The sequence below is a fragment of the Flavobacterium terrigena genome (assembly GCF_900108955.1).
GTDB lineage: Bacteria > Bacteroidota > Bacteroidia > Flavobacteriales > Flavobacteriaceae > Flavobacterium > Flavobacterium terrigena.
Genome location: NZ_FNYA01000002.1, coordinates 634,385 through 692,055 on the forward strand (window position 1 = coordinate 634,385; position 57,671 = coordinate 692,055).

A 57,671-nucleotide genomic window follows, 5' to 3' on the forward strand; every position below is an offset into this window, starting at 1 on the left:
CTAACGTTCTTTCTAATGGTTTTAGTGTAATTGATTCGGTTAAATTCGCACGTAAATCCATTCCAGCTGAAGCATTGGTTTCATAATTAGGTAATGGATGTTGTGATTTATTGATAATTTTTATTTGCATTATTTATGTTTTTTTAACCGCGAAGTCGCGAAGGTTTTTCGCAAAGTTCGCAATATTTTGTTTACTTATTTAAGACCACAAAGCCGTTTATTTTCGTTTAATTATTCTTAAAATGACTTCTTTTTCGTTTTTGTAAATATAATAACTAAACCCAATGATTGCAAGTATTCCGAAAACGAAAGTTTCTCTTAAAATATCAACATAAAAAGAAATACAAGCTAATGCAATTGAAGCAAAAAGATAGGTTAAAATCTTTTTCATTTCGAAAGGAATTGGATATTTTTCTCTTCCTAAATAATACGAAATAACCATCATACTTCCATAAGCACAAATAGTTGCAATAGCCGATCCTAAATAGCTCATGTTAAACATTACAATTAAAACATAATTTAAACTTAGTGTAATTATCGCTCCAATTGCTGAAATATAGGCTCCGATTATCGTTTTATCAATTAACTTATACCAAACGGACAAACTCGTATAAATCCCTAAAAAGAAATTAGCAATGATGATTAACGGTACAATATTCATGGCTTCCCAATATTCTGGTTGCCTTACTAAAAAATATTTCACAACATCAGCAAACACAACTACAACTAATAAAATTAGCGAACCTAAAATCACAAAATATTTAGTAACAGTCGCATAAGTTTGCGGTGCATTTGCATTTCCAGCTTGACTGAAGAAAAACGGCTCAATTCCCAACGTGTAAGCAGTACGAAATAAAACCATAAACAAACCGATTTTATAACATGCTGAGTAAGCTCCAACCGCTGCTTTTGCTGTCGCTGGATCTAACCATTCTGACAATAAAATTTTATCTAAATGTTCATTAATTCCGAAGGCTAAACCTGCGAATAATATTGGCCAGCCATATTTAAGCATTTGTTTCCAAAGCACCTTATTGAACATCCAATTCGGTTGAAAATAATGTGGCATAAATAATAAAAACGTGAACAAACTCGCAATTAAATTCGCTAAGAAAACATAACCAATTTGGTAGTCTTCAAAGTAAAAAGTACTCCAAAATCCTTGTGGATTATTGTGTGCTAGTTTTGGTAAAATTGCCAATAAAAATACGTTAAGTAACATGTTAATAATGACATTTGAAATTTTATAAACCGAATATCTAATTGGTCTTTGATCTGCACGAAGTTTCGAAAAAGGAATTATTACTAAGGCATCAAAAGCTAAAATCCAAATGGCATAGTTTACATATTCTTTATTTACATTTAATAATCCTGCCAGTGTTTTTTGAAATAAAAGTGCAATACACAAGAACAAAATCGTACTCCAAAAAATGGAAACAGTAGCCGTACTAACCACTTCTTTTTTATTTTGCTTGGCCAGTTCGATATCGCTTGTACCTTCTTTATGATAAAACCTAAAAAAAGCCGTTTCCATTCCGTAAGATAAAATGACATTAAAAAATATCATATATGCTAATAGAATAGTAATTTCACCATAAGCTACTTTTGGCATTAAATCGGTGTGTAAACCCACCAATAAAAAACTAATTACACGAGGTAATACGGTAGCAATCCCATAAATAAGGGTTTGTTTGAAAAGGCTTCTGTTTGAACTCAACTTTTATTTTTTTTGTTAGAACAAAAATAGTTAATTATTTCTTGGTTTTACAGTTGGATAAGCTAACATTGGTAATTCTTTTACATCCTCTAAAATTATAAAACTTTCTTTACCGTCAATTTTAAAAAAAACTTTAGCTTGATTGGATTTTAAACCTGTTTTAATTGTTGGAGTTGGAACAGTTTCTTCCCTATTGTCAAATGTTTTTATAGCTGCTTGATAAGATAAATTATCCGATTTAACTATTTTTCCTTCTCTATCTTGAAATTGAATTTTAACCAATTCCATATTTGATGGTAAATTTTTTAGTAAAGTAATATTTAAATTGGTTCCGCCACCAGCGCCTTTCATACCGCCAACCCAATTTTGAAAGGTTACTTTTTCAATATATTGTTTTCCTTCTTGACTTACTTTTTCAGATGAACATGAATTCAGATTGAAAAACGCTACTATAATTAATGCAAAAATCTTCATACTTAATGATTTAAAAATTTGACAAAATGAAATCCTTTTGGCACAAATCCGTGATTGACATAAAATTTACCTGCTGTAAAATTAGTCGTGTAAGCATCTAAACAAATTTGATTTGCTCCTATTTCTTTCGCTAATTTATTGACTTCTTCAATTAGAATATCGCCAATTTTTCGACCTCTAAAAGCTTCGTGAACTACAAAATTATCAATTTCAACATATTTTCCACACCATAATTTCGTACCAATCCAAACGCCAGTTAAGGCAATTGTTTTATTATTTTCTGTGACAATTATTTGTTGGTAATTCCCTTTTAGAATATCGTCTAAAAGCGTGCCGTATTTTTCAATCGTATAATCAGGATACAACTGTTGCAAAATTTCCAACTGTTGTAACATCCCTTCTTTTTGAGTTAAAATGCGAGTTTCCATTACTTTTTACCTAATAAAGTTTCATTAAATAATTCTAAAATTCTTCTGTATTCATCTGTCCAAGAATACGACTTTTGAAATCCGTGTGCTTCTACGGGAAAAACGGCTAAATCCCAATCTTTTTTTCCTAATTCGATAAAACGTTGTGTCATACGAACAATATCTTGAAACTGTACGTTATCATCAACCATTCCGTGAAGCATTAGCAATTTGTCTTGTAAATTATTCGCAAAATAAATAGGAGAACTTTTTCTGTATGCTTCCACATCTGTTTCAGGGAAATTTAAAATATTTGCCGTGTAACCTTGATTGTAATGTGCCCAATCGGTAACCGAACGCAAAGCTGCACCAGCTTTAAATTCGCCAGGTTGAGTTAATAAAGCCATCAAAGTGATAAATCCACCATACGAACCACCGTAAATTCCGACTTTATTCGCGTCGATACCTAATTTTTCTACTAAATATTTTTTCCCATCTAATTGATCTTGTAAATCTAAACCGCCCATATGACGGTAAATTCCGGTACGATAATCGCGTCCGTAACCATCACTTGCTCGGTAATCAATATCTAAAACCGTATAACCTAAATCGGTTAACATGTTATGAAACATATATTCTCTGTGATACGTGCTCCAATATTTGTGTGCATTTTGTAAATATCCTGCGCCATGAACGAAAATTATAGCTGCTTTATTTTTATTTTCACTTTTCGGATTGTAAACTCTAGCAAAAACATCTGTTCCATCTTTTGCTTTAAACGAAATAACTTCTGGTGTTTTCCAATTGTATTTTTTGAATGCATCTGAAGTAGAAAATGTAATTTGTTTTAAAGTTGGATTCAATTTGTTATCAGCAACATACACTTCCCAAGGTTTGTTGATGTAGGAATAGCGTAACGCTAATTTGGTTTCATCTGGAGATAATTCAATTTCATAGGCACCATCATTTGTGAGAATTGGAGTTTTTTTACCTGAATTGATATCTAATTTATAAAACGAACGATTTCCAGGATGCGTTTCTGTAGTTGTAAGGTAAAATGAATTACTCAATTTTGATAAAACCACATCACGAACTTCCCATTTCCCATTTGTTAGTTGGGTTTTCTTTTTTGTTTCTAAATTGAACGTATACAAATGAGAAAATCCTGTAGCTTCCGATTGGAAATATATGGTTTTATTATCCGCTAAAAAACCTAATGTTCCCCCACCAAAATTATAACCTGGAATTCCAGGACCACCAATCCAAGCTTCATCATGTTGATAATCCAATTCTGTAATTACAGCCGTTTCCAAATTTAATTGAACAATCCAACGGTCTTTATTATCCAAACTTCTTGCTTCGAAAACAGCCAAAGTTCCAGTGGCATTATAAACTGGCGCTTGCATGGTAATTGCTTTTTCAACAGGTTCTAAATTCTTTAAATTTTCGTATTCTTGATAATATTTTGGAAAGGTTTTAATTCCTGTTAATTTTGAAAATGAAATTTGAAAAACGGTATCTTTCTCAATATTATAAACAAACATTTTGTGTTTACTAATATTATTTATTGAAACCTTTTCACGAGCTGGTTTATTTTTTGTAAAACCATCAGAAGTAATGAAATTTTCAACTTTAGTTTCTTTTGAAGTTGGATATTCCGATAATCTGTAGGTTACGAATTTTCCATTTGGATTGATTTTTACAGCTTCTAAAGTATTCGAATTATAAAAAATCTCTGAAGGAAATTTTAATTCTGCTTCTTCCGATTGTTTTTCGTACCATTTAGTTTTGGCATTTTCTTCATTCACAAATTGGAACAATTCCTTTTGTTGTGTGGTTAAAAAATTGTCTTTATTATTATCTGAAGATGCCGAACCACTTTTGAAATTTGTCAGTTGTAACAATTGAAAATTCACTACATTCAATTGAAAAACATTTCTATTCTGTTGAAAATAAATGATATTAGGATTCACACTTCTCTGAATCGAATTGATATTTGAAGTCGTTTGATAAATTATTTTATTTTCTTTAGTCTTTTTATTGTACGAAAACAAAGCGCCTTGATTCGTATAATAAATTACATCAAATTTTTCTTGACCTTGAAATTGAATATCTGAAAAATTAAATTCTGATTGTGGTAATATTTTAGGCACTGAAAAACCTTGTTGCCAATAATAGGTTTTATCGCCAATTTCATTTTTTGGATTCCAATCGAAATAAATGGTTTTCCCATCTACCGACCAACGTTGATTGGAAGGTTGTTGCCCAATAAATTCATTCCCTTTCATAATTTCTTCTAATTGAAGATTTTGAGAAAATAAAGTTGAAGAAAATATAAAAAGAATTGAAGTAAAAATGTTTTTCATGTAAAATTGGTTTACACAAATATATAAAATAAAAAAGTCCCAATAAATTGGGACTTTAAGTATTATATAAAAATTAACTTATAATTCGTTTAAGAATTCGTGTTTTAGTTATTCAAAGCCTCTGCTCCACCAACGATCTCTAAAATCTCACCAGTAATTGCAGCTTGACGTGCTTTGTTGTATGTTAATTTCAATTGGTTTCTTAAATCAGTTGCGTTGTCTGTTGCTTTATGCATTGCAGTCATACGCGCACCGTGTTCCGCAGCGAAAGAATCTCTTACCGCTTTGTACAATTGAGTTTTTAACGATTTTGGTATTAATTCTAATACAATTTCTTCTTTTGATGGTTCGAAAATGTAATCAGATGAAATAGCATTACCACCTTTAATTGGTGCTAATGGTAAAAACTGTTCGTTTACAACTATTTGAGTAGCTGCATTTACAAACTGATTGTACACTAATTCTACTTTATCATACTCACCATCTAAAAACAAATGTGTTAATGATTGTGCAATTTCAGCTGTATTATCAAAAGTTAAATTGTCGAAAATATCACTTCTGTTAGCAATTACATAGTTTGTTTTGTGTAAACCATCATTTGCTTTTTTACCAATGGCAAAAATACCAACATTATCGTGACCGTATTTTTCAGTTAAAATTTTAACTTGTTTTAATACATTAGAATTTAAAGCACCACACAAACCTCTGTTTGATGTAATAGCAACTACTAAAACTTTTTTTACTTCTCTTTGAGTCGTATAATTAGCAGCAACATCACCTTCTAAAGAAGCACTTAAACTTTGAATTAACTCCGTTAATTTTTCAGAATAAGGTCGCATTGCAGTAATAGCGTCTTGTGCTTTTTTTAATTTAGCAGCCGAAACCATTTTCATAGCAGAAGTGATTTGCATCGTTGACGATACAGATACAATTCTATTACGTATTTCTTTTAAGTTTGCCATTTTATTAATGTGTCAATTTGACAATTATCAATGTGCCAATTAATTGAATAATAGACACATTGGCTAATCGAAAATTAATTAGTATTTTGCAGAAATTTCTTTTGCAGCAGCTTCTAATACATTTGTGATGTTATCATCAAATTTACCAGCTTTTAATGCATCTAAAACATCTCTATGTTTTAAAGTTAAGAATTGAATGTAATCTTTTTCGAATTCTTTTACTTTATTAACAGGAACATTTCTTAATAAGTTTTTAGTTCCAGCATAAATAATTGCTACTTGATTTTCAACAGCAAACGGATCATTTAAACCTTGTTTTAAGATTTCCACGTTACGTTTACCTTTTTCAATTACATTTAAAGTAACTGCATCTAAGTCAGATCCAAATTTCGCGAAAGCTTCTAATTCACGGAATTGTGCTTGGTCTAATTTTAAAGTACCAGATACTTTTTTCATTGATTTAATTTGTGCATTACCTCCAACACGAGATACAGAAATACCTACGTTAATTGCAGGACGAACTCCAGAGTTGAATAAATCTCCATCTAAGAAAATCTGTCCGTCAGTAATCGAAATTACGTTTGTTGGGATATATGCAGAAACGTCACCCGCTTGCGTTTCGATAATTGGTAAAGCTGTTAATGAACCACCACCTTTAACGATTCCTTTTAATGAATCTGGTAAATCATTCATGTCTTTAGCGATATTATCATCGTTAATAACTTTACAAGCTCTTTCTAATAAACGAGAGTGTAAGTAGAAAACGTCTCCTGGATAAGCCTCACGACCTGGAGGTCTTCTTAATAATAAAGATACTTCACGGTAAGCAACTGCTTGCTTAGATAAATCGTCATAAATAATTAAAGCAGGACGACCTGAATCACGGAAATACTCACCAATTGCAGCACCTGCCATAGGAGCATATACTTGCATTGGAGCTGGGTCAGAAGCATTTGCAGCAACAATAACTGTATAAGCCATCGCACCTTTTTCTTCTAATGTTTTTGCAATACTTGCTACAGTTGAAGCTTTTTGTCCAATTGCAACATATATACAGAATACTGGTTGTCCAGCATCGTAAAATTCTTTTTGATTTAAGATGGTATCTAAACAAACTGATGATTTACCAGTTTGACGGTCACCAATAACTAACTCACGTTGTCCACGACCAACAGGAATCATCGCATCGATAGCTTTGATACCAGTTTGTAATGGTTCTGTTACTGGTTGACGGAAAATAACTCCAGGAGCTTTACGCTCTAAAGGCATTTCATATAATTCACCACCGATTGGTCCTTTACCATCAATTGGTTCACCAAGTGTATTAACTACACGACCAACCATTTGTTCACCAACTTTTAAAGAAGCAATTCTGTTAGTTCTTTTTACATTAGAACCTTCTTTAATTCCTGTTGATGGTCCTAATAATACAACCCCAACATTGTCTTCTTCTAAGTTCAATACGATAGCTTCTAATCCGTTGTCGAATTGAACTAACTCACCGTACTGAGCATTTGATAAACCATATACACGAGCAATACCATCACCAACTTGTAGTACAGTACCTACTTCTTCTAACGTAGCACCAGATTGAAAATCTGATAATTGTTTCTTTAATATTGCTGAAATTTCAGCTGGTTTAATTTCTGCCATTTTATATATATTTAATGGTATTTATTTAATATGTAAATTCTCTTTTTAACTGTTGTAATTTATTTGCAACAGATGCATTGTATTGTTTATCTCCGATTCTTAAAACAAAACCTCCAATAATTGAAGCATCAACTACGTTAGTAATCGAAATTGTGTTTGAAGAAAACTCTTTCAATTTATTTTTAACTAAGACTTCCAACTCAGCAGTTAATGGAACAGCCGTTGTAACAACCGCTTGCTCAATACCACTTGCTATATCGAATAACTTATTGAATTGTGTTGCAATAGCAGACAAAATTTCAAATCTTTTATTTGCTAATAACAATTGAAACAAACCTTTAGTTTCAGCTTGCAAAGATGGGAAAATTTCGCTTAACGCACTCATTTTTACCACACCATTAACAATTGGGTTAGATAAAAAGTCATTTAACTCTTCACTTTCTTTAATTGCTGAAACAATAGTTTTCATATCGTTATTTACAGCAGTAGTATTATTACTTTCTGTAGCGATATCTAAAATTGCTTTTGCGTATCTAATCGCAGCTCTTGACATAACTTTGGATTAGTTTAATTTAACATCAGCTAACATTTTCTCAACTAATTTAGTTTGAGAATCTTTGTTAGATAATTCTTCTTTTAATAATTTTTCAGCGATTTCTAAAGATAATGAAGACACTTGATTTTTGATTTCAGCAACTGCATTATTTTTTTCGCTTTCGATTGTAGCTTTCGCTTGTTCAATCATTTTTGCACCTTGAGTTTGCGCTTCAGATTTAGCATCAGCAATCATTTTTTCTTTGATAGCAGTTGCTTCTTTAATCATCGTATCTCTTTCAGCACGAGCTTCGTCTAATAATTTTTGGTTATCAGATTTCAAAGCCATCATTTCTTTTTTCGCATTTTCAGCAGATAATAAAGCATCTTTGATACCTTCTTCACGCTCATTTACCGCATCTAAAATAGGTTTCCAAGCAAACTTCTTCAATAAAAGGATTAGTCCTACAAATAAAACAATTTGTAAAATAAACAAACCTAATGAAAATTGACCTAATAATTGTTCCATTATATATTTCTTAATTTATTAATCTAATTTTTTATTAATTAAACAATTGTTGCAACCAACCGTCACAACAATTGTTTTAAAAAATATTATTTACCCATAAAGAATGCGGCAAAACCAATACCTTCAATTAATGCAGCTGCAATAAGCATTGCAGTTTGAATTTTTCCAGAAGCTTCTGGTTGACGTGCAATTGCGTCCATTGCTGAACCACCAATTTTACCGATACCTAAACCAGCACCGATAACGATTAAACCTGCTCCTACTAAATTTGGAATAGTTGTCATAATGTATATATATTAAAAATTAAACATTCAATTTATTAATGATGAGCTTCCTCATCATGGTGATGTTCTTCATTTGCCGAACCAAAGTAAAGCGCTGTTAACATCGTGAAAATATAAGCTTGTAATCCAGCTACTAAAATTTCTAAAATAGAAAGTACAAATGCCAAAATAAATGAAAAACCACTTCCTGCAACATTATTAAATGTATACATCATAGCGATAATACTCATTAAAACAATGTGACCAGCAACCATATTTGCATACAAACGTATTGTTAATGAAAATGGCTTAATAATTGTTCCTAACAATTCAATTGGCGCTAACACTATTCTCATTAATGGTGGTACACCTGGCATCCAGAAAATGTGACCCCAATAATTTTTATTAGCTGTAAAAGTTGTGATTAAGTAAGTAATAATTGCTAAAGCAGCAGTAATTGCGATATTTCCAGTAACGTTAACTCCAAGTGGTGTTAAACCAAACATATTTAAGAACCAAATAAAGAAAAATACTGTCAATAAATGACTCATGTATTTTTTATAGTGTTTTTCTCCAATGTTAGGAATTGCAATTTCATCTCTAACATACAAAATAATTGGCTCAAAAAATCTACCAGCACCAGTAGCAATACCTCCGTTTTTACCGTAAGATTTACCAAGATTTCTAAACATTACAAACATTAATAAAGCTACAAATAAAATCATAACTATATTTTTAGTAATAGATAAATCTAAAGGCTTTGTATTTGTAGTATGATGCTTTTCATCAACATTGAAAGTTCCTTTTGCATCTGTGTTATAAACCATACCATCGTGGTGGTTTATAGCAAAATATTTTCCGTTTGATTCTGCAACTGCCTCACCATGGTGAAATTCAGATGACATAAAGAAATGCAATCCATCTTCCCATAAAATTACCGGCAATGGAAAACCAACATGTTTTTCATGACCTGATTCTTTTCCATAAGAGAATAAATGAAAATCGTGAGAATCTAATAAGTGATGTTGAATAAATTCAGCTCTTTCTTCTTGAGCTTTAACTTCTTCCGAAACTACTTCTTTAGGCGCATCACCTTCATGATTTACAACTTCTGCGTGAGCAGCTTTTGCAACGTGAGTAGTATCTGCATTAGCGAAAGTAAAAACTGGTAAAACAGCAAAAACTGTAGCGATAAATAACTGAATTGTTTTTCTTGAAATCAACATAATGATATATATTCTAAAAAATATTGTCCTTAAAATTTTTGCAAAGGTATATTTTTTCTTTAAATTACAATAGCACTAATTTACTTTTTTTATCAAATTATATAAAATAACATTTGTTTATTGTTTTTTGTTCAATATTCGCACTGTTATGATGGTTTCGATTAATAAAAAACAAATAAAAATGAAAAAAACATTTAATTTTTCGATTTGATTGTGCTCAGAATCCAAAATTGGCTTAATAATGAAATAAACAATTCCAGTTTTAACAAACGTTGCCAACATAAAAACCATTCCTGTGTTATCAAAACTTTTTTCAGAAACCTTTTTCACTATAAAAAGTATCGTTTTCGAAAAAATAAAAAACAACACATATAAAACAGTAATGGAAAGATAAAAATTTTCTTGAGCAGCGTTTAAACTTGGCAATAGAAAAACCAAACTATGTATGATGTATAATGGAAAAGCAAAAAAGAAAAGTTCTTTAAAAAACAATAGGTAATTTTTCATTATTTATCATCTTTATTCAATTGATTGACTTGACGAATAACATTATACATCGCTAAAAATACTCCGACAACAGTAAAAATTTTCACATAGTTTTCAGACTCGTATTTTTCATCCAAATATTGCCCTAAATAGGCAAACAAAAAGATAACTATTCCCATTTGCGCAGGAATACTTATAAGTTGTAGCCATTTGTTTGCTTTTTTTGGAATTGGCATATTTTTATTGTTTTGAAAATGTAATAATATCTTGAATTACTTTTTTATCTACTTCTCCTTTAACGCCATATTCTTCTGGACTTGGCGTGCCTTCACCAGCTATAAATAAATGGTTTAATTTTGGATAACTAATAAATTGAGCTTTCGTTTTCACTAAAGTCTTTTTCCATAAATTAAACTCTTTCATTGTCACTTGATAATCGCGTTCTCCGTTTAGAATTAATAACGGAATAGTCACTTTCTTAACTTCTACCAAAGGTTTATAATTTAATAAAGCTTGCCAATATTTAGCAGACAAACCCAATGGCAATTGATCATTTGTTGCTTTTAAATCAAATGCTTTTGAACGTAAAAAATTTACTTTTTTGGTCATGTTTTTTATTTCTTCAGCCATTTCTTCAGATGGGTTTAAAGAATTAAAATACGCATATTGATCCAAAATAACTTCATCTAAACCTCGTGCGTTACCAGCCATCATTACTGCTTTTTCTACTTTAACCAAACTCAGTATTCTGGGCATTAAATAAGCACTTAAACTATGACTTATTAAAATTATTTTATGATTTTTATATTTTTCATTTATTCTAAAATGCGCCACAATATTTACAACATCATTTGTAACTTCATCTTCAAAAGTACTTTCATTTGTAAAAGTTTCCGAGTTAGATTTTGTTCTTTTATCAAAACGATACGAAGCAATTCCTTCTTTTTGAAAAGCTTCAGCCATATCTTTAAAAGGTTTGTTTTGCAATACAGTTTCATCTCTGTCACTTGGACCAGAACCGTGTAAAAAAACTACTAAAACATTAGAATTTTCAACTTCTAACAAAGTTCCTTTTAAGTCAATTGTTCCGCTTTTAATTTTATAATCGTTTGCATTTGCTTCTTGGTGTTGTTTTAAAAAGAAACCTACAATTTTATCTTTTTCAAAGCTTATATCAAAATCTAAAGCCATGTTTTTAAATTGTGTATAATATGATAAAATATCGCCTTTATTAGTAACAGAAATTGTATTCTGATATGCTCCCAATTGTGCATCTAATTGTGTTGAAGTTTTAGATAATAAATCAACAGTAATTTGGTCTTTTATAGAATCGTCTAAAAAGGTTACAGCTTTTTCAAAGTTCTTTTCTTTTAATAAAGTTTCCACAAATTTTTGACCGATTTCTTGGTTTTGAGAAAAAGAGAATAAAGTAAATAGTAGTAATAATGCAGATAATGTTTGTTTCATTTTGGTTTGATTATTTTGATAAACCCAAGGGTTTTCGCTTGATTCTTTTAACTTAACTCTTATTTAGATTTCATCTAACTCAACTTTAATATTGTTTTTTTTTGGATTCGTTGAATTCGAAATTATGAATTTCTCATTTCACAACTAGCTTCAAAAATGGCTCCAGGTTCGATGGCCAATTTTCCAACCGTAACTTCTCCAGAAATTTTAGCTGTTTTTTTAATTCCTAGTAATTCTTCTACCACTAATTTTCCGTTAAATTTCCCTTCAATATCTATATTTTTACATATAATATTGCCTTCAACTTTACTTTTCGGACCTAATACAATTTTTCCTTTGCAAGTAATATCGCCAATTAATTCTCCATCTAAGCGTAAATCGGCAGCGCAAACTATATTTCCAGTGATTGTGGTTTGTTCTACAATTCGGTTTGTTTTACCTAATAAATCGTAGTCGGCTTTTTGTTTTTTATCTAACATGTTTTTATTTGATTTTCGCCAAATATTCTTCTAAGTTTTTCTTGACTTGAACCACTTTATAATCTTCATTTGAGATAATAATTGGTGTGTCTTTTAGTCTATAATCTTTGTGTTCTTTCAGATAATTATAAACTGATTCTGCAGTAATTTTATTTAAAATTCCGTGTAAAACAATCATGTTTTTGTCAACATTATAAATATCATTCGACACTTTTATTTTAGTATCCCCCGATTCTTTAGCATATTTATTTAATCTTTCAATTAAGTTTTTATGCGAAGTTTCGTTTGGATAATTGCTTACAAAAACCAAATTAAATGTTCTTGGAGTTGCGCCAAAATCTAACTTTTCTAAAACTGGAATATCTGTAGCTAAAATCGATTCAATTTTTTTAGTTTCTACTCCTTTAGGATAATTTTTTACAATTTTTTGCAACGCTGTTTTATAAGCTGAAAGTCCAAATAATCTTGCCGAAATTTTTGCTTTTAACACATCAAATTTAGCGTTTAACTCGTCTCCATCATATTTTTTCAGCAAGGCATCAATTTCGGCATTCGCTTCTCGATACAAACCTTTTTCAACCTTAGCATATAAGTTATTAAATTCAGAATCTGCTGTGATATCGGCATTTATTGCAGTGTTATTGAACGCAGATGCATATCTACTATCTGGATATTCTGAAAGAATTTTTTGTTTATAAGCCATTGCTTTCTCAGGATTCTCAGAATCATATAATTGGTACAAATTATAATATGTTGGCAAAATCAATTTGCTTTCTGGTTTGTTTACTAAAATATCTTCAAAAGAAGTTATCGCTAATTTATTTTCTTTTAGTTTTTCTTTAAAAATAGAACCCAACTGAAAACGCGCATGATTAGCTTCGGTATTTAAACTATCTAAAACTTTTTCTTCTTTTGGTAATTTATCAATATAAAATGCGGTAGTATATTTTGGAACAACACTACTTTTCGTTTTTTCATCTGGAGTTATTTCTTCAATTACTTCATCTGGATTAGTTGTATCTATCTGATTTTGATTGGAAGTTGCAACTGTTTTCCAATTGTCTCCTAATTTTCTATCCCCCCATTTTTTCTTGAAATTTAATTTTCCTTGTGCCACAGTAGCAGGATTATAAAAGTAAAAACTACTTTGCAAACCACCCGTATTTATTGGAAAATCCGTCGATTGTTTTTTATCAAATGAAGCCTCAGCTAAAGGGTTTTTAGCAGATCCCGTATTAACTGGACTTAAACCACCAGCACCAGGTGGCAATAACATGTTTTCGTCTGATTTACCAGAAGGCATCATGTCCGATTTCGGATTTTGATTTAAAGCATTACCACTTTCTGCTAGTTTTTTTGCTGTAATTGAATCTGAAATTTTTAATTTATCGATATAATCTTGATAATATTTAATTTTATCAGTTGGAGACATTTTTGAAACTTTAATAACACTATCAGCCTGGCTGATAATGTCTTGATATTTCACAACATCTGCCAAGATTTCTAACTTCTTTTTTAACGGTTTAAATTCACTGTTTTTATCCGTCAAATGAACTAATGTCGAATCTAAATATATTTTTGAAGAATGAAAATTTTTCTCTCTATAATAGATATTTGAAATGTTTTTATAGTTCGAAGCTGCTAAATATCTGTCGGTTGACATATTTCTTAGCGATTTATTATAGTTTAAAATCGCCAATTTATTATTTCCTTTTTTGTCGTAAAAAACCGCTCTTTGATGATGAATTGCATCTCTGAACTTTTTGTTTTCGATGTTTTCTAACAATTTATCAATTTTCTTATGGAAAGCAATGGTATCACCAGTTTCAAAATCGAATTGTGTAGTCTGTTTCAAATGTGCGTAAATAGTATAGTTACGAGGCGATTTACGTTTCATATCAATTACTTCCTGATACGCTACAAAAGCACTGTCTTTGTAATCTAATTTTTCGTATAATTGTGCTAAAATAAAAGTATAACGTGCTTTTTCTTCTTTTAGTTTTGTTTCTTTTTTCGAAATTTTAACCGCTGCAATAGCACTATCTAACTTATTTGTTGTAATATAAGCTTGCGCTAAAACTGCATTTATATCTGCTAAATCTTGACTCTTTATTTTTTTCTGTCCATTTAGAGTTCTATTAAGATTTTTAATCGCTAATTGCTCGTTCTCTAATTTTAAGTTTACTTTTTCTCTCCAAACTTGTGCTTGATACACATTGTTACTATTTGGATATTTGTACAAAATATAATTAAAAGCTTCCATTGCTGGTAAATACCTGTGTTCGTAGTATCTTGATTTACCTAACATTAAATACGATTCGTCAATTTGATTGTTTTTTTCGAAACCACCAATATTCATTGAATGTTTCTGAATTGCTTTTGTAGCTTTGGTTTCGGCACGTTCAAAATTAGGATTTTTAGTATCACCTGGCTTTTGTTCTTCTTCGGTAATTTGCATTCTTTCTAACGGAAGCACTTCCCAAAAATTATCAGAATAAGTTGCTTTTACATCTTCAATTCCTTTTTGTAAAGCCACATCACCATTATAAAGAGTATTATATTCGGTATTAACAGAATGCCATTTTCTATTTACGAAATTGTCTTTTTTAGTAGAACAAGCCAAAAGAATGGTAATAATACCAAAGGAAAGTATATATTTTAATTGTATAGTTTTCAATGTCATAATTTTTATAAATAACTATAAATTTGGTTATTTAGTATGCTAACGTGTAAAAATAAGTTTTTTTTTTGAAAGATTTCACAACTTTTAAAGATTATATCATTTCAATTAATTCCAACGCTTTGTTGATGCTTTTTACATTTTCAAAAGTAATTAAAAGTCTTAGTCCGTTTTTGGTTTCTTTCTCTTTCACTTTGCATAAATTTCCGTTTTGTTGTGCGAATTTCATCACTTTCATAAAACGGTTACTTTGGTAAAAATTAGATTGCTGATCACCAATAAAATAACCTACCATTTTGTTTTGTTTCAGAATCAATCTTTCTAAACCAATTTGTTTCGCTTTCCATTTGATTCGAACACTGTTTAATAACGAAACTGCTTCTTTTGGTAAAGGTCCAAATCGGTCAATTAGTCGTTTTTCGTAAGCTTCTAATTCTGAAATATTTTTTACCGAACCTAATTCGCTATACAAACTCAAACGTTCCGAAATATTATTGATATATTCATCTGGAAACAACAATTCGAAATCGGTATCAATTTGGAATTCTTTTACAAATTCTTTTGTTTCGATATCGTTTTCTTCTTGATATAAATTAGCGAATTCATTTTCTTTTAATTCGTCAATAGCTTCGTTCATGATTTTTTGATACGTATCGAAACCAATTTCGTTGATGAAACCACTTTGTTCACCACCTAATAAATCTCCAGCACCACGAATTTCTAAATCTTTCATCGCAATATTGAAACCGCTTCCTAAATCAGAAAATTGTACCAAAGCATTGATTCTTTTTCTAGCATCATCTGTCATCACAGAATCTGGTGGCGTGATGTAATAACAAAAAGCTTTTTTATTACTACGACCAACACGACCACGCATTTGATGTAAATCGGAAAGTCCGAAATTGTTCGCATTATTGATGAAAATCGTATTTGCATTTGGTACATCTAAACCGCTTTCAATAATTGTGGTTGCCACCAAGACATCAAATTCACCTTCAATAAAAGCCAACATTAATTCTTCCAGTTTTTTTCCATCCATTTGTCCGTGACCAATTCCAACTTTCGCATTTGGCACCAAACGCTGAATCATTCCAGCAACTTCCTTAATATTTTCGATTCGATTATTGATAAAAAACACTTGTCCGCCACGTTCAATTTCATACGAAATCGCATCACGAATGGTTTCTTCACTAAAACGAATGACGTTGGTTTCAATTGGATATCTATTTGGCGGCGGCGTTGTAATTACAGATAAATCTCGCGCAGCCATTAACGAAAACTGCAACGTTCTCGGGATTGGAGTTGCCGTTAAAGTAAGCGTATCAATATTTGCGGCAATCGTTTTTAATTTGTCTTTTACGTTCACACCAAATTTTTGTTCTTCATCTACAATTAGCAAACCTAAATCGCGGAATTTTACGTTTTTATTCACCAATTGATGTGTTCCAATCACGATATCAACTTTTCCTTCTTCTAATCCTTTTAACGTATCTGCTTTTTGTTTTGCGGAACGGAATCGGTTCAAATAACTAACCGTAACTGGCATGTCTTTCAGCCTTTCCGTAAATGTTCGATAATGTTGGTACGCTAAGATGGTTGTTGGCACTAAAATCGCTACTTGTTTTCCGTTATCAACCGCTTTAAATGCGGCACGAATCGCGACTTCTGTTTTTCCGAAACCAACATCGCCACAAACCAAACGGTCCATTGGACGATCGTTTTCCATGTCCATTTTTACATCTTGTGTCGCCGTAATTTGGTCTGGCGTATCTTCGTAAATAAAAGAACTTTCCAACTCTTTTTGCATGTAAGAATCTGGTCCGAAAGCATAACCTTTATCCAAACGACGTTTCGCATACAATTGAATTAAATTGAACGCAATATGTTTAACTCGAGCTTTGGTTTTTTGTTTTAGGGCTTTCCAAACACCACTTCCTAATTTGTAAATTTTTGGTGGCGCGCCATCTTTTCCAGTGTATTTTGAAATTTTATGAAGTGAATGAATACTTACATAAACAATATCATTATCAGCATAAACTAACTTAATAGCTTCTTGCGTTTTACCTTCGACTTGAATTTTTTGCAAACCTCCGAATTTCCCAATTCCGTGATCGATGTGTGTGACATAATCACCTATTGACAAAGCGGTTAATTCTTTTAAAGTCACCGTTTGCTTTTTCGAAGCGTTATTTTTGATGGAAAATTTATGATAACGTTCAAAGATTTGATGATCGGTATAACATGCAATTTGCAATTCTTCATCAATGAAACCTGAAAATAAAGGAAAAACAATATTGTCGTATTTGTCTTTTACATTTTTAGCCGCATCTTCATCGATATCTTTAAAAATTTCTTTGAATCTTTTGGCTTGATTTTCGTTCGAAGAAAACAGGAAATTCTTAATTCCGTTATGATAATTATCGTTTAAATTATTCATCAACAAATCGAATTGTTTATTGAACGAAGGTTGTGGTTGTGTGTGAAATTGAAATGTTTTTTCCGATTTAAAAACTGGACTTTTATCTAATTCGATCACCGAAAAATCTAACGCTCTTTTTAAAAATGTTTCCTGGTTGACGAATAATTCTTCAGGTTTAGAATGATTTATAGTAAGCGTTAATTTCGAATAGGCTTCTTTTGCTTTTTCGTATAATCGGTCTAATTTACTTCCTAAGGAATCCGTATTTTGAAGAACAATGACTGTTTTTTCTGAAATATAATCTAAGAAATTTTCGCGTTTTTCTTGTAAAACTTTATTTTCTACATTGGGAATAATCGCAATTTTAGTCACTTTTTCTTTAGACAATTGCGTTTCAATATCGAATGTTCTGATACTATCAACTTCATCCCCAAAAAATTCAATTCTGTACGGAATATCATTTGAAAAAGAAAACACATCAATAATTCCACCACGAACCGAAAACTCTCCAGGTTCTGAAACAAAATCGACACGTTTAAAATTGTACTCAAACAACGTTTCATTAATAAAATCGATAGATAATTTATCGTTTACATGAACTTTTAAGGTGTTTTTATCTAATTCTTTTCGGGTAACCACTTTTTCGAAAATCGCATCCGTATAAGAAACAATTATGGCTGGTTTTTTTCTAGAATTGATTCGGTTTAAAACTTCAGCACGAAGCAAAACATTGGCGTTATCGGTTTCTTCAATTTGATATGGTCGACGGAAAGAACCCGGATAAAACAACACATCTTGGTCGTTTATCAACGTTTCTAAATCGTTTAAATAATAGGCAGCTTCTTCCTTATCATTGAATAATAATAAAAAAGGCAATTCCGATTTTTTAAACAAGGCATCAACAACAAATGATAGCGAAGAACCCACTAATCCAGTGGCATTTATTTTTTTACGAGACGCAAAAAATTCAGCAATTTGTCCAATTTTTGGATTTTGCTGATATTTTTGAATGATTTCTGATTTACTCAAAGTGTTTTATTTTGTAAACCGGAATTAAAAAAATTAATTATTAGGCTTTTTTAAAACGGTTTTTTTATCTTTTTCTAATATTTCTTTCTGCTCTAAATCGTCGAAATTTATAGCTTTCGCATTTCGAGTTGTATCGCTTACGCTGATAATTCTTGGTTCACCAATTTCTGTTGGGATTCTACTTTTCACTACAATTTCTTCACATTGCATGTAAAAAGCAGTCATTTCTTTATTTATGGCTTTAATCAAATCTTCCACTTTTTCGTGAGGCACAATGTCCAAAGAAAAATAGGTATCTAAAGCTAAAATTTTAGTTTGTAAGGCCACAATTCTGCTTCGTACTTGAGGTTTATTAAATCTTGATGGCACACTTAAATGTAAACTATCCGATTTTGAAACCAAATTTAAAACCTTCTGTTTGAAAGCACTAATAGATGATTTTGGTTTTTGCTTGATTTCTTGTTCAAAACTTTGCCATTCTTTCCATTGGTTTAAAACCGAACTCACTTCGACACTTGCATTTGGAATATTTAACAACCAAGCTTTATTGATTTGATCAAAAGATTCTCTGTTTTTTTTCTCCATTTTTTGGACTAGTAGAAGTTGTTCCTCATTATCTTTACAAGAAAAAAACAAAAAACCGCTAAAAACAGAAAGTATAAGTATTTTAAAAAAATTCATTTCCTTTAGAATTATGAACTGCAAATTTACAAATGTTTATAGGATTATTTAAAAAATTGCGTTAAATATATAATTAATAATTCGAAAGGGTATTTTTCATAAAAATCAAAAAAAAAGTTCAAAAAAAAGAGTTATTATTGTCAATATTTTATCTTTGTGATTCAAAACATACAACTATGCAAACCAAAATATTAATCATTGGCGCTTGTGGACAAATAGGCACCGAACTTACAGCAAAACTACGTGAAACCTATGGTGTTGAGAACGTGGTTGCTTCAGATATTAGAAAATTAGAAAATGACGTTGTAAACAATGGAATTTTTGAGGTTGTAAACGCTTTAGATTACAATCAAATTGAGCAATTAATTGAAAAATATCAGATTACTGATGTGTATTTAATGGCTGCTTTATTATCTGCAACTGCTGAAAAAAATCCAGCATTTGCTTGGGATTTGAACATGAATTCATTATTTCATGTTTTAAATTTAGCGAAAGCAGGAAAAATTAAAAAAATATTTTGGCCTTCAAGTATTGCGGTTTTCGGACCAACAACTCCAAGAGAAAACACACCACAATATACGGTTATGGAACCAAGTACGGTTTACGGAATTTCAAAACAAACTGGTGAGCGTTGGGCAGAATATTACAACAAACAATATGGTGTAGATATTAGAAGCATCAGATATCCAGGTTTAATTAGCTGGAGTACAGAAGCTGGTGGTGGAACTACAGATTACGCGGTTGATATTTATCACAAAGCGATAACTGATGGGAAATTTACAAGTTTTTTATCTGAAAATTCTGCTTTACCGATGATGTATATGGACGATGCAATAAAAGCTACGATTAGTATTATGCAAGCGGATGCTGAGGATATCAAAATTCGTTCTTCGTACAATTTATCTGGAATGAGTTTTACTCCGAAACAATTAGCAGAAGAAATCACGAAACATTATCCAAATTTCACCATTAATTACGAACCTGATTTCCGTCAGAAAATTGCCGACAGTTGGCCAGCTAGTATTGACGATAGTTCAGCAAGAGAAGATTGGGGTTGGAAAAATGATTTCAACATTGAAAACATGACGGTTGACATGTTTAAGAATTTAAAAGAAACAATTTACAAATAAAAAAAAGGCGATTTATTCGCCTTTTTTTAGTTTTTCTATTTCCTTATCCTCGATAAGAGATTTTATTTTTACGACTTCATCCGTATTGTCATTTGGAATAGTCATGGATAATACATAATGTCTTATTTTCCAATTTCCGTTAGCATCAGCAACTAAAACACCGCTACCACGACAAATTTTCATTTGCGTATTGAGTAATTCATCAAACCAAACCGTTTTCATATCCAAAGAAAAATAAATATTTCTTTCTAAAGCGGTAAAATTCCAGGCTCTACCTCTATCGAAATATGGTTTCGAAAATTTTATAAATTCTTGTTTGTTCCAGTTTTCTGTAGGATCCGTTCCAATGTAAATGGCATCTTCCGTCAACACGTCAAAATAAGCATTGAAATTAGCTTGACCTGCTGCTTTGTGCCAATTATCTAAAATTAAATTAATTTCAGATTTCACGTTTTCACTACTTTTTGGTTGAGCCGATTTACATCCAATAAAAACCAATCCTAATAATACAACTATAACTTTTCTCATTCTAATAATTTTTTAGATACCGTACTACTCGCAATTTTAGAAGCTATAAATCCTAAAATTACAATCGTGAACAATACAATTAAAATATTTTTTGTTTCGAAAACAACTGGATATGCTAATGATGGCGTGATCATGATTAATTCAAATTGTTGTTGAGCTAAAACGACAACAATTCCTAAAACCAAACCTAATATTCCACCAAATATGGAAATGATATTTCCTTGAAATAAGAAAATATTTTTCAAGTATTTCATTTCAATTCCTAAATTATATAAGGTTTTCAAATTGCTTTTCTTTTCGATAATCATCATAATAATCGCACCAATTAAATTGAATAAAGCAATTATGATAACTAAAGTAAAAATAAGATAAACGGCAATGTTTTCAGTATTTAGCATTTTATACAAAGCGTCATTTAATTGCGCTCTGTTTTTTACTTTTACCTGATTTGGAAAAATCTTATTTATGGTTTCAATCGCATCAGATTCTGAAACGTTTGGCGCCATTTTAAAGTCAATATAGGTTAACTGATTCGGTTTGTAATTCAGTAAATCTTGCGCTAATGGAATTGAAGAAAAAATATATTTCTCATCAATATCTTCGCTAACCTGAAAAATTCCAGAAGTTTGTAATGGTGCTTTATTAAAATCATCTTCAGGGTTTTCAATCATTCCCGAACCTGGTTTCGGTACATAAACTTCTAAAACATTATTAAAGTCGAAAAGTCCTAAAGCTAATTTTCTAGAAATTCCAGAACCAACAACAACTTGATTCGTATTTGGTTCTAACCAATCTCCAGCATATAAAAATTTATTGAAACCGTTTACAGCTATGAAATTATTATCGACACCTTTTAAATAGGCCACATGTTCCTTATTATTATAGTAGAACAAAGCGCGTTCTTCTACAATTTTAGTATACTTAGCAAATTCTTTAGCTGATTTTAATTTGTTTTCTTGAACTTCGGAAATGAAGAATGTTTTTCCTTTTAGGGTTTCAATACGTAAATCGGGATCAGTGGCATTTGTGAAACTTAAACTGAAATCGCGCAAGCCACTAAAAACAGAAAGCACTACAAAAAGTGCCATAGCGCCAACTATAATTCCGAAAGAAGCAATAAAAGTAATTACGTTTATAGCGGTAGTTTTAGACAAACTAAAAGCATATCTTTTGGCTATGTAAAACGGAAAATTCAATTTACGATCTTTTTCTTTTTTCTAATAAATCTGGATTTTCAATTGGATTTTCTTTTCCTGAAAGCGCGTTGTCAATTTTTTCAATATAATCCAAACTATCATCAATGAAGAAAATTAAATTTGGCACTCGTCTTAATTGTAATTTTACACGTTGAGATAAATCGTGTTTAATTAAAGGTGCATTACTTTTAATAGCAGCTAATAATTCTGGTCCTTTTTCTGAAGGAAATACACTTAAATAAACCTTCGCTATTGATAAATCTGACGTAACATTTACTTTTGATACTGAAATAATTAAGTTAGAAATAGAATTTTTTCTAATCTCACCTTGTAAAATATCAACCAAGTCTGTTTGCAATAATGCGCCAATTTTTTTTTGTCTATTTGTTTCCATGCTGCAAAAATACAATTTTTACAAACAAAATAAGCAGATTTAAAATTTTGAATGATTATTTTTGCATATTAATACGTAAACAAATGAGAAAAATAGAACATATTGGTATTGCAGTTCATGATTTAGAAAATTCAAATGAATTGTTTTCGAAACTTTTTGGACAACCGGCATACAAGACAGAAGAAGTAGAAAGTGAAGGCGTAAAAACTTCTTTTTTTATGTGTGGTCCAAATAAAATTGAATTATTAGAAGCTACGAATGAAAATAGTCCAATTGCTAAATTTTTAGAAAAAAAAGGCGAAGGAATTCACCATATCGCGTTTGACGTTGAAAATATTTACACAGAAATAGAAAGACTTAAAGGTGAAGGATTTACTGTTTTAAACGAAACTCCAAAAAAAGGTGCCGATAATAAGCTAGTTGCTTTTTTACATCCGAAAAGCACAAACGGCGTTTTAATAGAATTATGCCAAGAAAACCCTGATTTATAACAAATTAACGTTAACTTTTGAAATAGTTTTAAAAAAAATTTGCACCTAATATAAATTAGCCCTAATATTGCACTCTCAAAACTGGTCCTATAGCTCAGTTGGTTAGAGCACCTGACTCATAATCAGGTGGTCCCTGGTTCGAGCCCAGGTGGGACCACTAGTAGAATAAAGCCTTCCAAGATAATTGGGAGGCTTTATTTTTTTTAGGTCAAACATAGGTCAAACATTTATTTTAATTATTATTTTGCAGTCTTAAATAGACAAGTATGTTACCAAACCTGTTAAGTAATCCTCTTCATTTTTTTCATCTTTTGTACTTTGAAGATTTCTTAAATAATCTAAAAAATGACTACAATTCACAAAGAGTTTATTTAGGAGAATTATTATCTAACTCAGATGATAAAAACATTTCAAATGAGAGCCAGTATATTAAAATTATTTTTAAGGAAATAAGAAAATTAATAGTTAATAATATTCTTAAAGAAGTTTCAAGTTTAAATGAATTTGAAATTGAGGATTATATTTATAAGCTAAACGACAAGATTAATAATTATAAAGAAAAAAACAATCAATTAATAGCAGAAGAAGAGTATAGTAAGATAGCACTTAATGAAATTGAATACATAATAGAGTTTATCCAAGTAAATTATAAAGAAGTTCTTGAAAACATAGAGATTAAAAAAAATACAACTCTTTATTTTAGTAATGGTGATGATTTAGTCCCTTTTAAATTTATAGATGATTTATTATTTAGTGATGGGTTTTACAGATTAAGAAACTCTTATGAGTTTAAAACTATCCATACAAAAGACTACAAATATATTTTCCACACAGATGAAAAAATATTTTTTGAATCTTGGGTAATGAAAAATGATTTGAGCATCCAAATGGATTTTCCTAAGTATAGCTCTATAGTCATTAATTTTTATGCTTATGCAGGTTTAGACATAATAAACAAAAATTCTTCTAATGCTGATTTTAAGAGTTTTCTAATTAAGCAACTTGATACATTATACAACTATTACACAAAACTAGAAGATTTAAAATCCTCTGAATTTGAATTAATAAACAACTCCATAAATAGTATAACATCTACACTTTATTCGAAATATAAATCATTAAATGTGAATCACAAATTATATAGAATAATAATAGAAGGAACAAATAATAGATCAGATTTTAAACCTAAGAATAATTTAAAAGCAGACTTATTTATTGACTTATATGAAATGTCTGAAAAACTTGAAATGTTTGATATAGAAGATTTATCTGAAGAAGATTTTTTGAATATCTTAGTTTTTAAAGATACCTCAGATGTCAAGAAATTAAAATTTACTAAACCAAACCCCTATGTTGCTTATTACTTAAAATCATTAGAATTGTTTTTTGACAATTTGACCCCATTAGCAATTGAAAAAAGTGAGTTGTTTTTAAATAAACAAAATAAATTAATAAAATCATCAGATTTATATACCGCATTATCAAGAGGAAAAATTGACAATTCAAGAATGAAAATTGACATTGATTCATTAATAGAATACCTAACCAAAAAATATATAGAATAAAGCCTTACACTTTATCTTACACTTTGACTTACACCCTTATTACACTTTTGGAATAAGGGTTTTTTTGTACACTTTATTTGCACATATAAATCGGATGTGCACATCCATAATTTTTAAAAATTATGGAATTATTCCAACAAAAATTAGATAAAATTGAAGCATTATTAAAAAGACAATATGCTTTAAGCAAAGAGATATTAACTCTTGAAGAGGGAGCAGATTTTTTAAATCTGTCTAAGTCTGCATTGTATAAAATGACCAGCAAAAAGGAAATTCCCTTCTACAATCCTGGTGGCAAAAAAATTTATTTCAAAAAGTCTGAACTTGAAAGCTGGGTACTTAATAGCAAAGTTTATTCTTCTTTTGAAATTGAAGAAAACTTAGATACTTATTTAAGTAGAACTCAAAAATCTAAGTTATGATAGATTTTATAAGAGTACACTACCGAGACAAAAACAAACTTGAATCTTTTGTTATGAATCAAGAGAACTTCAATAGAGCTTATACTGTTTTTGAATATCATTCTAAAGAGGTCCTATACCCATATAAAGTTAATCTTGAAAATATGGAATTAGTTGTTAATGAGAAAAATGGGTATGTAAAGAATTCAATCCATAAGTTAAATAATTTATTAATAGAGGGAGATGAACATAATCACAATGATTTTACATACTCTCAACTTTGTTCAACTATTGATTATTTAGGAAGTAACATTATTGATGTAACCAACCAAAAATTAACTCAACTTGAATTTGGATTAAACATTAATATTCCAATCACTGCTAAAGAATTGATTTCTAAAAGTGTTTTGATGCACAAATTTGATAGACATACTACTATCAATAAATTTAAGAGCAATGGCTATCTGATGGCTTTTGAACATTGCAATTATATCATAAAAATTTATGATAAGGCTAAACAATATAAACTTAAAGACCAAAACATCTTAAGATTTGAAATTAAGTTTTTAAGCCCTAAAGAATTTAATCCTCTTGGGGTTTATAATTTAAGTGATTTGAAAAACAAAGACATATTGAAAAGCCTTTTTGAATATTTATTAAATCGATTTAATGAATTATTAATTGTGGATAATTTTTCAGAGGAGTCAATTTCAAAAGAAGACTTTGAAAAATTAAACATGTATTCAAGTTTTACTTTTTGGGACAAACTTAACAACACCAATAAAAGACAAGTTAAGTCAAATCACAAAAAGAAGTACATCTCACTATTAGAAGAATACAAACTTTTGAAAGTAAAAACATATTTAAGAAATCAATTAATTGAAAAATTTACTCAATTATTAAATAATTAAAACATTGACAAATTCCATACTTCCTATTGTTGGAATTTGTCAATATTAATCAAAAATCATTATGGCAAGTATAAAAATAGTATTAAGAGATAAAACTACTAATGATGGGTTATATCCTGTTATTTTAAGAATAACTAATAAAAGAAAATCTAAAATAATATCCTTGAATCTAAAATGCTCATTATCTGATTGGGATGATACTAATAATCAATTTAAAAAATCATTCCCAAATCACACTCAAAGTAATTTAGTATTAGCAAAGAAAAGAGAGTTGGCTTTTAAAATCATTAATCAGTTTGAACTAGATGAAGTTGATTTTAGTTTAGAACAATTTGAAGAGAAGTTTAGAGGAATTGAACCTAATAAAACTACTGTATTAGAGTTTTGGGAAGAAGTTATTTCAGATTTAAATAAATCAGGAAAGGCTGGAAATGCTATAGCTTTAAAAGAAACTAAAAATTCATTTTTTACTTTTTGTAAAAAGAAAAACTTAATGTTTAAGGAAATAAACCCTTATTTATTAGATAAGTATGAAGTATTTCTGAGAGAAAATAAAAATGCTGATGGAGGTGTTGCTTTTAAAATGAGAGAACTTCGTTCTCTTTTCAACAAAGCAATTAAGAAAGGTGTAGTTGAAGAAAAACATTATCCTTTTAAGATATATAAAGTTTCAAAACTAAAAATAGGAAATATAAAAAAAGCATTAACAAGAGATGAAGTAAGATTGATTGAGAATTTTGATGAAACATTATACCCAAATCTTGCAGAAGCAAAAAGATTATTTTTATTCTCTTACTATTGTAGAGGTATCAACTTCTTTGATATTATGCAATTGGAATGGTCTAACATTTCTGGTGGAAGAATAACATATATCAGGTCAAAGACAAAAGGAAAATTTAACATTGGTATTCTTAAACCAGCACAAAATATATTAGATTATTATAAGAATGTTTTTTCTAAAACTAAATATGTCTTTCCAATTTTACTAAGTGAAAACATGACACCTACCCAAATACAAAACAGGAAACACAAGAAACTTAAAAAATTTAATAGTGATTTAAAAAAAATTGCTGTGATTGTTGGAATTGACAAACCCTTAAGCAGTTATGTTGCTAGACATAGTTATGCAACAAATTTAAAACAATTAGGTGTTTCTACTGATATTGTTAGTCAATCAATGGGACATCAAAATGTAGCAATTACTTCTGCCTATCTTAAGGACTTTGAAGATGATGTAATTGACAAAGAAAATGAAAAACTTCTCAATGAACCATTAGAATTGTATTTCTAACATTAACCCTAAGCCTACTAATCTAATCATTAAGTAGGCTTTTATTTTAACTAATTATGGAATTAAAAAAATCAGAAAGAAGTAAAACCAAGATAAAAATGGCTTTACAAGGACCTAGTGGTAGTGGAAAAACTACAAGTGCAATTCTAATAGCACAAGGATTAACAAATGGAAACCTAAGTAAGGTTGCCATTATTGACACAGAGAATGGTAGTTCAAACTTATATTCTCATTTAGGAAAATACAATGTTCTTTCATTGGATAATCCACATTCACCTGAAAGATATATAGAAGCTATTGAGGTGTGTGAAAAAGCTGGAATGGAAGTAATAATTTTAGACAGCATATCACATTGTTGGCATTTTTTACTTGATTATCATTCTTCCCTTGCTGGTAATACATTTACTAACTGGAATAAGGTAACTCCAAGACAAAAAGCATTTATTGATAAAATACTTCAAAGCAATGTGCATATTATTTGCACAATGCGTGTAAAGCAAGATTATGTTTTAAATGAAAAGAATGGTAAAATAGTTCCTGAAAAGGTTGGTTTAAAAGCAATTCAAAGAGATGAAATTAGTTATGATTTTACTATTCTATTTGAATTGGATAATAAACACTATGCTTCTGTATCAAAAGACAGAACTAGTCTATTTGAAGGGAAACCTCAATTTGTAATAACTGCTCAAACAGGCAAGAAAATACTTAATTGGAGTAATAGTACTATGACAAAAGGAGAACTTCAAATAAAGGTCTCTGAATGTAACACAATGAAAGAACTTACTACACTATACAATGAGAACATTGATTTATCTAAGACAATTGAACAAGATTTTGTAAACAAACAAAAACTACTTATTGAACTAACTTCTAACTTAACACAAAATAGAAATGGAGCTTGAAATAATTAAACCCAGCTATGATTCACCAGCAGAAAATGATAATCTTTCCTTTGCTGGTATGGAGCAGCCTTTTTCAGAGTTGAGTAATTGAAACAAATAATTTATTCTATTTAAAACACATTCCTTAAAAGAGGAAAAAACACCTTTTGTTTTGCCATAGGTGTATTAAAAGTACTAAGTAATAGTATTACCAGCTATTCTTGGTTTTGAGTTAAAAAAAACCCAGCTAAAGGCTGGGTTTATATTATTTTTTTTCAAATTGTTGTTTAACAACATTTATAAGATGGTCAGAAACTACAGAAGAGATTTGCTTTGGAGACATCCCTGCAATTATTTTATCCTTAGCAATGCTCTTAACAGGCTTTGCTAGTGAACAAGTAGTTACTGGCTTTAATGTGTTAAACTGTGAGTCTAAAGTTAGGTTATTCATAATTGATTAATTAAAATAATTGTCAAAAAAGGATTTATTTAATTCAGGTTTAAAATAGTGTTTGCGTTTTATCCAAATAAATCCATCACCTTTGGAAATTATTGCAACATCTACGGGTCCACCTACACTTTCTTCTGCAAATGTAATTCTTCTTTTTAAATATGTCAAATAAATTAGACTTTCTGCCATTTCTGCTAAATCTTCTTTTGAAAGATTATTTACTGCATTCATTAAAGGCTGAATATAATTTAATGTTTTTGTTTCATCAATTTTAACTTGATGCTCTCTAGTTAAAAAGTCATAATCAAAATTACGCAATTTTTCTGATAATTCTGTATTCGTGTCCCCTAATTCTTCTAAAATCAATGTGTTGTATTTAGTTAAAGTCTCTTTTAGATTTTCTTTATATGTGTAATCTAATGTAGGGTCTATACCTGTTAATATTGTATCTATAACATCAGTCTGGGCAAAAGGACAAATTGCCCCTGCATTAAAATGATTTATTCTTGCAGTATTTCTTTCATCATCATAATACCTTAATTTATCTTTAAAAACTAAAGAAACATTAATTGGGAATAATTGCGGATAGAGTTCATCTTCACCATATCCAACAAAAATCAAGCCAGTGTAATTATTATATTTTTCAGGTGTCTTAAAAACTAAATAAAAATATCTAAATAATTTTTCTTGAAGTTCAGCACTAATAGTATAGCCGTTTTCTGTAAAAACAGTATCATGATGATGCTGAAATTCAATTGCAAGAAACTCTCTGAACTCTTCTAAAGTAATATCCTTAAGCTCTGGACATATATCAGTTCTATCACCAAGTTGAGTTATAGACTCATCTATTGTTAATTCTATCAATCTAATTATTTCAGCTTTATTTTCATCAGAAATTATATTCAACAATTCTTTTCTTTCAGAAAGTGCAACATTTAACAACTTATCAAATGTTGTTCTAAAAAAAGATTCCAAATATATTTTTTGAATTCCATCTTCTGTAAAATACGATTTAGAATTCAAATATCTAATGAAATCCATTTTGTAATCTTCTACTCTTGGAAATGAGTTGCTCCCCAATTGCTTTCTATACATTTTTATAATTACTTCCCAAGGTGTTGACAAAAAAGACGCTGAATTATAAAGCATAATACCTACAGGATGTTTTTTTGATAATGTAAAAACCTTATTGGCTCTATTAAAAATTTTATTCCCATTAGAGCCACCTATTGTAACAGCACTATCTGCTGCAATTGCTACAGCTTGTTTATTTAAAATCCCAACTACTGCTGTCATTCTTTAAATTTTAATTACTATTTTTTATAAATATAGTAACTATTTTTAATAAAAAAAATTTATACTCAATACTGACTTAACACCAGCAAAAAATGTATTATTCCTTCTGCTGGTATCGAAAATCCTTTTTGAATTGAAAACTTACAATTTAAACAAATTCCTTTACTAAGAAATAGTATTTTTAGCTTTGTATCTGATGAAATATCCCATTTAATTATATTAATGATATATTTGTTACTTAATTTTATTTATGATAAATCCAGAAGAATCTTTACAATCAATAAATGACTTAATTGGCGAAAAATTTCACATTCCTAATTATCAGAGAGGTTATAGATGGGGTAAAACTCAAGTTGAAGAATTGTTAAATGATATATGGGACTTTACCCAAGATAGAACAAAAGATGAGATATATTGCCTTCAACCAATTGTAATTAAAAAGAATGATGATACTTGGGAATTAATTGATGGTCAACAAAGAATGACAACTATTTTTTTAATTCTAAAGCATTTAAAACATTTAATAGATGGAGACATTAACAACATTGAGATTGTCTATCAAACCAGAAAAGGGAGTGAAGATTTTTTATCAAATATTAATGAAAAAGACAAAGAAGTAAATATAGATTTTTTTCACATTTTTAATGCTAATGATTATATAGAAAAATGGTTTGCAAGTAAGGCAAATAATGGCATAAGAAATGTAAAAACTATATTTATTAATCCATTTTTAGACAACACAAAAGTGATATGGTATGAGGTTGAAAAACATGCTAATTCAATTGACATATTCACTAAATTAAATATTGGAAAAATTCCTCTTACAAATGCTGAATTAATCAAAGCTCTATTTTTGAGCAATTCAAACAATAGCATAAATGAAGAAAAACAATTTGAAATTTCTAATGACTGGGACAATATAGAATACAAATTAAGTAATGAAAACTTTTGGTACTTTTTAAATCAAAATCTTAATGATATAAATCCAAGAATAGATTTTTTGTTTGACATAATTAATACTGATGTAAGTTATAGTTCTTATTCATCATTTCATTTTTACAATGAAAAAATTAAAGATGAAGGTACATCTGTGGTAAGTTTGTGGAATGATGTTAAAACATTGTTTTTAACCCTTGAAGAATGGTATAATGATAGAGAAATTTTTCATCTGATAGGTTTTTTAATCAATGAAGGTGAGAATATTGAAAGTATTCTAAAAAACTTCAAATCAAAAAAGAAAAAAGATTTTATTAATTATTTAAAATCAAAGGTTTTAAAACTAATGATAGAAATTGATTTTTCAGAAATATCATATGGTAAAAAAGATTACTCACAAATAAAAAGAACACTTCTTCTATTTAACATAATAACTATTGTTAAAAATAAAGAATCAAATATCAAGTTTCAATTCGATAGATATAAAAAAGAAAAATGGGACATTGAACATATACATTCTACAAAAGAAAATATGCCTAGCACTTCAGATGTTCAAAAAGATTGGTTAAAATCCCTTTCTGAATATTTAGAGAGTAAAGAAGATTTTAAATTACTTTTTGATGAAATTTCAGGTTTTGATTTTTTAGAAAAAACACCAGAAGAATTTGAACTGTTGTATAACAAAGTTATTTCCATTTTTACAGATGAGGGAGATAATGAATACAACAAAAATGGTTTATCAAATCTAACATTACTTGATGCAAATACAAATAGGAGTTATAAAAATGCAATTTTTCCAATCAAGAGAAACACCATCATCAAGAAAGATTTAGAAGGTGTATTTATACCAACATGTACAAAAAATGTTTTTTTAAAATATTACAGTACCAATGTTAGTCAAATGAATTTTTGGGGAGGTAATGATCGAAAAGATTATTTCACAAACATAGTAAATACAATAACTGATTATATAGGCATCAATGAATCATAAAATATCATATTTAGCACTAATTAAGAATTTTAAAATTGAAATTCCTATTATTCAGAGAGATTATGCTCAAGGCAGAAAAGACAACAAAATTGATGAAATTAGAAACTCTTTCATTGATGATATTTTTGAAGCTTTAGTAGTAAAAAAAGAGCCTATTGACTTTGATTTTATTTATGGCTATATAAAAAAAGACACTAATAATAGTGACGTTTTTATTCCTTTAGATGGACAGCAAAGAATTACAACTCTATTTTTACTATACATATTTATAGCAAATAAAGAAGATAGATTAGAAGAAATAAAAACTCATTTACTAAACTTCACATATAAAACACGATATACTTCCAGAGACTTTTGTGTTGAATTAGTAAAAAATGGTATTGACTTTTCTGATTATGATGAAAATGAAAAAGTGTCAAATATTATTTTAGATTCTTCATGGTTCTTTTTGTCATGGAAAAATGACCCTACAATAAAATCAATGCTTGTAATGCTTGATACAATTCAATCAAAATTTTCGATTAATGATGAAGTGTTTTCTTTATTAATTGATGAACAAAATCCACCTTTTATATTTCAATATATTGAATTAAAAGACTTTGGTCTTACTGATGACTTATACATTAAAATGAATGCAAGAGGGAAAATTTTGACTGATTTTGAAAATTTCAAAGCTCGTTTAGAACAACATATTGAGAAAGAACATTCGACACTTCTACCAGAATTTAATAGAAACATAGATAACTCTTGGACTGACTTTTTTTGGGAGTTCAGAGATAGCAAAAATAGTATTGATACACAATTCTATAATTTCTTTAAAAACATAGCTCTAAATAATTACGCATCAAAATATAATTCTGAAACTAAATATTATGATTATTTAGAAAATCTGAATGTGTTATCAAGTAATTACAATGTGAATTTTGGAATTTATAAAAAATTAGACTGTTTTGATGCTGATACTATTTTAAGAATTATAAAAATATTAAATGTTATAAAAGCCAACAACAAAGAGTATGTTGCATTATTAAATCCTTCAATATTGAGTGATGCAGGACTTTTTAAAACTTTATTTTCAAGAAGCTTAACAAGAGAGGAACGACTTTATTTTTATGCTTATACAATGTATATAAGTGAAAACGATAATATTGATGGTCTTGAAAATTGGATGAGGGTTATTAGAAATTTAATTGAAAGTACTTTTTATAATCGTGATGATGATTTTAGAAAATCAATAGTATCAATTAAAAAAATGTTACCCTTTTCAGGTGACATACTTAATTACATTATCAATAATGAAATTACAGGTTTCTTAAATGAACAAGTAGAAGAGGAAGTTATAAAAGCCAAACTAATTTTAATAAATGAAGATTGGGAAAGAGAAATTAAACAAATAGAAAATCAAGGTTACTTCAAAGGTCAAATTAGCTTTTTACTTAAATTTTCTGGTATTAAAGAGTTACATGATAATTCAGGTGAAAATTTCAAAAGTGAATTAACTAATGATTTTTTTGATAGTTTTTTAAACTACAAGAATAAGACAGAATTGTTTTTTAATAGTTATGGATTAATTCCATTAAAAGACAACCTTATAGAAAGAGCCATACTAACTTATGGTGATTATACTATTGATAAAGGGAGAAATAGCAGTTTTCTAAAAAACGATGACAGGGATATTAGTTGGAGAAGATTTTTGAGAAATGATAGCAAAAACAGTTTTCTAAAAGAATTAATGAACAATGTTACATTAGAAAATTATGAAGCTGATTTAAAATTTATTATCAATAGCTTCAAGAATGAAAACAGTTGGAGGTATTATTTTATAAAACATTCAGAACTAATAAATGCTTGCGGTAAGAATAGATTTTTTAGATGGGGATATGAAGGCAAATCAATTTTACTTTTAGAAAACAACACAACTTTTGGCTATCACTATGAATACTATTCTTATGCATTATGCTTAGAATTAATAAAAACATTCAAAGTTGATGTAAAATATGAAATGAATAAGTCTGTAGATTATATGAAGTATATATCGAAAATCAAAGATGAAAAAATTGACATTTCTTATGATACATATTCAGGTGAATTTCAATATTTAGTTGAGTATAAGAATAGAAGTTTTGAAATTAAAACCCAAAAAGAAGTAATCAATTATTTAAAACAAGAAAATATTATTTAAAAATAGTGTGTTGTTTTATATTACTTACTCTAAACCTTTATAGCTATTTTGGTTTAAAACCCATTACTTGTATAAGATAAATTGAGATATCCTTTAGCTAAAAAAGATTATGATTTTTTTGAAAAACAAATAATTGAATTTTACACTATCACCATAAAAAGTGTTTTTCTTAAAATTTTTTTCAGTTTTGATATTAACAAAAAAAGGAGTTTTACAAAAAATGTATAATGAAACTAAATTATGATGAAATTTGTATAATGAGAAACTTAACTCATTCATAGCTTCTTTATTACAAAGTGGAGACAATACATATCCCCTTACTTTATTGTCACCTCTTCTCCTTAATTCATTTGTCCTGTGGTTTCCATCAATCACAATATAAGTTTCTATTGGTTTATAGTATGAAACATATATTGGCTTAAAACTCAATTCATTTTTGTCTTTATAAAAACTTAACTTTTGTGGATTAAGATTTAGTTCATCAGAATATATCCTGTCAATATCAATATCGATTAAAGGTAAATTATTTATTGAGATTATATTCTCAATCTTTCTAATTGACCATGAAATTTCATAAAAATCTCCTCCAATTCCTGTTTCTATTATTTGAGAATATCTTTGGATAAAGTCATAATGAAGATTTGTTTTTTTTGAATCATTAACTATTTGATTATATTGAAATAGTAACTCTTCTTTAAGATTTGGAAAAAGTAGAAATAATTTTTTCTTTTCAAAAAATGAAAAATAGAAATCAAAAGTGTTTTTTATCTCCATAATAAATTATTTAATTGACCTATTTCAGGATATAAAGCTCCAAATAAATAATCTATACTGTAATTAGTTTTAACAACTTTGGAATAATGTAAATACAGCTTTTTTTGAAAGGATTCTTTCAAATCTAGCTCAATTAGTTTATCATACAATCCAAACTCTTTAAAAGCTAATTCTATATATTCCCAATATTCAGGATAGTATTCAATTACATTATTAGCAAAATCTATCCATTTATCTGCTTTATATTTATAACCAATTATTCTATTTTGTTTGGCACTTTCTATTATGCAAATTACTCTTTCAAAGTTAAATAAATATTGAACAAAATTATGGTTTTCAAAACCATTTGCTAAATATGAAATGGTAATTAAGCTATCAGCTTTATGAGTCTCATTAGGAAAAGAATCAACTATATATTTTTCATCTTCTTTTGTAAACTTGTATCCTTTTTTAAGTATTAATTTGAATAAAGACACAAAATGTAAATTTTTATTATTGAATAAATAGTTAAGGACATTATTTCCATTATTGTCCTTCATTAAATTAACATTAAATTCAATGTAACTTGATTCTAAAATAAATTTTATAAAATGAGAATCATATTTAGTAGCTTTAGTAATCCATTCAAATAACTTATGATTTTTATCTAAATTTAATCTTGAGTTAAATGCAATTAGCTCATTTTCATTAAAATTCATTAATTCCTCTGTAACACTATTATATACTACAATTTGGCTATCTTTTAATCTTTTAATCTCATTAAGTATATCATCTATTTTTATTACTAATCTTCTTTTTGCTACTAACTCTTCATCTAGTTTTTTTTGTTCTTCTGCTTGTTTTAATTTTAATGTTTTCTCTTTATTTATTTTTTCCTCATTTCTCTTTTGCAACTCAATTATTGTGTCTTTTTCTTTTCCAAAATCATAAAAATAAACCTCATAGTTATCTTTGTCAAATTTTAATTTTTCTATTGAAATATTTACCTCATTCCATTTGTCTCTAAATTCATTTTCATTTGATAGAAAAGTAAATTTGTATGTACAGGTTAAACTAAAATTTTCTTGTTCCTCATTCAGTTTAAAAAAATTCTGATGTTTAGATAAATACTTTATGTCTTTTTCCATTTGAGACTGACCTTTAACATCAAAATCATCTAAAATCCAAATTAAGTATATTCCTTTAGCTTTATAAAAATCATATCTACTTAGTATGTACCTTTGAGATAAATTAGAGAGTTGAATTTCAAACACAATCTCTTTGTCATAATACTTACAATAAACATCTGGTTTTCTTTTTTCTTTACCATTAAGAATAAATTTATTGTCAATATTGACTTCACTAATTCCCTCAATCTTTGAAGCTGAATTACCTATTCTATTCTTTAAATATTTATGCCTTTCTGATTCTTTAGATTTATATATTTCATAATATTCTTCTTTTACTTTTGGACTTAAATTTTCATCTTTTAAAATGCAATATTCATCATTTGGAAAGTGTTTAAAGTAAAGCCTATCATAAATACTTGTAGATACAGAGTATTGATTTTCACATTCTAAACAGATAGGGTCAATCTCATCTCTATTGTACTTTTTTCTTATTTCAAATCCAGTTAATCTGTCATCAAATAATTCTTCTGCATCTATTATTTTGCCTGATTTTTTATCGAATGCATATCTAATTGCTCTTTCTACTCCCATATTACCAATTCCTTTTTGAGCCCAAAATAGAAAGTCTTCTTAATAACTCTTTTTCATTTTCTGCATTGGAATTATATATAGGTTTCTCAATTAATTTTAAACTATTCAACCTATATTCAACACTTATCTTTGAAACATTAAAATGAGTGGCTAATCTCTTAATTACCTCGTCAAAATCAGACTTATTACATTCTTGCTCGTCTAAAAAAATCCTCCCCGCATTTCTAATCCCTAACTCTTTTTGTGTTAAAATTAAAATTGCTCTAATACTATGCTCTGGCATTAGTAAACTTGAAGCGAAACAATTTGCTTGCCATTCAATCCAATTTTTAGGATTTCTCAAAACATAACTTTGCTCAAAAAAACTAAAACTGGTGTCTTTAAAGTTATTATATATTGATTTGTTTACTTTCAAATTCTTATGTAAAACAAAATGACCAATTTCGTGAGCCAAAATGAAAGGTTCTCTAGAGGTATCTTTTATTGAAGAATTCACAATAATTTCATTTTTTTCTGAATCAAAGTAACCTAATACTTCATTTTTTAATTCATCTTCTATACTTGAATATTTAAACTCTAATTCGTATTTACTTTTTAGATATTCAAGTAAATCATATAGAGGTATTGATAGTGCATGATTTAAGATATATGGCTTAAACTCATTTATGAGATTTGTAGCAATATTGTCAATTTGTTTTGTAGATAGTTTTTTTAATCCTTCGATTTTTGTTGGAAGTAAAGCTTCTTGAATTGCATTTAAAATAATTTTATCAAAGTCATCTTCCTTGTTTGTGTTTTTCTCGCTTTTATGATAAACAATATTATAATTTTCTTCATCTACTTCAATTAACATCATTCCATGTGAAATCACTTCTTCAGTAGCACCACTTTGTAACTTGCTATTCGTAACAAAAACACCTTTAATTGCATAATCTTGAATTTCACTAATATATTGAGCAAATAGAGCAACATCATCTACTGGAATTGATGATGAATAATTTTTACATTCAATTAAATAAAGCAAAGTAGGCTTATTAGCATTTGGAGGTGTCAATTCAATAGATAAATCAAAAATAATATCCTTTTTTCTTCTTGTAGAATAATACCCCTTCTTTTTATAAATCTTACAATACTCAGGTATTAAGCCTAGTTCCTTATTAGTTAATGCACTTTCAATAATTGCATATGACTTTTCCTCAAAATCATTTCCTATTTTTACTGTATTCATTTAATATTGTGTCTTTTACAAAGCTAATTTTTTTTAAGAAAAAATCCAAGTTAACTTATTCACAAAGTACCCTCTAAAAAAATAGGCACCCCCTTATAATCAACTCAATACCCCCACCCATTTATAGGAAAACTAAAATTATACCAGCAGAAAATAATATCATATTGATTTATAGATATTTTACTGCTGGTACTTTTTAATGGTTTTAAAAATATTAATTCAACTCAAAAATTATTAAAAAATGGTAAGAATTGTTAACTATCAAAAGAGAACTACAGAGGAAGGAAAAGATTTCTTTGTGTTAGAGATTCAATCAGGAATTTCAATGGTAAAATCAAAAGAAACAGGTAAGTTTTATGCAACAGCAAATAAGGCTTCAATTTCATCAACTTTTGATGAATTAACCTGTCAAGCATTAATTGGCACAGAATTGCCAGGCAAAGTAGAAAAGGTTAATTGTGAACCTTATAATTATACAATTAAAGATACAGGTGAAGTCATAACACTTACTCATAGATTTGAGTATGTTGATGAAGCTGAAAATCAAGAAAAAGCTATTACACAAAAAGTAGAAAGAAGTAGTACTACAATTGATGAATTTGTTAGTAGTATGACTGATGAAAATTCATTCTCAACAAAAGAAGAGTTAGAACATGCTTAACAGCTTTTAGTATTAATTTGTGTCTGAAATTTAATTAAATATTTATTTCAGACACTTTTTTATTTTTTTAGATATGGAAAACTTATTAGCAGAAATACAGGTTAGCTATAATACAAACAGTAGTATAAAACCAAAAATTGAATCAAGTCATAATGCCTACGAAATATTACTTGCTTCTTGGTTTGCTGGTACTATAGAATTACAAGAAGAATTTAAAGTTTTGCTTTTAAATAGAGCAAATCAAGTTTTAGGAATATACAACCTTTCAAAAGGTGGTACTGCTGGAACTGTTGTTGATATTAAAATATTATTTGCTGTAGCTTTAAAATGTAATGCTACAGCAATAATTGTTGCTCACAATCACCCAAGTGGAAGATTGAAGCCAAGTCTTCAAGACATAGAAATTACCAAGAAAATTAAAGGTGCTTCTGAACTTTTAGATATTAAACTTTTAGACCATCTAATTATTTCAAAAAATGGTTATTATAGTTTCACTAATGAATCAACTTGCTAAATTTATGTATGTGTGAACTACACTAAAAGACCCCTTTAAACAGGTAAATTAAAAATTGTAACAAAATGCAGATTAATATTAATAGCGTTTTCTTAATTTTATCTTTTATGATAACTTAATTAAATATGATACAGAAAAATCTGAATGAATATCCACTTGAATATCAATCACAAATTTTAAAAGAAATTTTGTTCTTAGAATTTCCTTTTGAACTTCAGGATATGATTGATTATGAAAGCAATATTGATTTCAAGGTTTTATCTAAAAATCATCAGGTACATTGGTCAATTGAAATATTAGAACACTATAGAAACAAATGGGATTGGAATGCAATTCAGACCAATCCTTTTGTTTATTCATATTGTAATATAGGTCTGTTTTTTAAAGAACTTGTAAATGTAAAACCAATAAAATGTAGGTGTAAATTAAGATTAGAATATTGTAATAAAGACCAATTGTGTACTCCTAATTATAATTACATCTTATTAAGACCAACTAATATTAACCCTTTACACGAAAAGTTTACTAATTGGGTTAAGTTTTTAATTGAAGAGAAATTTTTCAATAAGACTTCAATTGGTATTTTCTTTTTGTATGATACAGTGATTGATGATGTAAATAATTATGATGAGCTTCAATTACCAGCAGAAAAAAATGATTATGTGGATAATGATTTCGACGAAGATGAAGTGCCTTTTTAAAAGCGAAATAATTCTATTGGTTCTATCCCAAGATTTTTAGATACTATTTCAATAGTTGCTAAAGTTGCATTAGCTCTACCAGCCTCTAGTCTTGACATATTACTAGGTTCAATACCGCATAGGTCAGCAAGTTCCTGCTGAGAAATATTCTTCTCAACACGAATTTCTTTTATTCTTTTACCTACTCTTTTTTGCAACAAATTTTCCAACACTTATTATCTTATAAGATATATTCAAAATTTGTTCTATTTTTGTTAAATCCACATATCGTAAAAGATAAGAATTGATTTAAAAAACAACTGTATGAATAAAATTCAGATATTATTTGCAAGTGTATTTACAATGATTATAAGCCTGATAGTTTCTTGCTTTGTTTATACAGAAGAAATAAGGAAAGTTATATCTAATAAGTACTACTTAATTATATCATTTTTGGCATTAATCATTATCATAAATATTTATTACTCAGAATTTAGTGATAGAGATTTAGAACAAAAAAAAGATTTAAAATACTTTGGAAGTATTTCAATTTCACTTTTTACAATAGCTGGAATTGTGTTTACCATGCACATACTATTATTTGTAGCAGAATGGATTAAATTACTTTTTAATTAAAATAAAACAACATGAAAAAAATTTTGCTTTTGGCTGTTGTATCAGCCTGTTTGATTTCTTGCAACAAAGAAGAAGATTGTGTTTGTAAAAAATACAGAGTAACATCAAATGGAAATTTGCTCCCAGATGGGGAAACAAGTATGCAAAATTGTGATGGAGTAAATCCATCACCACTATTAGTAACTTATAAAAAAGAATGTAACTAAAATGAAGAAGTTAATATTACTATTTATCCTATTAGGATTAACAAAATTGTATTCTCAAAACGACTATGCTATTGTAAATATTTACAGACCTAAAATGATGTTAGGTTCTGCTGTAACACACAAAATAAACTTCAATGGTAAAAAGGTTTGTGATATAGACAATGGAGGGCATTTAGAATACAAAGCATTTGCATTAACCAATGTACACATTACTATGGATGGCAAAGAAGATGTCAAAAGAAAAGATGGATTAAAGATTAGTTTAGAAAAAGGTAAAGTTTACAATTTTAAGCTAACTCCAGTATTTGGAAAAATGAAAATTGAACAAATAAAAGATACTATTTCAAAAGAAGAGTTAAAGAGTAAGTATTTTGTATCGCTTAATGATATTGGAATTGATGATAATTCCAACATTACATCAAATTCTAATTGGACTAGAGAAAAACTGAAAGAACATTGGAAAAACAATGGAATTTCAGAATTAGAAGGTATCTATGAAGTTGTAGGTGGTAGTATTCAATATGAATTGGCTGTAGTCAGTCAAAATGATGAATTCACTATAATTTACCTTGCTGGTGCTAATGGTTCAGCATGGAAAAGTGGAGATATTAAAGCTACTCTTAAAAAGAGTGCTTCATTTGGGGTATTTAAATCTAAATGGATAATGCTTAACAAATCTCAAAATAAAGATATATTGATAACATTTAAAGATTCATCTTTTTCTGCACCTTCTGAAACTGATGATGCAAATGTTAACTACATAAAGACTTTTCCTAATTATGAGAATAACATTAAAAAGAAGGATTAAAAATAATGAAGTTTAGCTATTTATAATTAATAACATAAATTCTTCACAAAAAGTAAAGTCTCCTTAATTTAAGGTTAAGAGAAGTTTAAAAATTGATAGTATTTTAAAATACTTGGCGAATTTTAAAAAATAAGTTTTGAGAATAAGATATTTAGAATATATTTGCACCTCGAAATAAATATTCTTTTTTAAAGACTATTAGAATTTGGGTCAAACATAGGTCAAACATTTTTGCTAAAAAAGGCAAAAATTTGAAAACAAAAGAAAATACAAAAATTTGATTTACCTTTGTTTTCAATCACTTGCAAATAAGTGCAAGTAAATGAATAACTTATGACACAGACTCATAATCAGGTGGTCCCTGGTTCGAGCCCAGGTGGGACCACTTTTTTTTAAAAAAAAGTAAAAAATAATTGCATTTAACATTTTATTTTATATTTTCGTAAAATCAATTGTTAAAAAAAACAAAAAAATAACATGAAAAATAATTTCGCCCAAATCTTTTTTCTTTTAGTTTCGGCTTTAAGTTCTGTGCAAATGTTCGCTGCAGATCCACCGCAACCACCGCCACCTGCACCGCCACCTATTGGTGTACCAATAGATAGTGGAGTTGTTGTGTTATTTTTTATTGCACTAATAACAGGATACTTTATTACACAAAAAATATATAACAAGAAAACTCCTAATTAGGAGTTTTTTTTTGCATTAAACCATATTGTCATGAAAAAAGCAGCTTTACTATTCCTACTCATTTCAAATTTTTTGTCATCACAAACATGGCAACCCTTAACTTCTATTCCAAGCAATACAGTTGGAGGTAATCAACGTTTTGATGATGTCTTTTTCTTAAATGAGAATTTAGGATGGGCTGCTAATGGAGGTTTTGCAGAAGTTTTCAAAACTACTGATGGTGGTGCAACTTGGACTTCACAAATCACTTGGCAGTTACTTGGCAGTTACCATTATTTTAGAAATATAGAATTTTTAGATGAAAATATTGGTTTTTTAGGCACATTAAATCAGAAATTTTATAAAACTATTGACGGCGGAACGACTTGGAGCCTAGTTACAAACATTACCCCAAATCCAGTTGCCATTTGCGGTTTAGATTGTGTTGGAACATCAACTGTTTATGGATGTGGTACTTATTACGGTCCTCCTCTAATTATTAAATCAACAGACAGCGGAAATACTTGGCAATATATTGACATGTCTGCTTATGCAAATGCTTTAGTAGATATTAATTTTATAAATGAAAATATCGGTTTCGTAACAGGAAATAACGCAACTGGCGGAGTTGTTTTAAAAACTATTGATGGAGGAACTACTTGGACACAATTATTAAATACAGGCACTAATGGAGATTTTGTTTGGAAATTACAAGTTTTAAGTTCTAATAACAATGTACTTTTTGGCTCAGTTGAAGCTGCTTCACCAAACATTGGAAGATTAGCCAAAAGTATTGATGGTGGACTAACTTGGACCTTACAAAATGCGCCGGAAAGCGAGATACAAGCAGTTGGTTTTTTAGATGAAAATCACGGATGGATGGGCGGACATACCACCGGATTTTATGAAACTATAGACGGCGGTGCAAGCTGGACAAACACTGGTGTTGGCAGTAATTTAAATAGAATATTTTTCATAGGTAACACAGCTTACGCAAGTGGAAGAACTATATATAAAATGAGTAGTCTTTTATCTAATCCCGATTTTGAAGAGCACAACAGGGTTAATTTAAACGTTAAAGTTTCGCCTAATCCAGTGGTAGATAAACTAAACATTGAAATTGATTTCCCAGCAGAAGATCATATCATAATTGACTTATATGATAGCACTGGAAAATTAGCAAAAAAACTTGTTAAGGATGACATTAATACAGTTGGTATAAAAAAATATTCATTTGACTTCCCTTATCCAACAGGAACATATTTTATCAACTTTCACTCTAACACTGGAAGACAATCTACAAAAATCATAAAAAATTAATTATTTCTGAAGTTCGTACATTCTCGCAATATACTTTCCAACGACATCAAATTCTAAATTTACTTTTGTACCAATTTCAAAAGTATGAAAAATGGTATTTTCGAATGTATATGGAATAATTGCTACGCTAAAACTGTCTTTTTTAGAATTCACAACCGTTAAACTTGTACCGTTTATAGTAATAGAACCTTTTTCGATCGTAATATTATTTAAAGCGGTATCATATTCAAAAGTAAATTCCCAACTACCTTCTTTATCTTGAATGTTTGTACAAATTGCCGTTTGATCCACATGTCCTTGTACAATATGTCCGTCCAATCTGTCACCTAATTTCATGGCTCTTTCAATATTGACTTTATCACCAATTTGCCATAAACCTAAAGTCGTTTTATCAATCGTTTCTTTTATTGCAGTTACCACATGTTTATCGTCAAATAAATTCACAACTGTCAAACACACACCATTATGTGCCACACTTTGATCAATTTTCAATTCATTCGTAATATTTGTTTGAATTGTTAAGTGTATATTTTCCTGATCTTTTTTAATATCTGAAATTATTCCAAGAGTTTCTACGATACCTGTAAACATATGACGGTTTATTTTTATAAATTTGCATCAAAATTAAGAAATAAAAATGGTAAAACATTCCGAAAATATAATTGTTGGTGTTTCTATTGGAGACATGAACGGCATTGGACCAGAAGTAATATTAAAAACGTTTGAAGATACTCGAATGTTAGAAATATGTACGCCTGTTATTTTTGCCAATGCTAAAATTGTTTCGTTTTTAAAGAAATCGTACAATTTAAACGCATTCATTCAAGGAATTGACAAATTAGACCAAATCGTTTTAGGGAAAATAAACGTTTTAAATGTATGGCGTGAAGGCGTTAATTTAGAAAACGGAAAACTTGACGAAGAAATTGGAAAATACGCTATAAAATCTTTTCAAGCAGCTACATTGGCTTTGAAAAACAATCAAATTGATGTTTTAGTTACGGCGCCAATCAACAAATACAACATTCAAGCAGAGGATTATAAATTCGCTGGTCATACTGATTATTTAAACGAACAATTAGAAGGTGATGCGTTAATGTTTATGATTCATGAAGACATTAAAGTTGGTTTAATTACGGATCATGTGCCAATTGCAGATTTACCAAAACATATCAATTCGAAATTAATTGAGAAAAAAATTACCACGATAAACAAAAGTTTAGTTGCCGATTTCAAAATCAACAAACCAAGAATTGCAGTTTTAGGATTAAATCCACATAGCGGTGATAATGGTGTGATTGGAAAAGAAGACGATGAAATTGTAAAACCAAGTTTGGAGAAAATTTTCAAAAGTGGAATTCAAGTTTTTGGCCCGTTTTCGGCAGATAGTTTTTTTGGTTCGAACCAATATAAAAATTACGATGCTGTTGTAGCGATGTATCACGATCAAGGATTAATACCTTTTAAAACCCTTTCTTTTGGCGAAGGAGTGAATTTTACAGCAGGGTTAAATAAGGTAAGAACATCACCAGATCATGGAACTGGTTTTGATATTGCTGGTAAAAATATAGCGGATGAAGGTTCGTTCAGAGAAGCTGTTTATAGTGCTATTGACATCTATAAAAACAGAATCGAATATAATGAACTAACCAACAATCCATTAAAAAAGGCATCTGGAAAAGTTTAATTTAAAAAAAAGCAAAGAAAATTATTGTAATTCCAATATTTTTGTATCTTTGCACACCCTTATAAAAAGGGTAAAACTGATGTTATGGACATATTAAAAGAATTTTTAATCCCATTTTCAGGATTAAAACTGGGTAAACACCAGTTTGAGTTTCAAGTAAACAATACGTTCTTTACTCATTTTGGCTATGATGAATTTAACAGTTCGGACATCAAAATGAAAGTCATATTAGAGAAAAAAAGCAATATGCTTGAATTAAATTTTTCACATAGTGGAACTGTAAATGTTCCATGTGATTTAACCAATGAAGATTTTGATTTACCTATTAAAGGGAAAATGAAGTTGATAGTTAGATTTGGAGAAGAATTTAATGATGAGAATGATGAGTTTATCATCTTACCTCATGATGAATTTCAAGTAAATGTTGCCCAGTACATTTATGAAATGATTGTGTTATCTGTTCCAACAAAAAGAATTCATACCGGCATAAAAGACGGAACATTACAAACAGAAGCATTACAAAATTTGGAAAAATTTTCTCCTACTGAAACAAAAGCAAAAGAGATTAAAGAAATAGACCCAAGATGGGAAGGTTTAAAGAAACTATTAACGGATAAAAAATAGAGTAAAATGGCACATCCTAAACGTAGACAGTCATCGACTAGAAGAGACAAAAGAAGAACACACTACAAAGCATCTGCACAACAAATTGCAACTTGCGTAGTAACTGGTGAAGCTCACTTATACCACAGAGCTTACTGGCATGAAGGTAAAATGTATTACAGAGGTCAAGTTGTTATCGACAAGACTGAAGCAATGGCATAATTACATTAAAATAAATGAGAAACTCTCACTCACGTGAGAGTTTTTTTATTTTAAGTAAAATTATATAATAGTATTTTAAGAAAATTCCGAAATATTTCGTAATTTTCGCCTCTTTACGCACATAAATTTGCAAAGAAAATTATTTATTTATGAATAAAATTACTGCCGCAATTACTGCAATTGGCTCGTATGTACCAGAATACGTATTATCAAATCAAGTTTTAGAAACTTTGGTTGATACTAATGATGAATGGATAACATCTAGAACCGGAATAAAAGAGAGAAGGCTTTTAAAAGAAGAAGGCGAAGGAACATCTTACCTTGCCATAAAAGCTGCTCAAAATCTCTTAGAAAAAGCAAAACTAGACCCGAAAGAAATAGACTTGGTGATCATGGCGACTACCACTCCGGATATGCCTGTGGCAGCAACTGGTGTGTATGTAGCTACACAAATTGGCGCAACGAATGCTTTTGCATACGATTTGCAAGCAGCTTGTTCAAGTTTTCTTTTCGGAATGTCAACTGCTGCTGCTTTTATTCAGTCTGGAAAATATAAAAAAGTATTATTAATTGGAGCCGATAAAATGTCTTCAATTATAGATTATACCGACAGAGCAACATGTATTATCTTTGGAGATGGTGCTGGTTGTGCTTTGTTTGAACCCAACTACGAAGGTTTAGGACTACAAGATGAAATTCTTAAATCAGACGGAATTGGTAGAGAGTTTTTAAAAATCGATGCTGGTGGTTCTATTTTACCTGCATCTGAAGAAACAGTTAAAAACAAACAACATTTTGTATTCCAGGATGGAAAAACGGTTTTCAAACATGCCGTATCTGGAATGGCTGATGTGAGCGAAAAAATTATGGAACGCAATAACTTATCTCACGATGATGTTAATTGGTTAATCGCACATCAAGCAAACAAAAGAATTATTGACGCAACTGCGAACAGAATGAATGTTGATGAATCTAAGGTATTAGTAAATATCCACAGATACGGAAACACAACTTCTGCAACTTTACCATTACTTTTAGCAGATTTCGAAGATAAATTTAAAAAAGGAGATAATTTAATTTTTGCCGCTTTTGGTGGTGGATTCACATGGGGATCTATCTACTTAAAATGGGCATATTAACAATAACAAACTATAACTAAAACAGCTTAATTATGGATTTAAAAGAAATTCAAAACCTAATCAAATTTGTATCTAATTCTGGAGTAGCAGAAGTGAAATTAGAAACTGGTGATGTAAAAATTACTATTAGAACTACTTTAGAAGGTAATTCTCCTGAAATCACATATGTACAACAAGCGCCAATGCAACAAGCTATTCAAGCTGCACCAGTAGCTCCGGCTGCAGTTGCACCAGTTGCTGCAACGCCTGCTGCAGATACAACAGCAGAAGATAATTCAAAATACATTACTATAAAGTCACCAATGATTGGTACTTTATACAGAAAACCAGCTCCAGACAAACCAATGTTTGTTGAAGTAGGTACAACAATCAACAAAGGAGATGTAGTTTGTGTAGTTGAAGCTATGAAATTATTCAACGAAATTGAATCTGAAATTTCAGGTAAAATTGTAAAAGTTTTAGTTGACGATTCTTCTCCAGTTGAATTTGACCAACCATTATTTTTAGTTGACCCATCATAAAAAGTTAGAAGTTAGCCCTTCGACGAAGCTCAGGATGACAAGAAGTTAGAAGTTTTTAGTACTTCTTATTTGTCAAATTGACACATTGTCTAATTATCTAATTATAAAAATATGTTTAAAAAAATATTAGTTGCCAATAGAGGTGAAATTGCTTTGCGTATTATTCGTACGTGTAAAGAAATGGGAATTAAAACAGTTGCCGTTTATTCTACTGCAGACGCCGAAAGTTTACACGTAAAATTTGCTGACGAAGCAGTTTGTATCGGACCTCCACCAAGTAATTTATCTTACTTGAAAATGTCTAACATTATTGCTGCAGCAGAAATCACAAATGCAGATGCCATTCACCCAGGTTATGGTTTCTTATCTGAAAATGCAAAATTTTCTAAAATTTGTCAGGAACACAACATCAAATTTATTGGTGCTTCACCTGAAATGATTGACAGAATGGGAGATAAAGCTTCGGCAAAATCTACCATGATTGAAGCTGGTGTGCCTTGTGTACCAGGTTCTGTTGGGATTTTAGAATCATACGAACAAGCAGAACAATTAGCTGCTGAATTCGGATATCCAGTAATGCTGAAAGCAACTGCTGGTGGTGGTGGAAAAGGAATGCGTGCTGTTTGGAAACAAGAAGATTTATTAAAAGCTTGGGAAGGTGCTCGTCAAGAGTCAGCTGCCGCTTTTGGTAATGACGGTATGTATTTAGAAAAATTAATTGAAGAACCAAGACATATTGAAATTCAAATTGTTGGTGATTCATTTGGTAAAGCTTGTCACCTTTCTGAAAGAGATTGTTCAGTTCAAAGACGTCACCAAAAATTAACAGAAGAAACTCCTTCTCCATTCATGACAGATGAATTAAGAGATAAAATGGGATTAGCTGCTGTTAAAGCTGCTGAATTCATTAAATATGAAGGTGCTGGAACAGTTGAGTTTTTAGTAGACAAACATAGAAATTTCTACTTCATGGAAATGAATACTCGTATCCAAGTAGAACACCCAATTACAGAACAAGTAATTGATTACGATTTAATTCGTGAACAAATTATGGTAGCAGCAGGTATTCCAATTTCTGGGAAAAACTATTTACCACAATTACACTCAATCGAATGTCGTATTAATGCTGAAGATCCTTACAACGACTTCAGGCCTTCACCAGGAAAAATTACGGTTTTACATTCGCCAGGCGGACACGGTGTTCGTTTAGACACACACGTTTATGCTGGTTATACAATTCCACCAAATTACGATTCAATGATTGCAAAGTTGATTACAACAGCGCAAACAAGACAAGAGGCTATCAATAAAATGAAGCGTGCTTTAGATGAGTTTCATATTGAAGGAATTAAAACAACTATTCCATTCCACAGACAATTGATGGATCATCCTGATTATGTTGCTGGAAATTACACAACTGCCTTTATGGACACTTGGGTAATGGATGCTAAAAAAGAAGAATAATTATTCTTTAGATATAAAAAAAGCTGATAAAATTTTATCAGCTTTTTTTATATCTATGTTTTTTTTTATTTTTTCAAGTCTTTTATCACACTGAAAGCAACATCAATCTGATTTTCATTTACAATAATTGTAAATTCATTACTTGTTGAAATTACTTCATCAATTGTAATACCTTCCCAAGCTAACGATTGGAAAATGTAATAATATACTCCAGGAACTGAAACGTTCTCATGAGGTAATTTTACTGTTATTGAAGATAAATTTTCGTTTTTACTTAAAAGTTTTTCCGATTTTAAACATTCTTCAACAATTGAATTTACTTCAGAACTTACTACAATGTTCGTTTCGTTTACTCCACGAGAAGAAGTGTAAAATAAGTTTTTATTCGTCTTAATTTCGAACATTAATTTAGATTGATTTTCTAATAATGTTTCTGAAATCTCATACGTATAATCTGTTAGCGAAGAACGAACCGTAATTTCACCTAAATTTTGCAATACTTTCGCAACTCGGTGACTAATTTTAAAATCTAATTCCTCAGAAATTCTTTTTAAAGCCATTACAACAGCACCTTGCTTAATATCTTTACCTAAATGCATTTCAATTTCAGGCATGATAATTCTTGCTAATGATGTTAAATTTATTATCCCTTCAGATAAAGAACTTAATAAAAACGGCTTTGTTTTTAAATATTTTTCAACTACTGATGCAACTGTTTTCATATTTGTTTGTGTGTTTGTGTGTTTTGTGTATGTGTTTCGTTTGCAAATATATAAAACAAAATGTTATAATTATAACTTAATTATCAAAATAATAGAAAGCTTCTTCCAGATGTTCAATTTTAACATTTCCTTCACATACATGAATCGCAATTATATCAAAGCGAACTTCCACATCTAAATCATTGGCTATAACATACTCATTTATAGCTTTTACTAATAATTTTATCTTTTTGGGTTTGACAAAATCTTGTGGTAAGCCGAAATCGACACTACTTCTTGTTTTTACTTCAACAACAGCTAAAAAACAATCTTTTTGAGCAATGATATCAACTTCTGCTTTTTGAAAGGTCCAATTCGTTTCTAAAATTTCATAACCTTTCTCTGTCAAAAAATCTACAGCTAATTCTTCTCCTAATTTTCCTAATTCGTTATGTTCTGCCATTTATTAAAATATCAATTATCAATTGGTCAATATGACAATTATTATTCGAAAGTTAATTTAATTTCAGTAGCATTCACTTCAAAAGAAACTTGACTTCCTAAAACCAAAGTTCTGTTATCTTTTTGATGTCCGGCACAAAATTCAAAAGCGATAGGAATATTTAAATCTTTTGCAATCTCTGAAATAATTTGTACTTCATTTTGTCCAAATGGAATTTCGTTATCATGCATGTCTCGCATACTTCCCACAATAATTCCTTTTACGTTTTTGAAATAGTTATTGCGTTTCATATTGTACAACATTCGGTCAATATGATATAAATATTCATCTAAATCTTCAATAAAAAGAATCTTATCTTTGGTTTCTATAGACGATTTCGAACCTAATAAACTATAAATAATAGACAAATTCCCACCAACTAATTCTCCTTTTGCCAAACCTTTTTTATCATACGATTTTGAAGGAATAGTGTAAAAATTCTTAATTCCGAAAAGTGCATTTTTAAAAGTTTCCTTCACTTCTTCTGGCGCTTTCGGAACTGTAAAAGGCATAATCGAATGTAAAGTCGCTACATTTAATGTATTAATATGACTATGTAAAACCGTAACATCGCTAAAACCCATTATCCATTTTGGATGTTTTTTGAACTTCGAAAAATCAATCATATCAATAATTCGAACTGTTCCATAACCTCCACGAGCACACCAAATCGCTTTAATATTATCATTGTCTAATTGCTCCTGAAAATCTGCTGCTCTTTCTGTATCTGTTCCACCAAGTTGACAACTATCTAAACCTATCGTTTTTCCCAATTTCACTTTCAATCCCCAAGATTCTAATAAATCTATCGCCGGTTTGGCTTCTTCAGGAAAAAATTTACGAGCTGTACAAACAATAGCAACGGTGTCGCCTTTTTTTAAATAAGGTGGAATTTTCATTTTGTTTTGCGAATAGGAAATTAAAGATACTAAAAGTATCAGAGAATATTTGAACATTAATTTTTTGAATTAAAAAATCTTGAACTCAAAAATAAACAAATTCAAAATAAATTCGCCTATTACTACGTAAAAACTTATTTTTGCATTAAATATTATCTCAAATTATCTTCTTTAGAAGATTTAAACAGATTAATGTTTTCACAATAACTAAAATAAAAACTTTGCGGCGCCTTGCGATAAACTTTGCGTCTTAGCGGTAAAACAAAAAATATGTTACAAAATCCAAAAAGATATACCATTACAGCGGCATTGCCATATACAAACGGACCAATTCATATTGGCCATTTAGCAGGTGTTTACGTTCCTTCTGATATTTATGCTAGATACTTACGCCTTCAAGGTAAAGATGTAGCCTTTATTTGTGGAAGTGATGAACACGGTGTTGCGATTTCAATGAAAGCCAAAAAAGAAGGAATTACACCACAAGAAGTAATAGATAAATATGACGGGATTATTAGAAAATCGTTTATCGATTTCGGAATTTCGTTTGATAATTATTCACGAACTTCATCTGAAATTCATCATAAAACTGCTTCGGAATTTTTTAGAAAATTATACGATAAAGGTGATTTTATCGAAGAAACAACAGAACAATTATACGATGCAAAAGCCGATCAGTTTTTAGCTGACCGATTTGTAACAGGAACTTGTCCAAAATGTGCTAACGAAGAAGCATACGGCGACCAATGTGAAAAATGTGGTTCGACTTTAAATGCAACGGACTTAATCAATCCGAAAAGTACTATCACTGGAGAAACTCCAATTTTAAAAGCAACAAAACACTGGTTTTTACCCTTAAATAGATACGAATCTTTCTTAAGAGAATGGATTTTAGAAGGTCATAAAAACGATTGGAAACCAAATGTTTACGGACAAGTGAAATCGTGGGTTGATGGTGGTTTAGAACCAAGAGCCGTAACACGTGATTTAGATTGGGGAATTGATGTTCCAGTTGAAGGTGCGGAAGGAAAAAAACTATACGTTTGGTTTGATGCGCCAATTGGTTACATTTCGTCAACTAAAGAATGGGCTGCCAAACAAGGAAAAGATTGGGAACCGTATTGGAAAGATGCAGATACGAAATTAGTTCACTTTATCGGAAAAGACAATATTGTATTCCATTGTATCATTTTCCCTGCGATGTTAAAAGCAGAAGGAAGTTATATTTTACCAGATAATGTACCAGCAAACGAATTCTTAAATTTAGAAGGAAATAAACTTTCGACATCTAAAAATTGGGCGGTTTGGTTACACGAATATTTAATGGATTTCCCAGAAAAACAAGATTCGTTACGTTATGCCTTAACAGCGAATGCTCCAGAAACAAAAGATAACGATTTCACTTGGAAAGATTTTCAAGCGAGAAATAATAATGAATTAGCCGCTATTTTCGGAAATTTCATTAACAGAGTTGTCGTTTTAACGAATAAATATTACGATGGAATTGTTCCAACGCCAAACGAATATTCAGAAGTAGATTTACAAACATTAACTGAACTAAAAGCGTATCCAGCCGTAATTTCAAGTTCAATTGAAAGATACAGATTTAGAGAAGCTTTAGGTGAATTAATGAACGTAGCACGTTTAGGAAACAAATATTTAGCGGATGAAGAACCATGGAAAATGGTGAAAGAAAATCCAGAACGTGTAAAAACTCAAATGTATGTAGCGCTACAAATTGCTACAGCCTTACAAATTTTATGCGAACCGTTTTTACCATTTACTTCTGAAAAATTAGGAAAAATATTGCTAAGCAAAGTTTCTTCTTGGAATGATGTTTCTACTAAATCAGATTTATTAGAAGCTAATCATAAAATTGGTCAAGCCGAAATATTATTCGCACAAATTGAAGATGCAGAAATTCAAAAACAAATAGACAAATTGGAAGCTACAAAAACAGCCAATCAAATAGAAAACGCAACGGTAACTCCGCAAAAAGAAACGACATCTTTTGAAGATTTCGCAAAAATTGATTTGCGAATTGGAACAATCATCGAAGCAGAAAAAATGCCAAAAGCCAACAAATTATTGGTTTTAAAAGTAGATACTGGAATTGATGTAAGAACAATCGTTTCGGGAATTGCAGAACATTTTACACCAGAAGAAGTCATTGGTAAAAAAGTAACTGTTTTAGTCAACTTAGCACCAAGAGCGCTACGTGGCGTAGAAAGTGAAGGAATGCTTTTATTAACAAACACACCAGAAGGAAAATTAGTTTTCGTAAATCCAGATACAGACGGTGTAGGTAATGGAGCGGTAATTGGTTAAAAAAATAAACAAATGAATCAAAAAACAATCGCATTTGATGCAGACGACACGCTTTGGCACAACGAACCTTATTTCGATGAGGCACAAGCAAAATTTTGCGAATTGTTTCAAGATTTTGCTTCTAAACAAGAGATTTTACAGACTATTCTAAATCATCAGGTTAGAAATTTACCTTTGTATGGCTTTGGAATTAAAGCATTTACATTATCCATGATTGAGTCGGCGTTAGAATTAACTAACCATCAAATTAATGGAACTGTAATTGAAAAAATAGTTGCTATTGGTAAAGATTTATTGCAAAAACCAGTAGAATTATTACCCAACGTTACTGAAACTTTAGAAGAACTAAAAGGCAAATATAAATTGGTTGTAGCAACAAAAGGCGACTTAAAAGACCAACATAGAAAATTACACGATTCTGGTTTAGGGCCATATTTTCACCATATTGAAGTGATGAGCGATAAAACAGATTTGGATTACACCAAAATGCTAAATCGTTTAGAATGTGAGCCAAAAGATTTCATCATGATTGGAAATTCATTAAAATCTGATGTGTTACCAGTTTTAAATATTGGCGGAATTGGAATTCATATTCCGTATCACACGACTTGGGAATACGAAAAAATTGATTTTGAAATTCAACACGAAAATTTTAAATCGATTTCGAACTTAACGGAACTTTTTGAGATTTTATAGTTAAAAGAATGAAGCAAGAACTCGACATATCAACCTGGAACAGAAAAAAGCACTTTGAGTTTTTCTGCAAATTTGAGGAACCTTTTTTTGGCACAACCATTCAATTTGATTGTACAAAAGCACATGCCAAAGCCAAAGAATTAGGAGTGAGTTTCTTTGCCTATTACTTACACAAAACTTTAGTAGCTGCTAATACTATAGAAAATTTTAAATACCGAATTCATGATGGAAAAGTATTTATTTACGACAAAATAAATGTGTCATCAACCATTTTACGTGACGATAAAACGTTCGGATTTTCAGAAGTGGAGTTTGATGAAGATTTAAATGTTTTTATTGAAAATTACAATACCGAAGCAATTCGAGTACAAAATACCACAGGACTTTTCTCAAGAGAACATGGTCAAAATATTATTCATTTTTCAGCCGTACCTTGGATTAATTTTACAAGTATTTCACATTCAAGAAGTTTTACTTTTCCAGATAGTTGTCCGAAATTTTCTTTTGGAAAAATGACAACTGAAAACAATAAAAAATTCATGTCTATGTCGGTTCACGTGCATCACGGATTGGTTGACGGCTATCATTTAGGTTTGTTTTTTGAAGAATTTGAAAGATTAATGAATGCATAAAAATAAAAAAGAGCAACTTTTCATGTTGCTCTTTTCATTTAAACACAGTTTAAACTGCATTCAATATTGCTAAAATATCATCTCCAAATTTATCTGCTTTTTGTGGTCCAAAACCTTTAATCTGTTGTAATTCGTCGAGGTTACTTGGCTTATACATGGCTAAATCTATTAATTCAGAATTGTGACAAATCATATAATTTTTTTGCTGTAATTTTTCTGCTTTCTCCGTTCGCCATTGTTTCAAATACACATAAACTTGTTGATCTTTCACGCTTAAATCTTCAAATGATTTACGTTCCAATCTCGCTGGTTGTGATGTCTCATTTTCTTCATAATGCACAATCAAAGACCAATAGTTTTCTGCTTCAACATATTGCGTACTAGATTTCTTAAAAGTTACTGTCGCTAAAAATTCGTTCAACACATTTTGGTCTGCTTCCAACACATCTGCTTCCAATCCGATAGAAAATACTTTAACTTTCATTGTGAAATTATTTACTTAACAACAAGATTTCATTAATTACAACTTCTGTGATGTAACGTTTCACACCATCTTTATCGTCGTAACTTCTGTGTGTAAGTTTTCCTTCCACAGCAACTTCTTTACCTTTAGTCACATATTTTTCAATAATCTCAGCCGTTTTTCCCCAAGCGGTTACTCGGTGCCATTCGGTTTTTTCGACTTTATCACCATTGTCTTTGTAATATACTTCGTTTGTAGCAATGGAAATATTTGCTAATTTTTTACCTGTCTCTAAATTTTTGATTTCTGGTTCCTGACCAACGTGTCCGATTAATTGTACTGAATTTTTCATAATGGCGTGTAAATTTAATTTTGTGTGTATCTATCTTGAATTTTCTTATTTATTTCCTCCTAACAACAGAATTTCTGTCGCAATAATTTCGGTTACATATCGTTTGATTCCATCTTTGTCATCATAATTTCTATAAGACAATTTTCCTTCAATGGCAATTTCCTTACCTTTTGTCACATACTTTTCAATGATTTCTGCTGTTTTTCCCCAAGCTGTAAATCTGTGCCATTCGGTTTGTTCTATTTTTTCACCTTTATCATTCGTATAAGAATCATTTGTGGCTAATGTTACATTGGCTACTTTTTTGTCGTTAACTGTTTTAACTTCTGGCTCCTGCCCTACGTGTCCGATTAATTGTACTCTGTTTTTCATAATGGCGTTTATTTAATTGTTTTTAATTTGAATTATGCAATTCGCATTTATCTTAGATTTAGCCCAAGGAAATGCTCATGTCATGGCGTTTAAAATTTAAATGTTTATAATAATTATTTTTTTGTTTGATGAACTCTTTGTTTCATTTCGACAGTGCAAAGATGTGGTGACTTCAAAAGATTATTCGGTTATTATTCATTTAATATCGATTGTAAGTGTTTGTTGTCGTTTGTAATTGGTCTATATTTTTACTATATTTGTTGTAAACCAACTACATATGTCAATTACAATAAACAAAGTAGAATTACGAAATTTACAAATTGAAGATTACAAAGAATTAAAAAAATCCATGATTGAATCTTATCCAGAAATGGTAAATTCATATTGGAAAGAAGAACATATTGAAAAATTATTAGCAGTATTTCCTGAAGGTCAGCTTGTAATTGTAGCCGACGGAGTAGTTGTTGGTTCTGCTTTATCTATTTTAGTTACGGAAGATTTTGCTTTCAAAACCAAAAACTACAAAGCAATTACAGGAAATTATACGTTTTCAACGCACAATCCAAAAGGAGAAGTTTTATACGGGATTGATGTTTTTATCAATCCAAAATACAGAGGTTTACGATTAGGCAGAAGATTATATGACTCTAGAAAAGAATTAAGTGAGCAATTAAACTTAAAATCTATAATTTTTGCAGGAAGAATTCCAAATTATGGAAAACATGCTTCTGAGTTAAATCCAAAACAATATATCGAAAAAATAAAACGAAAAGAACTATATGATCCTGTTTTATCATTCCAATTAAGTAATAATTTTCATGAAGTCCGTGTGTTAAAAAACTACTTAGAAGGCGATGTCGAATCACAAGAATATGCTGTTTTATTAGAATGGAATAACGTTTATTACGAAGACAATCCCAGATTGATTAATACAGAAAAAAGTATTGTTCGATTAGGCTTAATTCAGTGGCAAATGCGCTCCTTAGGAAATATAGAAGCGTTATTTGAACAAGCGGAATTTTTCATTGACGCTGTATCAGGCTATGGAAGTGATTTTGCTTTATTTCCAGAACTGTTTACAGCGCCGTTAATGGCCGATTACAACCATCTTTCCGAAGCAGAAGCGATAAAAGAATTGGCCCGACATACCGATGCTGTAAAAAAGAAATTTCAAGAATTTGCAATCTCCTATAACATCAATATTATTACTGGTAGTATGCCTTATTTAGAAGATGGACATGTATATAATGCAGGCTTCTTGTGTAAGCGCGATGGAACCAATGAAATGTATCGAAAAATTCATATAACTCCAAACGAAATCTTTTATTGGGGAATTACAGGAGGCGATACCATTCAAACTTTTGATACCGATTGTGGTAAAATTGGAATTGTAATTTGTTATGATGTAGAATTTCCTGAACTTTCAAGATTGATGGCGGATGAAGGAATGAACATCTTATTTGTTCCATTCTTAACAGATACTCAAAATGGTTATACCCGAGTAAGACATTGTGCACAAGCGCGTGCTATTGAAAACGAATGCTTTGTTGCTATTGCAGGCTGTGTTGGAAATTTACCAAAAGTAAACAACATGGACATTCAGTTTGCGCAATCGGCAGTTTTTACACCATCCGATTTTGCATTTCCAAGTAACGGAATCAAAGCTGAAACCACACCAAACACCGAAATGACATTGATTGTAGACGTTGACATTAATCTTTTAAAGGAGTTACATGAACATGGAAGTGTTAGAGCTATGAAAGATCGTAGACATGATTTGTACCAACTTAAAAAACTAAAATAAATGAAAACACTATTTTTATTTTTAACTTTTTCGACTTTAGTATTTTCTCAAAATACACTACAATATAACGACGA

62 protein-coding genes and 1 tRNA gene (2 of these 63 running past the window's edge) are annotated in these 57,671 nt (G+C 29.7%); 29 read left to right on the plus strand and 34 right to left on the minus strand.

What is annotated here, in order from left to right; all coding sequences use genetic code 11:
• From dut to BMX42_RS06290, 18 genes are all read right to left on the minus strand, one after another.
• Positions 1 to 130: the 5' end (the start) of a dUTP diphosphatase gene (gene dut, locus BMX42_RS06205; protein ID WP_091310557.1), read on the minus strand. Its footprint begins 305 nt before the window's first position; only the first 130 of its 435 coding nucleotides appear in the window; it begins with the start codon at positions 128 to 130; its stop codon lies beyond the left edge, outside the window.
• Positions 131 to 217: 87 nt separating this feature from the next.
• Positions 218 to 1,717: a lipopolysaccharide biosynthesis protein gene (locus BMX42_RS06210; protein WP_091310561.1), complete on the minus strand. Its 1,500-nt coding sequence runs from the start codon at positions 1,715 to 1,717 to the stop codon at positions 218 to 220.
• 30 nt (positions 1,718 to 1,747) lie between these two features.
• Positions 1,748 to 2,191, minus strand: a complete 444-nt coding sequence (locus BMX42_RS06215) for a hypothetical protein (protein WP_091310566.1) — start codon at positions 2,189 to 2,191, stop codon at positions 1,748 to 1,750.
• 2 nt (positions 2,192 to 2,193) lie between these two features.
• Positions 2,194 to 2,619, minus strand: coding sequence for a GNAT family N-acetyltransferase (locus BMX42_RS06220; protein WP_091310569.1), 426 nt, complete (start codon positions 2,617 to 2,619; stop codon positions 2,194 to 2,196).
• Entirely contained in the window at positions 2,619 to 4,964 is a 2,346-nt protein-coding gene (locus BMX42_RS06225; protein ID WP_091310573.1) for a S9 family peptidase, read from the minus strand. Before BMX42_RS06225 ends, BMX42_RS06220 begins: the two co-directional genes overlap by 1 nt.
• A gap of 104 nt (positions 4,965 to 5,068) precedes the next feature.
• Positions 5,069 to 5,926, minus strand: a complete 858-nt coding sequence (gene atpG / locus BMX42_RS06230) for an ATP synthase F1 subunit gamma (RefSeq protein WP_091310576.1) — start codon at positions 5,924 to 5,926, stop codon at positions 5,069 to 5,071.
• Positions 5,927 to 6,004: 78 nt separating this feature from the next.
• Complete coding sequence (gene atpA, locus BMX42_RS06235; RefSeq protein ID WP_091310579.1) at positions 6,005 to 7,579, minus strand: F0F1 ATP synthase subunit alpha; 1,575 nt, start codon at positions 7,577 to 7,579, stop codon at positions 6,005 to 6,007.
• Positions 7,580 to 7,604: 25 nt separating this feature from the next.
• Positions 7,605 to 8,132: an ATP synthase F1 subunit delta gene (atpH, locus tag BMX42_RS06240; protein WP_091310582.1), complete on the minus strand. Its 528-nt coding sequence runs from the start codon at positions 8,130 to 8,132 to the stop codon at positions 7,605 to 7,607.
• Positions 8,133 to 8,141: 9 nt separating this feature from the next.
• Positions 8,142 to 8,642: a F0F1 ATP synthase subunit B gene (locus BMX42_RS06245; protein ID WP_091310586.1), complete on the minus strand. Its 501-nt coding sequence runs from the start codon at positions 8,640 to 8,642 to the stop codon at positions 8,142 to 8,144.
• An 86-nt stretch (positions 8,643 to 8,728) separates the two neighbouring features.
• Positions 8,729 to 8,926 (minus strand): ATP synthase F0 subunit C, encoded by a 198-nt coding sequence (gene atpE, locus BMX42_RS06250; RefSeq protein WP_091310589.1) that lies wholly within the window; start codon positions 8,924 to 8,926, stop codon positions 8,729 to 8,731.
• Between the two features lie 35 nt (positions 8,927 to 8,961).
• On the minus strand, positions 8,962 to 10,131 hold the full coding sequence (gene atpB / locus BMX42_RS06255) for a F0F1 ATP synthase subunit A (RefSeq protein WP_091310592.1): 1,170 nt from the start codon (positions 10,129 to 10,131) through the stop codon (positions 8,962 to 8,964).
• 117 nt (positions 10,132 to 10,248) lie between these two features.
• The gene (locus BMX42_RS06260) at positions 10,249 to 10,638 is read right to left on the minus strand and encodes a hypothetical protein (protein WP_091310595.1); all 390 of its coding nucleotides are present in this window, start codon (positions 10,636 to 10,638) and stop codon (positions 10,249 to 10,251) included.
• Positions 10,638 to 10,853 carry an AtpZ/AtpI family protein gene (locus tag BMX42_RS06265; RefSeq protein WP_091310597.1) on the minus strand — a complete coding sequence of 72 codons (216 nt, stop codon included), beginning with the start codon at positions 10,851 to 10,853 and terminating at the stop codon, positions 10,638 to 10,640. Before BMX42_RS06265 ends, BMX42_RS06260 begins: the two co-directional genes overlap by 1 nt.
• A 4-nt stretch (positions 10,854 to 10,857) precedes the next feature.
• Positions 10,858 to 12,084: a DUF3887 domain-containing protein gene (locus BMX42_RS06270; protein ID WP_091310601.1), complete on the minus strand. Its 1,227-nt coding sequence runs from the start codon at positions 12,082 to 12,084 to the stop codon at positions 10,858 to 10,860.
• A gap of 122 nt (positions 12,085 to 12,206) precedes the next feature.
• Entirely contained in the window at positions 12,207 to 12,563 is a 357-nt protein-coding gene (locus BMX42_RS06275) for a bactofilin family protein (RefSeq protein ID WP_091310606.1), read from the minus strand.
• A 4-nt stretch (positions 12,564 to 12,567) separates the two neighbouring features.
• Positions 12,568 to 15,240, minus strand: a complete 2,673-nt coding sequence (gene porW / locus BMX42_RS06280) for a type IX secretion system periplasmic lipoprotein PorW/SprE (protein ID WP_218141441.1) — start codon at positions 15,238 to 15,240, stop codon at positions 12,568 to 12,570.
• A gap of 97 nt (positions 15,241 to 15,337) precedes the next feature.
• Positions 15,338 to 18,691, minus strand: a complete 3,354-nt coding sequence (gene mfd, locus BMX42_RS06285; protein WP_091310613.1) for a transcription-repair coupling factor — start codon at positions 18,689 to 18,691, stop codon at positions 15,338 to 15,340.
• A 33-nt stretch (positions 18,692 to 18,724) separates the two neighbouring features.
• The gene (locus tag BMX42_RS06290; protein ID WP_143055609.1) at positions 18,725 to 19,276 is read right to left on the minus strand and encodes a hypothetical protein; all 552 of its coding nucleotides are present in this window, start codon (positions 19,274 to 19,276) and stop codon (positions 18,725 to 18,727) included.
• A 272-nt stretch (positions 19,277 to 19,548) separates the two neighbouring features.
• Here BMX42_RS06290 and BMX42_RS06295 point away from each other — a divergent pair, with 272 nt between their 5' ends.
• The gene (locus BMX42_RS06295) at positions 19,549 to 20,502 is read left to right on the plus strand and encodes an NAD-dependent epimerase/dehydratase family protein (protein WP_091310619.1); all 954 of its coding nucleotides are present in this window, start codon (positions 19,549 to 19,551) and stop codon (positions 20,500 to 20,502) included.
• A 12-nt stretch (positions 20,503 to 20,514) separates the two neighbouring features.
• Here BMX42_RS06295 and BMX42_RS06300 read toward each other — a convergent pair whose 3' ends face one another.
• The 3 genes from BMX42_RS06300 to rbfA are packed head-to-tail and all read right to left on the minus strand — an operon-like array spanning position 20,515 to position 22,620.
• On the minus strand, positions 20,515 to 21,030 hold the full coding sequence (locus BMX42_RS06300) for a nuclear transport factor 2 family protein (RefSeq protein ID WP_091310623.1): 516 nt from the start codon (positions 21,028 to 21,030) through the stop codon (positions 20,515 to 20,517).
• Positions 21,027 to 22,226 carry an ABC transporter permease gene (locus BMX42_RS06305; protein WP_091310627.1) on the minus strand — a complete coding sequence of 400 codons (1,200 nt, stop codon included), beginning with the start codon at positions 22,224 to 22,226 and terminating at the stop codon, positions 21,027 to 21,029. Before BMX42_RS06305 ends, BMX42_RS06300 begins: the two co-directional genes overlap by 4 nt.
• Before the next feature lies 1 nt (position 22,227).
• Positions 22,228 to 22,620: a 30S ribosome-binding factor RbfA gene (rbfA, locus tag BMX42_RS06310; RefSeq protein WP_091310630.1), complete on the minus strand. Its 393-nt coding sequence runs from the start codon at positions 22,618 to 22,620 to the stop codon at positions 22,228 to 22,230.
• Positions 22,621 to 22,703: 83 nt separating this feature from the next.
• Here rbfA and mce point away from each other — a divergent pair, with 83 nt between their 5' ends.
• The 7 genes from mce to BMX42_RS06345 all read left to right on the plus strand — a co-directional run bounded on the left by mce (position 22,704) and on the right by BMX42_RS06345 (position 28,181).
• Complete coding sequence (mce, locus tag BMX42_RS06315) at positions 22,704 to 23,111, plus strand: methylmalonyl-CoA epimerase (protein ID WP_091310633.1); 408 nt, start codon at positions 22,704 to 22,706, stop codon at positions 23,109 to 23,111.
• An 83-nt stretch (positions 23,112 to 23,194) separates the two neighbouring features.
• Positions 23,195 to 23,268 (plus strand) — tRNA-Ile (locus BMX42_RS06320).
• A gap of 109 nt (positions 23,269 to 23,377) precedes the next feature.
• Positions 23,378 to 24,676, plus strand: coding sequence for a hypothetical protein (locus tag BMX42_RS06325; protein ID WP_091310637.1), 1,299 nt, complete (start codon positions 23,378 to 23,380; stop codon positions 24,674 to 24,676).
• 122 nt (positions 24,677 to 24,798) lie between these two features.
• The gene (locus BMX42_RS06330) at positions 24,799 to 25,098 is read left to right on the plus strand and encodes a helix-turn-helix domain-containing protein (protein WP_091310640.1); all 300 of its coding nucleotides are present in this window, start codon (positions 24,799 to 24,801) and stop codon (positions 25,096 to 25,098) included.
• Entirely contained in the window at positions 25,095 to 25,988 is an 894-nt protein-coding gene (locus BMX42_RS06335) for a hypothetical protein (RefSeq protein WP_091310643.1), read from the plus strand. Before BMX42_RS06330 ends, BMX42_RS06335 begins: the two co-directional genes overlap by 4 nt.
• A 61-nt stretch (positions 25,989 to 26,049) precedes the next feature.
• Positions 26,050 to 27,279 (plus strand): site-specific integrase, encoded by a 1,230-nt coding sequence (locus tag BMX42_RS06340; RefSeq protein ID WP_091310647.1) that lies wholly within the window; start codon positions 26,050 to 26,052, stop codon positions 27,277 to 27,279.
• A gap of 98 nt (positions 27,280 to 27,377) precedes the next feature.
• Positions 27,378 to 28,181 carry an AAA family ATPase gene (locus BMX42_RS06345; RefSeq protein ID WP_245748258.1) on the plus strand — a complete coding sequence of 268 codons (804 nt, stop codon included), beginning with the start codon at positions 27,378 to 27,380 and terminating at the stop codon, positions 28,179 to 28,181.
• Between the two features lie 244 nt (positions 28,182 to 28,425).
• Here the strand turns inward: BMX42_RS06345 and BMX42_RS06350 are convergent, their stop codons facing one another.
• Positions 28,426 to 28,611 carry a hypothetical protein gene (locus tag BMX42_RS06350; RefSeq protein ID WP_091310654.1) on the minus strand — a complete coding sequence of 62 codons (186 nt, stop codon included), beginning with the start codon at positions 28,609 to 28,611 and terminating at the stop codon, positions 28,426 to 28,428.
• 6 nt (positions 28,612 to 28,617) lie between these two features.
• Entirely contained in the window at positions 28,618 to 29,907 is a 1,290-nt protein-coding gene (locus BMX42_RS06355; RefSeq protein WP_091310657.1) for a hypothetical protein, read from the minus strand.
• Between the two features lie 250 nt (positions 29,908 to 30,157).
• Here BMX42_RS06355 and BMX42_RS06360 point away from each other — a divergent pair, with 250 nt between their 5' ends.
• Together BMX42_RS06360 and BMX42_RS06365 are read left to right on the plus strand one after the other, a co-directional pair.
• A complete protein-coding gene (locus BMX42_RS06360; RefSeq protein ID WP_091310659.1) occupies positions 30,158 to 31,834 on the plus strand; it encodes a DUF262 domain-containing protein in 1,677 nt (558 codons plus the stop codon).
• A complete protein-coding gene (locus BMX42_RS06365; RefSeq protein ID WP_091310662.1) occupies positions 31,824 to 34,016 on the plus strand; it encodes a DUF262 domain-containing protein in 2,193 nt (730 codons plus the stop codon). The genes BMX42_RS06360 and BMX42_RS06365 overlap by 11 nt, the downstream gene beginning before the upstream one ends.
• 93 nt (positions 34,017 to 34,109) lie before the next feature.
• On the opposite strand, the gene BMX42_RS06370 is transcribed toward BMX42_RS06365, so the two are convergent.
• From BMX42_RS06370 to BMX42_RS06380, 3 genes are read right to left on the minus strand one after another with little or no spacing between them, the layout of a single operon-like run.
• Positions 34,110 to 34,790 carry a hypothetical protein gene (locus tag BMX42_RS06370; protein ID WP_091310665.1) on the minus strand — a complete coding sequence of 227 codons (681 nt, stop codon included), beginning with the start codon at positions 34,788 to 34,790 and terminating at the stop codon, positions 34,110 to 34,112.
• On the minus strand, positions 34,781 to 36,490 hold the full coding sequence (locus BMX42_RS06375; protein ID WP_091310668.1) for a DUF6035 family protein: 1,710 nt from the start codon (positions 36,488 to 36,490) through the stop codon (positions 34,781 to 34,783). Before BMX42_RS06375 ends, BMX42_RS06370 begins: the two co-directional genes overlap by 10 nt.
• 1 nt (position 36,491) lies before the next feature.
• The gene (locus tag BMX42_RS06380) at positions 36,492 to 37,718 is read right to left on the minus strand and encodes an ImmA/IrrE family metallo-endopeptidase (protein WP_091310671.1); all 1,227 of its coding nucleotides are present in this window, start codon (positions 37,716 to 37,718) and stop codon (positions 36,492 to 36,494) included.
• Between the two features lie 241 nt (positions 37,719 to 37,959).
• Here BMX42_RS06380 and BMX42_RS06385 point away from each other — a divergent pair, with 241 nt between their 5' ends.
• The 3 genes from BMX42_RS06385 to BMX42_RS06395 all read left to right on the plus strand — a co-directional run bounded on the left by BMX42_RS06385 (position 37,960) and on the right by BMX42_RS06395 (position 39,594).
• A complete protein-coding gene (locus BMX42_RS06385; RefSeq protein ID WP_091310675.1) occupies positions 37,960 to 38,379 on the plus strand; it encodes a hypothetical protein in 420 nt (139 codons plus the stop codon).
• A gap of 73 nt (positions 38,380 to 38,452) precedes the next feature.
• Positions 38,453 to 38,893, plus strand: a complete 441-nt coding sequence (locus BMX42_RS06390) for a JAB domain-containing protein (protein ID WP_091310678.1) — start codon at positions 38,453 to 38,455, stop codon at positions 38,891 to 38,893.
• Between the two features lie 125 nt (positions 38,894 to 39,018).
• Positions 39,019 to 39,594, plus strand: a complete 576-nt coding sequence (locus BMX42_RS06395; protein WP_091310681.1) for a hypothetical protein — start codon at positions 39,019 to 39,021, stop codon at positions 39,592 to 39,594.
• Here the strand turns inward: BMX42_RS06395 and BMX42_RS06400 are convergent.
• Positions 39,591 to 39,791 carry a helix-turn-helix domain-containing protein gene (locus BMX42_RS06400; protein ID WP_245748260.1) on the minus strand — a complete coding sequence of 67 codons (201 nt, stop codon included), beginning with the start codon at positions 39,789 to 39,791 and terminating at the stop codon, positions 39,591 to 39,593. The genes BMX42_RS06395 and BMX42_RS06400 overlap by 4 nt on opposite strands.
• 235 nt (positions 39,792 to 40,026) lie before the next feature.
• Here BMX42_RS06400 and BMX42_RS06405 point away from each other — a divergent pair, with 235 nt between their 5' ends.
• From BMX42_RS06405 to BMX42_RS06425, 5 genes are all read left to right on the plus strand, one after another.
• On the plus strand, positions 40,027 to 40,209 hold the full coding sequence (locus tag BMX42_RS06405; protein WP_143055610.1) for a hypothetical protein: 183 nt from the start codon (positions 40,027 to 40,029) through the stop codon (positions 40,207 to 40,209).
• An 11-nt stretch (positions 40,210 to 40,220) separates the two neighbouring features.
• Positions 40,221 to 40,415, plus strand: coding sequence for a hypothetical protein (locus BMX42_RS06410; RefSeq protein WP_091310690.1), 195 nt, complete (start codon positions 40,221 to 40,223; stop codon positions 40,413 to 40,415).
• A 1-nt stretch (position 40,416) separates the two neighbouring features.
• Entirely contained in the window at positions 40,417 to 41,223 is an 807-nt protein-coding gene (locus BMX42_RS06415; protein ID WP_091310694.1) for a hypothetical protein, read from the plus strand.
• Positions 41,224 to 41,700: 477 nt separating this feature from the next.
• Positions 41,701 to 41,913, plus strand: a complete 213-nt coding sequence (locus BMX42_RS06420; RefSeq protein ID WP_091310697.1) for a hypothetical protein — start codon at positions 41,701 to 41,703, stop codon at positions 41,911 to 41,913.
• A 30-nt stretch (positions 41,914 to 41,943) separates the two neighbouring features.
• Positions 41,944 to 43,212 carry a T9SS type A sorting domain-containing protein gene (locus BMX42_RS06425; protein WP_091310700.1) on the plus strand — a complete coding sequence of 423 codons (1,269 nt, stop codon included), beginning with the start codon at positions 41,944 to 41,946 and terminating at the stop codon, positions 43,210 to 43,212.
• Here the strand turns inward: BMX42_RS06425 and BMX42_RS06430 are convergent, their stop codons facing one another.
• Positions 43,213 to 43,803 carry a riboflavin synthase gene (locus BMX42_RS06430; RefSeq protein ID WP_091310703.1) on the minus strand — a complete coding sequence of 197 codons (591 nt, stop codon included), beginning with the start codon at positions 43,801 to 43,803 and terminating at the stop codon, positions 43,213 to 43,215. It abuts the gene before it with no gap.
• A 46-nt stretch (positions 43,804 to 43,849) separates the two neighbouring features.
• Between BMX42_RS06430 and pdxA the strand changes: the two genes are divergently transcribed.
• The 6 genes from pdxA (at position 43,850) to accC (ending at position 48,848) form a co-directional block, all read left to right on the plus strand.
• Positions 43,850 to 44,899 (plus strand): 4-hydroxythreonine-4-phosphate dehydrogenase PdxA, encoded by a 1,050-nt coding sequence (gene pdxA, locus BMX42_RS06435; protein WP_091310706.1) that lies wholly within the window; start codon positions 43,850 to 43,852, stop codon positions 44,897 to 44,899.
• Between the two features lie 84 nt (positions 44,900 to 44,983).
• Positions 44,984 to 45,523, plus strand: a complete 540-nt coding sequence (locus BMX42_RS06440; protein WP_091310709.1) for a YceD family protein — start codon at positions 44,984 to 44,986, stop codon at positions 45,521 to 45,523.
• A 6-nt stretch (positions 45,524 to 45,529) separates the two neighbouring features.
• Complete coding sequence (gene rpmF, locus BMX42_RS06445; protein ID WP_091310713.1) at positions 45,530 to 45,724, plus strand: 50S ribosomal protein L32; 195 nt, start codon at positions 45,530 to 45,532, stop codon at positions 45,722 to 45,724.
• A 149-nt stretch (positions 45,725 to 45,873) separates the two neighbouring features.
• The gene (locus BMX42_RS06450; protein ID WP_091310716.1) at positions 45,874 to 46,863 is read left to right on the plus strand and encodes a beta-ketoacyl-ACP synthase III; all 990 of its coding nucleotides are present in this window, start codon (positions 45,874 to 45,876) and stop codon (positions 46,861 to 46,863) included.
• A 32-nt stretch (positions 46,864 to 46,895) separates the two neighbouring features.
• Positions 46,896 to 47,384: an acetyl-CoA carboxylase biotin carboxyl carrier protein gene (gene accB, locus BMX42_RS06455; protein WP_091310718.1), complete on the plus strand. Its 489-nt coding sequence runs from the start codon at positions 46,896 to 46,898 to the stop codon at positions 47,382 to 47,384.
• A 111-nt stretch (positions 47,385 to 47,495) separates the two neighbouring features.
• A complete protein-coding gene (gene accC, locus BMX42_RS06460; protein WP_091310721.1) occupies positions 47,496 to 48,848 on the plus strand; it encodes an acetyl-CoA carboxylase biotin carboxylase subunit in 1,353 nt (450 codons plus the stop codon).
• Between the two features lie 65 nt (positions 48,849 to 48,913).
• On the opposite strand, the gene BMX42_RS06465 is transcribed toward accC, so the two are convergent.
• The 3 genes from BMX42_RS06465 to BMX42_RS06475 form a co-directional block, all read right to left on the minus strand.
• Positions 48,914 to 49,570 carry an aspartate kinase gene (locus tag BMX42_RS06465; protein ID WP_091310725.1) on the minus strand — a complete coding sequence of 219 codons (657 nt, stop codon included), beginning with the start codon at positions 49,568 to 49,570 and terminating at the stop codon, positions 48,914 to 48,916.
• A gap of 76 nt (positions 49,571 to 49,646) precedes the next feature.
• Positions 49,647 to 50,012 (minus strand): YraN family protein, encoded by a 366-nt coding sequence (locus BMX42_RS06470; protein ID WP_091310729.1) that lies wholly within the window; start codon positions 50,010 to 50,012, stop codon positions 49,647 to 49,649.
• A 41-nt stretch (positions 50,013 to 50,053) separates the two neighbouring features.
• A complete protein-coding gene (locus tag BMX42_RS06475) occupies positions 50,054 to 50,950 on the minus strand; it encodes a S66 peptidase family protein (RefSeq protein WP_245748262.1) in 897 nt (298 codons plus the stop codon).
• 270 nt (positions 50,951 to 51,220) lie between these two features.
• On the opposite strand from BMX42_RS06475, the gene metG reads away from it, so the two are divergent.
• From metG to BMX42_RS06490, 3 genes are read left to right on the plus strand one after another with little or no spacing between them, the layout of a single operon-like run.
• Complete coding sequence (metG, locus tag BMX42_RS06480; protein ID WP_091310736.1) at positions 51,221 to 53,278, plus strand: methionine--tRNA ligase; 2,058 nt, start codon at positions 51,221 to 51,223, stop codon at positions 53,276 to 53,278.
• Positions 53,279 to 53,290: 12 nt separating this feature from the next.
• A complete protein-coding gene (locus tag BMX42_RS06485) occupies positions 53,291 to 53,974 on the plus strand; it encodes an HAD family hydrolase (protein WP_091310740.1) in 684 nt (227 codons plus the stop codon).
• 8 nt (positions 53,975 to 53,982) lie between these two features.
• Positions 53,983 to 54,606, plus strand: a complete 624-nt coding sequence (locus BMX42_RS06490) for a chloramphenicol acetyltransferase (protein WP_091310744.1) — start codon at positions 53,983 to 53,985, stop codon at positions 54,604 to 54,606.
• Between the two features lie 49 nt (positions 54,607 to 54,655).
• Here BMX42_RS06490 and BMX42_RS06495 read toward each other — a convergent pair whose 3' ends face one another.
• The 3 genes from BMX42_RS06495 to BMX42_RS06505 are packed head-to-tail and all read right to left on the minus strand — an operon-like array spanning position 54,656 to position 55,793.
• Entirely contained in the window at positions 54,656 to 55,090 is a 435-nt protein-coding gene (locus tag BMX42_RS06495; RefSeq protein ID WP_091310747.1) for an HRDC domain-containing protein, read from the minus strand.
• 7 nt (positions 55,091 to 55,097) lie between these two features.
• The gene (locus tag BMX42_RS06500) at positions 55,098 to 55,421 is read right to left on the minus strand and encodes a single-stranded DNA-binding protein (protein ID WP_091310750.1); all 324 of its coding nucleotides are present in this window, start codon (positions 55,419 to 55,421) and stop codon (positions 55,098 to 55,100) included.
• Positions 55,422 to 55,466: 45 nt separating this feature from the next.
• Complete coding sequence (locus BMX42_RS06505; protein ID WP_091310754.1) at positions 55,467 to 55,793, minus strand: single-stranded DNA-binding protein; 327 nt, start codon at positions 55,791 to 55,793, stop codon at positions 55,467 to 55,469.
• Positions 55,794 to 56,070: 277 nt separating this feature from the next.
• Between BMX42_RS06505 and BMX42_RS06510 the strand changes: the two genes are divergently transcribed.
• Both BMX42_RS06510 and BMX42_RS06515 read left to right on the plus strand, forming a co-directional pair.
• A complete protein-coding gene (locus BMX42_RS06510; RefSeq protein ID WP_091310757.1) occupies positions 56,071 to 57,597 on the plus strand; it encodes a carbon-nitrogen hydrolase family protein in 1,527 nt (508 codons plus the stop codon).
• Positions 57,598 to 57,671: the 5' end (the start) of a DUF6265 family protein gene (locus tag BMX42_RS06515; RefSeq protein ID WP_091310760.1), read on the plus strand. The gene runs 403 nt beyond the window's last position; 74 of the gene's 477 nt are visible here — the first part of the coding sequence; the start codon lies at positions 57,598 to 57,600; its stop codon lies beyond the right edge, outside the window.

Excerpts from the sequence above, each read along its gene's own strand:
- BMX42_RS06505 (WP_091310754.1), bottom strand. The coding sequence starts at position 55,793 with ATGAAAAACAGAGTACAATTAATCGGACACGTAGGGCAGGAGCCAGAA.
- BMX42_RS06410 (WP_091310690.1), top strand. The coding sequence starts at position 40,221 with ATGAAAAAAATTTTGCTTTTGGCTGTTGTATCAGCCTGTTTGATTTCT.
- BMX42_RS06465 (WP_091310725.1), bottom strand. The coding sequence starts at position 49,570 with ATGAAAACAGTTGCATCAGTAGTTGAAAAATATTTAAAAACAAAGCCG.
- BMX42_RS06295 (WP_091310619.1), top strand. The coding sequence starts at position 19,549 with ATGCAAACCAAAATATTAATCATTGGCGCTTGTGGACAAATAGGCACC.
- BMX42_RS06215 (WP_091310566.1), bottom strand. The coding sequence starts at position 2,191 with ATGAAGATTTTTGCATTAATTATAGTAGCGTTTTTCAATCTGAATTCA.
- BMX42_RS06500 (WP_091310750.1), bottom strand. The coding sequence starts at position 55,421 with ATGAAAAATTCAGTACAATTAATCGGACACGTTGGTCAGGAACCAGAA.
- atpE (WP_091310589.1), bottom strand. The coding sequence starts at position 8,926 with ATGACAACTATTCCAAATTTAGTAGGAGCAGGTTTAATCGTTATCGGT.
- BMX42_RS06380 (WP_091310671.1), bottom strand. The coding sequence starts at position 37,718 with ATGAATACAGTAAAAATAGGAAATGATTTTGAGGAAAAGTCATATGCA.
- BMX42_RS06275 (WP_091310606.1), bottom strand. The coding sequence starts at position 12,563 with ATGTTAGATAAAAAACAAAAAGCCGACTACGATTTATTAGGTAAAACA.
- BMX42_RS06490 (WP_091310744.1), top strand. The coding sequence starts at position 53,983 with ATGAAGCAAGAACTCGACATATCAACCTGGAACAGAAAAAAGCACTTT.
- BMX42_RS06345 (WP_245748258.1), top strand. The coding sequence starts at position 27,378 with ATGGCTTTACAAGGACCTAGTGGTAGTGGAAAAACTACAAGTGCAATT.
- BMX42_RS06420 (WP_091310697.1), top strand. The coding sequence starts at position 41,701 with ATGAAAAATAATTTCGCCCAAATCTTTTTTCTTTTAGTTTCGGCTTTA.
- BMX42_RS06265 (WP_091310597.1), bottom strand. The coding sequence starts at position 10,853 with ATGCCAATTCCAAAAAAAGCAAACAAATGGCTACAACTTATAAGTATT.
- BMX42_RS06390 (WP_091310678.1), top strand. The coding sequence starts at position 38,453 with ATGGAAAACTTATTAGCAGAAATACAGGTTAGCTATAATACAAACAGT.
- atpH (WP_091310582.1), bottom strand. The coding sequence starts at position 8,132 with ATGTCAAGAGCTGCGATTAGATACGCAAAAGCAATTTTAGATATCGCT.
- rpmF (WP_091310713.1), top strand. The coding sequence starts at position 45,530 with ATGGCACATCCTAAACGTAGACAGTCATCGACTAGAAGAGACAAAAGA.
- BMX42_RS06335 (WP_091310643.1), top strand. The coding sequence starts at position 25,095 with ATGATAGATTTTATAAGAGTACACTACCGAGACAAAAACAAACTTGAA.
- BMX42_RS06340 (WP_091310647.1), top strand. The coding sequence starts at position 26,050 with ATGGCAAGTATAAAAATAGTATTAAGAGATAAAACTACTAATGATGGG.
- BMX42_RS06440 (WP_091310709.1), top strand. The coding sequence starts at position 44,984 with ATGGACATATTAAAAGAATTTTTAATCCCATTTTCAGGATTAAAACTG.
- accC (WP_091310721.1), top strand. The coding sequence starts at position 47,496 with ATGTTTAAAAAAATATTAGTTGCCAATAGAGGTGAAATTGCTTTGCGT.
- BMX42_RS06510 (WP_091310757.1), top strand. The coding sequence starts at position 56,071 with ATGTCAATTACAATAAACAAAGTAGAATTACGAAATTTACAAATTGAA.
- BMX42_RS06365 (WP_091310662.1), top strand. The coding sequence starts at position 31,824 with ATGAATCATAAAATATCATATTTAGCACTAATTAAGAATTTTAAAATT.
- BMX42_RS06485 (WP_091310740.1), top strand. The coding sequence starts at position 53,291 with ATGAATCAAAAAACAATCGCATTTGATGCAGACGACACGCTTTGGCAC.
- BMX42_RS06495 (WP_091310747.1), bottom strand. The coding sequence starts at position 55,090 with ATGAAAGTTAAAGTATTTTCTATCGGATTGGAAGCAGATGTGTTGGAA.
- metG (WP_091310736.1), top strand. The coding sequence starts at position 51,221 with ATGTTACAAAATCCAAAAAGATATACCATTACAGCGGCATTGCCATAT.
- BMX42_RS06350 (WP_091310654.1), bottom strand. The coding sequence starts at position 28,611 with ATGAATAACCTAACTTTAGACTCACAGTTTAACACATTAAAGCCAGTA.
- pdxA (WP_091310706.1), top strand. The coding sequence starts at position 43,850 with ATGGTAAAACATTCCGAAAATATAATTGTTGGTGTTTCTATTGGAGAC.
- BMX42_RS06290 (WP_143055609.1), bottom strand. The coding sequence starts at position 19,276 with ATGGAGAAAAAAAACAGAGAATCTTTTGATCAAATCAATAAAGCTTGG.
- BMX42_RS06355 (WP_091310657.1), bottom strand. The coding sequence starts at position 29,907 with ATGACAGCAGTAGTTGGGATTTTAAATAAACAAGCTGTAGCAATTGCA.
- BMX42_RS06260 (WP_091310595.1), bottom strand. The coding sequence starts at position 10,638 with ATGAAAAATTACCTATTGTTTTTTAAAGAACTTTTCTTTTTTGCTTTT.
- accB (WP_091310718.1), top strand. The coding sequence starts at position 46,896 with ATGGATTTAAAAGAAATTCAAAACCTAATCAAATTTGTATCTAATTCT.
- BMX42_RS06415 (WP_091310694.1), top strand. The coding sequence starts at position 40,417 with ATGAAGAAGTTAATATTACTATTTATCCTATTAGGATTAACAAAATTG.
- BMX42_RS06370 (WP_091310665.1), bottom strand. The coding sequence starts at position 34,790 with ATGGAGATAAAAAACACTTTTGATTTCTATTTTTCATTTTTTGAAAAG.
- BMX42_RS06330 (WP_091310640.1), top strand. The coding sequence starts at position 24,799 with ATGGAATTATTCCAACAAAAATTAGATAAAATTGAAGCATTATTAAAA.
- atpG (WP_091310576.1), bottom strand. The coding sequence starts at position 5,926 with ATGGCAAACTTAAAAGAAATACGTAATAGAATTGTATCTGTATCGTCA.
- BMX42_RS06360 (WP_091310659.1), top strand. The coding sequence starts at position 30,158 with ATGATAAATCCAGAAGAATCTTTACAATCAATAAATGACTTAATTGGC.
- BMX42_RS06300 (WP_091310623.1), bottom strand. The coding sequence starts at position 21,030 with ATGAGAAAAGTTATAGTTGTATTATTAGGATTGGTTTTTATTGGATGT.
- mce (WP_091310633.1), top strand. The coding sequence starts at position 22,704 with ATGAGAAAAATAGAACATATTGGTATTGCAGTTCATGATTTAGAAAAT.
- BMX42_RS06450 (WP_091310716.1), top strand. The coding sequence starts at position 45,874 with ATGAATAAAATTACTGCCGCAATTACTGCAATTGGCTCGTATGTACCA.
- atpA (WP_091310579.1), bottom strand. The coding sequence starts at position 7,579 with ATGGCAGAAATTAAACCAGCTGAAATTTCAGCAATATTAAAGAAACAA.
- BMX42_RS06475 (WP_245748262.1), bottom strand. The coding sequence starts at position 50,950 with ATGAAAATTCCACCTTATTTAAAAAAAGGCGACACCGTTGCTATTGTT.
- BMX42_RS06225 (WP_091310573.1), bottom strand. The coding sequence starts at position 4,964 with ATGAAAAACATTTTTACTTCAATTCTTTTTATATTTTCTTCAACTTTA.
- BMX42_RS06325 (WP_091310637.1), top strand. The coding sequence starts at position 23,378 with ATGTTACCAAACCTGTTAAGTAATCCTCTTCATTTTTTTCATCTTTTG.
- BMX42_RS06430 (WP_091310703.1), bottom strand. The coding sequence starts at position 43,803 with ATGTTTACAGGTATCGTAGAAACTCTTGGAATAATTTCAGATATTAAA.
- BMX42_RS06245 (WP_091310586.1), bottom strand. The coding sequence starts at position 8,642 with ATGGAACAATTATTAGGTCAATTTTCATTAGGTTTGTTTATTTTACAA.
- BMX42_RS06470 (WP_091310729.1), bottom strand. The coding sequence starts at position 50,012 with ATGGCAGAACATAACGAATTAGGAAAATTAGGAGAAGAATTAGCTGTA.
- atpB (WP_091310592.1), bottom strand. The coding sequence starts at position 10,131 with ATGTTGATTTCAAGAAAAACAATTCAGTTATTTATCGCTACAGTTTTT.
- rbfA (WP_091310630.1), bottom strand. The coding sequence starts at position 22,620 with ATGGAAACAAATAGACAAAAAAAAATTGGCGCATTATTGCAAACAGAC.
- BMX42_RS06425 (WP_091310700.1), top strand. The coding sequence starts at position 41,944 with ATGAAAAAAGCAGCTTTACTATTCCTACTCATTTCAAATTTTTTGTCA.
- BMX42_RS06375 (WP_091310668.1), bottom strand. The coding sequence starts at position 36,490 with ATGGGAGTAGAAAGAGCAATTAGATATGCATTCGATAAAAAATCAGGC.
- BMX42_RS06395 (WP_091310681.1), top strand. The coding sequence starts at position 39,019 with ATGATACAGAAAAATCTGAATGAATATCCACTTGAATATCAATCACAA.
- BMX42_RS06220 (WP_091310569.1), bottom strand. The coding sequence starts at position 2,619 with ATGGAAACTCGCATTTTAACTCAAAAAGAAGGGATGTTACAACAGTTG.
- BMX42_RS06385 (WP_091310675.1), top strand. The coding sequence starts at position 37,960 with ATGGTAAGAATTGTTAACTATCAAAAGAGAACTACAGAGGAAGGAAAA.
- BMX42_RS06270 (WP_091310601.1), bottom strand. The coding sequence starts at position 12,084 with ATGAAACAAACATTATCTGCATTATTACTACTATTTACTTTATTCTCT.